At 39.5% G+C, this 57,671-nt stretch carries 48 protein-coding genes (2 of these 48 cut by a window edge); 17 read left to right on the top strand and 31 right to left on the bottom strand.

The genetic code is table 11. The features are described from left to right. The 3 genes from B5X76_RS14980 to B5X76_RS14970 all read right to left on the bottom strand — a co-directional run. On the bottom strand, positions 1-774 hold the 5' portion of the coding sequence (locus tag B5X76_RS14980) for a phytoene desaturase family protein (RefSeq protein WP_079644258.1). The gene continues 717 nt to the left of window position 1, outside the view; 774 of the gene's 1,491 nt are visible here — the first part of the coding sequence; it begins with the start codon at positions 772-774; its stop codon lies beyond the left edge, outside the window. Between the two features lie 123 nt (positions 775-897). Next, positions 898-1,575: a MarR family winged helix-turn-helix transcriptional regulator gene (locus B5X76_RS14975; RefSeq protein WP_079644257.1), complete on the bottom strand. Its 678-nt coding sequence runs from the start codon at positions 1,573-1,575 to the stop codon at positions 898-900. A gap of 10 nt (positions 1,576-1,585) precedes the next feature. After that, a complete protein-coding gene (locus B5X76_RS14970) occupies positions 1,586-2,050 on the bottom strand; it encodes an SRPBCC family protein (protein WP_079644255.1) in 465 nt (154 codons plus the stop codon). Positions 2,051-2,455: 405 nt separating this feature from the next. Between B5X76_RS14970 and B5X76_RS14965 the strand changes: the two genes are divergently transcribed. From B5X76_RS14965 to B5X76_RS14950, 4 genes are all read left to right on the top strand, one after another. Further along, positions 2,456-2,662 carry a hypothetical protein gene (locus B5X76_RS14965; RefSeq protein WP_079644253.1) on the top strand — a complete coding sequence of 69 codons (207 nt, stop codon included), beginning with the start codon at positions 2,456-2,458 and terminating at the stop codon, positions 2,660-2,662. A 23-nt stretch (positions 2,663-2,685) separates the two neighbouring features. Beyond that, positions 2,686-3,882 (top strand): GTP-binding protein, encoded by a 1,197-nt coding sequence (locus tag B5X76_RS14960; protein ID WP_079644251.1) that lies wholly within the window; start codon positions 2,686-2,688, stop codon positions 3,880-3,882. A 325-nt stretch (positions 3,883-4,207) separates the two neighbouring features. Further along, on the top strand, positions 4,208-4,888 hold the full coding sequence (locus B5X76_RS14955; RefSeq protein WP_079644249.1) for a metal-dependent hydrolase: 681 nt from the start codon (positions 4,208-4,210) through the stop codon (positions 4,886-4,888). A 10-nt stretch (positions 4,889-4,898) separates the two neighbouring features. Continuing rightward, complete coding sequence (locus B5X76_RS14950) at positions 4,899-5,669, top strand: LuxR C-terminal-related transcriptional regulator (RefSeq protein ID WP_079644248.1); 771 nt, start codon at positions 4,899-4,901, stop codon at positions 5,667-5,669. A gap of 30 nt (positions 5,670-5,699) precedes the next feature. On the opposite strand, the gene B5X76_RS14945 is transcribed toward B5X76_RS14950, so the two are convergent. The 16 genes from B5X76_RS14945 to B5X76_RS14870 form a co-directional block, all read right to left on the bottom strand. Beyond that, positions 5,700-7,667 (bottom strand): ligand-binding sensor domain-containing protein, encoded by a 1,968-nt coding sequence (locus B5X76_RS14945; protein WP_079644246.1) that lies wholly within the window; start codon positions 7,665-7,667, stop codon positions 5,700-5,702. Next, positions 7,657-8,718 (bottom strand): dihydrodipicolinate synthase family protein, encoded by a 1,062-nt coding sequence (locus B5X76_RS14940; RefSeq protein ID WP_079644245.1) that lies wholly within the window; start codon positions 8,716-8,718, stop codon positions 7,657-7,659. Before B5X76_RS14940 ends, B5X76_RS14945 begins: the two co-directional genes overlap by 11 nt. Next, positions 8,718-9,737 (bottom strand): NAD-dependent epimerase/dehydratase family protein, encoded by a 1,020-nt coding sequence (locus B5X76_RS14935; RefSeq protein WP_079644243.1) that lies wholly within the window; start codon positions 9,735-9,737, stop codon positions 8,718-8,720. Before B5X76_RS14935 ends, B5X76_RS14940 begins: the two co-directional genes overlap by 1 nt. 13 nt (positions 9,738-9,750) lie before the next feature. Next, complete coding sequence (locus tag B5X76_RS14930; protein WP_079644241.1) at positions 9,751-10,968, bottom strand: Nramp family divalent metal transporter; 1,218 nt, start codon at positions 10,966-10,968, stop codon at positions 9,751-9,753. Next, on the bottom strand, positions 10,968-12,497 hold the full coding sequence (locus tag B5X76_RS14925) for a PQQ-dependent sugar dehydrogenase (protein WP_245801061.1): 1,530 nt from the start codon (positions 12,495-12,497) through the stop codon (positions 10,968-10,970). Before B5X76_RS14925 ends, B5X76_RS14930 begins: the two co-directional genes overlap by 1 nt. Continuing rightward, the gene (locus B5X76_RS14920; protein WP_079644237.1) at positions 12,494-13,948 is read right to left on the bottom strand and encodes a BNR-4 repeat-containing protein; all 1,455 of its coding nucleotides are present in this window, start codon (positions 13,946-13,948) and stop codon (positions 12,494-12,496) included. Before B5X76_RS14920 ends, B5X76_RS14925 begins: the two co-directional genes overlap by 4 nt. 135 nt (positions 13,949-14,083) lie before the next feature. Further along, the gene (locus B5X76_RS14915; protein ID WP_079644235.1) at positions 14,084-15,547 is read right to left on the bottom strand and encodes a RagB/SusD family nutrient uptake outer membrane protein; all 1,464 of its coding nucleotides are present in this window, start codon (positions 15,545-15,547) and stop codon (positions 14,084-14,086) included. 191 nt (positions 15,548-15,738) lie between these two features. Next, a complete protein-coding gene (locus B5X76_RS14910; RefSeq protein ID WP_217699665.1) occupies positions 15,739-19,143 on the bottom strand; it encodes a TonB-dependent receptor in 3,405 nt (1,134 codons plus the stop codon). 249 nt (positions 19,144-19,392) lie between these two features. Then, positions 19,393-20,568: a FecR family protein gene (locus B5X76_RS14905; protein ID WP_079644231.1), complete on the bottom strand. Its 1,176-nt coding sequence runs from the start codon at positions 20,566-20,568 to the stop codon at positions 19,393-19,395. Positions 20,569-20,653: 85 nt separating this feature from the next. Next, positions 20,654-21,232 carry an RNA polymerase sigma factor gene (locus B5X76_RS14900; protein ID WP_079644229.1) on the bottom strand — a complete coding sequence of 193 codons (579 nt, stop codon included), beginning with the start codon at positions 21,230-21,232 and terminating at the stop codon, positions 20,654-20,656. Positions 21,233-21,354: 122 nt separating this feature from the next. Continuing rightward, the gene (locus B5X76_RS14895; protein ID WP_245801060.1) at positions 21,355-22,581 is read right to left on the bottom strand and encodes a glycoside hydrolase family 88 protein; all 1,227 of its coding nucleotides are present in this window, start codon (positions 22,579-22,581) and stop codon (positions 21,355-21,357) included. A gap of 346 nt (positions 22,582-22,927) precedes the next feature. Beyond that, the gene (locus B5X76_RS14890) at positions 22,928-23,605 is read right to left on the bottom strand and encodes a potassium channel family protein (protein ID WP_079644225.1); all 678 of its coding nucleotides are present in this window, start codon (positions 23,603-23,605) and stop codon (positions 22,928-22,930) included. A 4-nt stretch (positions 23,606-23,609) separates the two neighbouring features. Next, on the bottom strand, positions 23,610-24,992 hold the full coding sequence (locus B5X76_RS14885) for a TrkH family potassium uptake protein (protein ID WP_079644224.1): 1,383 nt from the start codon (positions 24,990-24,992) through the stop codon (positions 23,610-23,612). 131 nt (positions 24,993-25,123) lie between these two features. Then, on the bottom strand, positions 25,124-25,981 hold the full coding sequence (locus tag B5X76_RS14880; protein WP_079644222.1) for a helix-turn-helix domain-containing protein: 858 nt from the start codon (positions 25,979-25,981) through the stop codon (positions 25,124-25,126). Between the two features lie 50 nt (positions 25,982-26,031). Further along, on the bottom strand, positions 26,032-28,275 hold the full coding sequence (gene ggpS, locus B5X76_RS14875) for a glucosylglycerol-phosphate synthase (RefSeq protein ID WP_079644220.1): 2,244 nt from the start codon (positions 28,273-28,275) through the stop codon (positions 26,032-26,034). A gap of 1 nt (position 28,276) precedes the next feature. Beyond that, positions 28,277-29,266 carry an NAD(P)H-dependent glycerol-3-phosphate dehydrogenase gene (locus B5X76_RS14870; protein WP_079644219.1) on the bottom strand — a complete coding sequence of 330 codons (990 nt, stop codon included), beginning with the start codon at positions 29,264-29,266 and terminating at the stop codon, positions 28,277-28,279. 180 nt (positions 29,267-29,446) lie between these two features. Between B5X76_RS14870 and B5X76_RS14865 the strand changes: the two genes are divergently transcribed. Beyond that, a complete protein-coding gene (locus B5X76_RS14865) occupies positions 29,447-30,754 on the top strand; it encodes a mechanosensitive ion channel family protein (RefSeq protein WP_079644217.1) in 1,308 nt (435 codons plus the stop codon). 235 nt (positions 30,755-30,989) lie between these two features. On the opposite strand, the gene B5X76_RS14860 is transcribed toward B5X76_RS14865, so the two are convergent. Continuing rightward, positions 30,990-31,544, bottom strand: coding sequence for a lipocalin family protein (locus tag B5X76_RS14860; protein WP_079644215.1), 555 nt, complete (start codon positions 31,542-31,544; stop codon positions 30,990-30,992). Between the two features lie 231 nt (positions 31,545-31,775). Between B5X76_RS14860 and B5X76_RS14855 the strand changes: the two genes are divergently transcribed. The 5 genes from B5X76_RS14855 (at position 31,776) to B5X76_RS14835 (ending at position 35,328) form a co-directional block, all read left to right on the top strand. Continuing rightward, positions 31,776-32,102, top strand: coding sequence for an ArsR/SmtB family transcription factor (locus B5X76_RS14855; RefSeq protein WP_079644337.1), 327 nt, complete (start codon positions 31,776-31,778; stop codon positions 32,100-32,102). A 99-nt stretch (positions 32,103-32,201) separates the two neighbouring features. Continuing rightward, complete coding sequence (locus tag B5X76_RS14850) at positions 32,202-32,657, top strand: DUF6428 family protein (protein ID WP_079644213.1); 456 nt, start codon at positions 32,202-32,204, stop codon at positions 32,655-32,657. Between the two features lie 11 nt (positions 32,658-32,668). Further along, complete coding sequence (locus B5X76_RS14845) at positions 32,669-33,277, top strand: arsenate-mycothiol transferase ArsC (protein ID WP_079644211.1); 609 nt, start codon at positions 32,669-32,671, stop codon at positions 33,275-33,277. 8 nt (positions 33,278-33,285) lie between these two features. After that, positions 33,286-34,317, top strand: coding sequence for an ACR3 family arsenite efflux transporter (gene arsB, locus B5X76_RS14840; protein ID WP_079644209.1), 1,032 nt, complete (start codon positions 33,286-33,288; stop codon positions 34,315-34,317). Between the two features lie 321 nt (positions 34,318-34,638). Then, positions 34,639-35,328, top strand: coding sequence for a leucyl/phenylalanyl-tRNA--protein transferase (locus tag B5X76_RS14835; protein WP_176141097.1), 690 nt, complete (start codon positions 34,639-34,641; stop codon positions 35,326-35,328). Between the two features lie 206 nt (positions 35,329-35,534). Here B5X76_RS14835 and B5X76_RS14830 read toward each other — a convergent pair whose 3' ends face one another. The 4 genes from B5X76_RS14830 to B5X76_RS14815 form a co-directional block, all read right to left on the bottom strand. After that, positions 35,535-35,894, bottom strand: coding sequence for a GyrI-like domain-containing protein (locus tag B5X76_RS14830; RefSeq protein WP_217699664.1), 360 nt, complete (start codon positions 35,892-35,894; stop codon positions 35,535-35,537). A gap of 174 nt (positions 35,895-36,068) precedes the next feature. Then, positions 36,069-37,385, bottom strand: coding sequence for a hypothetical protein (locus B5X76_RS14825; protein WP_079644205.1), 1,317 nt, complete (start codon positions 37,383-37,385; stop codon positions 36,069-36,071). Continuing rightward, on the bottom strand, positions 37,385-39,373 hold the full coding sequence (locus B5X76_RS14820; RefSeq protein WP_079644203.1) for a hypothetical protein: 1,989 nt from the start codon (positions 39,371-39,373) through the stop codon (positions 37,385-37,387). The genes B5X76_RS14825 and B5X76_RS14820 overlap by 1 nt, the downstream gene beginning before the upstream one ends. A gap of 26 nt (positions 39,374-39,399) precedes the next feature. Then, positions 39,400-40,092, bottom strand: coding sequence for a hypothetical protein (locus B5X76_RS14815; protein WP_245801059.1), 693 nt, complete (start codon positions 40,090-40,092; stop codon positions 39,400-39,402). 364 nt (positions 40,093-40,456) lie between these two features. On the opposite strand from B5X76_RS14815, the gene B5X76_RS14810 reads away from it, so the two are divergent. Genes B5X76_RS14810 through B5X76_RS14800 form a run of 3 tightly spaced genes read left to right on the top strand, consistent with a single transcriptional unit; the run spans position 40,457 to position 43,384 of the window. After that, complete coding sequence (locus tag B5X76_RS14810; protein WP_245801058.1) at positions 40,457-41,209, top strand: 5'-nucleotidase C-terminal domain-containing protein; 753 nt, start codon at positions 40,457-40,459, stop codon at positions 41,207-41,209. After that, a complete protein-coding gene (locus tag B5X76_RS14805) occupies positions 41,184-42,149 on the top strand; it encodes a bifunctional metallophosphatase/5'-nucleotidase (protein WP_079644202.1) in 966 nt (321 codons plus the stop codon). Before B5X76_RS14810 ends, B5X76_RS14805 begins: the two co-directional genes overlap by 26 nt. Before the next feature lie 11 nt (positions 42,150-42,160). Further along, on the top strand, positions 42,161-43,384 hold the full coding sequence (locus tag B5X76_RS14800; protein WP_079644195.1) for an MDR family MFS transporter: 1,224 nt from the start codon (positions 42,161-42,163) through the stop codon (positions 43,382-43,384). On the opposite strand, the gene recR is transcribed toward B5X76_RS14800, so the two are convergent. Beyond that, positions 43,381-43,995: a recombination mediator RecR gene (recR, locus tag B5X76_RS14795; protein WP_079644194.1), complete on the bottom strand. Its 615-nt coding sequence runs from the start codon at positions 43,993-43,995 to the stop codon at positions 43,381-43,383. The two genes, B5X76_RS14800 and recR, sit on opposite strands and share 4 nt — an antisense overlap. Positions 43,996-44,117: 122 nt before the next feature. On the opposite strand from recR, the gene B5X76_RS14790 reads away from it, so the two are divergent. Continuing rightward, positions 44,118-44,822 carry an LOG family protein gene (locus B5X76_RS14790; RefSeq protein WP_079644193.1) on the top strand — a complete coding sequence of 235 codons (705 nt, stop codon included), beginning with the start codon at positions 44,118-44,120 and terminating at the stop codon, positions 44,820-44,822. Between the two features lie 76 nt (positions 44,823-44,898). On the opposite strand, the gene B5X76_RS14785 is transcribed toward B5X76_RS14790, so the two are convergent. Further along, positions 44,899-48,192, bottom strand: coding sequence for a TonB-dependent receptor (locus B5X76_RS14785; RefSeq protein WP_079644192.1), 3,294 nt, complete (start codon positions 48,190-48,192; stop codon positions 44,899-44,901). Positions 48,193-48,602: 410 nt separating this feature from the next. On the opposite strand from B5X76_RS14785, the gene B5X76_RS14780 reads away from it, so the two are divergent. After that, a complete protein-coding gene (locus tag B5X76_RS14780; protein ID WP_079644190.1) occupies positions 48,603-51,155 on the top strand; it encodes a TonB-dependent receptor in 2,553 nt (850 codons plus the stop codon). A gap of 54 nt (positions 51,156-51,209) precedes the next feature. Here the strand turns inward: B5X76_RS14780 and B5X76_RS14775 are convergent, their stop codons facing one another. Beyond that, positions 51,210-51,857, bottom strand: coding sequence for an MgtC/SapB family protein (locus B5X76_RS14775; RefSeq protein ID WP_079644188.1), 648 nt, complete (start codon positions 51,855-51,857; stop codon positions 51,210-51,212). A 138-nt stretch (positions 51,858-51,995) separates the two neighbouring features. Between B5X76_RS14775 and B5X76_RS14770 the strand changes: the two genes are divergently transcribed. Both B5X76_RS14770 and B5X76_RS14765 read left to right on the top strand, forming a co-directional pair. Beyond that, positions 51,996-53,015 carry a hypothetical protein gene (locus B5X76_RS14770; protein ID WP_079644186.1) on the top strand — a complete coding sequence of 340 codons (1,020 nt, stop codon included), beginning with the start codon at positions 51,996-51,998 and terminating at the stop codon, positions 53,013-53,015. A gap of 193 nt (positions 53,016-53,208) precedes the next feature. Next, positions 53,209-53,883, top strand: coding sequence for a superoxide dismutase (locus B5X76_RS14765; protein WP_079644185.1), 675 nt, complete (start codon positions 53,209-53,211; stop codon positions 53,881-53,883). A 40-nt stretch (positions 53,884-53,923) separates the two neighbouring features. On the opposite strand, the gene B5X76_RS14760 is transcribed toward B5X76_RS14765, so the two are convergent. The 4 genes in view from B5X76_RS14760 to B5X76_RS14745 are tightly spaced (at most 10 nt apart) and all read right to left on the bottom strand, a layout consistent with a single transcriptional unit that may run on beyond the window. Beyond that, positions 53,924-55,840: an MGH1-like glycoside hydrolase domain-containing protein gene (locus B5X76_RS14760; RefSeq protein WP_079644183.1), complete on the bottom strand. Its 1,917-nt coding sequence runs from the start codon at positions 55,838-55,840 to the stop codon at positions 53,924-53,926. 10 nt (positions 55,841-55,850) lie between these two features. Then, positions 55,851-56,453 carry a LysO family transporter gene (locus B5X76_RS14755; protein WP_079644181.1) on the bottom strand — a complete coding sequence of 201 codons (603 nt, stop codon included), beginning with the start codon at positions 56,451-56,453 and terminating at the stop codon, positions 55,851-55,853. After that, positions 56,443-56,718: a LysO family transporter gene (locus tag B5X76_RS14750; RefSeq protein WP_079644180.1), complete on the bottom strand. Its 276-nt coding sequence runs from the start codon at positions 56,716-56,718 to the stop codon at positions 56,443-56,445. Before B5X76_RS14750 ends, B5X76_RS14755 begins: the two co-directional genes overlap by 11 nt. 5 nt (positions 56,719-56,723) lie before the next feature. Next, positions 56,724-57,671, bottom strand: partial view of a RagB/SusD family nutrient uptake outer membrane protein gene (locus B5X76_RS14745; protein ID WP_079644178.1) — the 3' portion only. The gene runs 570 nt beyond the window's last position; the window shows 948 of its 1,518 coding nt (coding positions 571-1,518); its start codon lies off the right edge, out of view; its stop codon occupies positions 56,724-56,726.

The raw sequence follows: 57,671 nt of genomic DNA, 5'->3' as shown, positions 1-57,671 counted from the left end.
ATCAACCTGTATATTCTCTACTGCAGTGTCAAGATGAAATTTGACACCCTTTTGTTCCGCTATATAAACCATCGCATCCACAACAGACTTAAAACCTCCCTGAGGATACCAGGTACCCAAACCGTATCCACCATAACTCATCAAACTGTACATAGCGGGTATATCTTTCGGAGAAGCTCCCAAAAATATAACAGGAAACTCCATCAATGCGAGCAGGCGGGGATCTTTGAAATATTTACGGACGTAGGTACGAAACGAAGTCAATAGATTTAAACGTGTAGATGCTGCTAGCATCCGGGGTGTAAGAAACTCCATCCAAGATAATGAAGGTGTATAAATGAAATCGGACATGGCGATCTCATATTTCTCTTGTGCATCTGCCATAAATCGATCGAACTGCTTACCTGCCCCAGTTTCAATCGACTCAAAAAGCTCCCGAAGCTGCTGCATATCTGCTGGGACATCTATGCTCTCTCCATCAAATACGACTTCGAATTGAGGATTTAATGCCTCTAGATCATAAAAGTCGCCCGTGGAAAATCCAAAATCTGAAAAAAAAGATTCTATCACATCGGGCATCCAATACCAGCTCGGCCCCATATCAAAACGGAAGCCACACGCGGTATTAAACTGGCGAGCCCGGCCTCCTAAGGAATTGTTCTTCTCAAATACATCCACCGGATACCCAAACGAGGAAAGGTAACAGGCCGCGGAGAGCCCGGAAAAACCTGATCCGATAATGGCAACTTTAGGAAATCGAAATATAGGAAGCATAGTATTAATATGATTAAATTAGTATACAAATATACTTTATTAATCGTATTAAGATAAAAAAAGTTCATAAATAAATCTAAATAGTTTATTTATGAACTTTTATAAGGATTATGGCATCTAAACCTAAGCCGGTGTGGCTTGTGATTCTTTATACGTTTGGTAGGCGACGTCAAGTAATAAGTCATTATCTATGCTTTGCATATATAAAGCATGATGGAAATCATTAAGCTTGCTTAGAAGCTTAATCAAATCCATTTTCTCCTTATTTGTCAAATTACCCGTTACAATACTTGTGGCCTGTCTGATACGGCCCATCTGATCATTCAATATCTTAATGCCTTCTTCTGTAATCATCACTACCTTACTGCGTTTGTCGGTACTAGACTCCCGTTGACTCACCCAACCTAAATTAATCAAACGATTGATAGTCTGCATTCCTACAGGCTTTTCATGTATATTCCGTTTTATAAGCTCCATTTTAGTCATCGCACCAAACGCCTGTAAATTTATCAGATAAATAAACTCTTCTTGCGTAGAAAATGGAGAGCCTGAAATGGCTGATTTTGAATAGCTCTTAGCATAACGGTTCATATGTACGAGCATAGTACTAATGGCGCTATCGGCACTTCTTCCTTTCTCTTTACCAATCCAAAAAGGCTCTATTTCCAAATCATTGCTAGGGGACTTATCCGATACCCAACGTTCAAAACCTTTTATATTTTGGGGATAGCCTCCTTCTACTGCCCCTTCCTCGAACTCTTCTAAAAGTCCGATAACATCTTTCATTAAACTATACTTCATACTAATAAACTTATTGCAGGTTATTGAACGCTGCTTCTAAAACCTGGTATCGATAATCAAATATCTCTTTTAACTTTCTTTTTACAAATAAGGTATGCGCCAGCCTACCTAAAATACCCATAGGCAATATATAACGTACACTGTCTTTGATAAGAACACCATCACTATTCGGGATGAATTGATGTGTGTGCTCCCATTTTTTATAGGGCCCTCTTTCTTGAATATCTACAAAACTCTTTTTCGTATCCACATCTTTGATAAGAGTTCTCCAACGCATGGGCACACCGAATATCGGAACAACTCTATAATCAATCTGCATCCCTTCGTAGATCGTCTCTTGAAGATCTCTGGACAATACCTCAAATTGCATGTTCTCAGGAGTAATATTTGTTAAATTATGGGGATTGGAAAAAAAATCCCAAGCCGTATCCACATCGCAGGATAATTGTTGCTCTCTAAATAACAGATATTCCATGTGTAAAAAAAAACTAAATCAACAAAAATAAGTACAAATATATACTTTTAGTTCGTATGTTCCTGAAAACAGAAAACGTAGAATGTTCATCAAGTTACTTTTGGGATTGGTGGGTTGGAGTCTATCCTTTTCCTTAATCTAGCCTGGTAGTTACACCAGCGCGATATACCGACAGCATTTGCATGATAAAAACCATTAGGTTTAAAACTTATGAATCGGGAGGAAATTAAACTAGAAAACAGTATACAAAATACTTACGAGGAGCTACAGCTCTCTGGTATAAAAGCAGTAAACCAATTGCGCTTACCCTGCGTAAATGGTTGATTGGGCACTACAAATATATTTATTAAAAGCAACATTGTTGCTTTTAATAAATATATTTGTACCTTCGATAAAACAAATCACATGAATAGTATCCCTAAAGATTTTGAAGAGTGGAAATATTGTATCCAACAAAAATGTAGAATAACATTGACGCGGACATTTGCAGAGGAACGCCTTGATGTCTATCAGAATAAAGACCTTCCGGAGACACAGCGTTTTATAGCTAACTATGGGGCGGAACATTATGAGCGCATAAAACTATGGTTCTCCCAGATTCTAAACGGTTAAATCAATCTTATATTTTAAGCACAATGAAGAATAAACTACCTGTAACTGTCCTAAGTGGATTTTTGGGCGCGGGAAAGACCACACTCCTGAACCATGTACTGCACAACAAGCAGGGATTAGAAGTCGCAGTCATTGTTAATGACATGAGTGAGGTCAATATTGATGCGCAGGCTGTCGAACGTGAAAACGTATTATCCAGAACGGAGGAACGTCTGGTCGAGATGAGTAACGGCTGTATCTGCTGTACGCTAAGGGAGGATCTGATGGTGGAGGTGGAACGCCTCGCTAAAGAAGAAAGATTTGACCATCTGCTGATAGAAAGTACTGGGATATCCGAGCCTATACCTGTAGCGCAGACTTTTAGTTATACCGATCCGAACAATAACATTGATCTTTCTTCTTTTAGTTATATCGATACTATGGTAACGGTTGTGGATTGCTATAATTTCTTTAAGGACTTTGGAAGTGCAGAAACACTTTGGGACAGACAGTTGACAGCAGATGACCTGGACAATCGCACAATTGTAAATCTACTAACAGATCAGATCGAGTTTGCAAATGTGATTGTCCTCAACAAGATCGACCTTGTCTCCATCGAGACTGCCCGAATACTGGAAGCTGCAATCCGCAAACTGAATCCAGGAGCGAAGATAATCTGTGCGGAATTCGCAAAGGTTGATCCGGTTGAAATCATAGGGACTGGTTCTTTCGACTTTGAGGAAGCCTCGTCTTCTGCTGGTTGGATAAAAGAATTGCAGTCGGAGCATACGCCAGAAACCGAAGAGTATGGCATCTCTTCCTTTGTATTCAGGGATCAACGGCCGTTTCATCCCCAACGCTTTTATAAATACCTTAACGATGTATATCCACATAATATCATCCGGGCAAAGGGACTATTCTGGCTGGCTTCTCGACCTGATATAGCACTTAGCTTAAGTCAGGCCGGGGGAAGTTTGCGACTGGAAAGTGCGGGGGCATGGTGGTGTAGCATCCCTGAAAAACAACGTTATGACTACCCCTCCTACGCAGAAATGAGAGACGACTTACGAAAAAGATGGCATCTAGAATGGGGAGACCGTAAAAATGAAATCGTCTTTATAGGTCAGGAATTGGATAAAGACAGATACATCGCTGACCTAGAGCAGTGCTTACTGACGGAAAAAGAGATTGATGGCTGGAAGGATAACAACTGGCTGGATGAGTTTCCTAAAAACATGTAATTCGTAGGAACTGCCTCTTTCATAAGATAAATTTTAGTTAAAACAGAGAAAAATCACAAATCGGGCACAAAAAAAAAGCGTTTCCAAATTAATTTTGGAAACGCTTTCGTTATATTATATCTCAGACTACACTTTACTCCTTTTCAATCTACCGGGATAGAAAACGACCTGGATCAGATTGTAATTTCACATTAACCAAGGGAACCTAGATAACAACTGGAAAATAGATTAGAGTCCCACTATCTTTTTCTATGAGAACAAGTTGCAGGAGCTTCCATTTTTTACTATTTTAGTGATATCGTTGAACCAAATCCAAAAAAACCAAATGAACATAAGATACCTGGGCCATTCCTGCTTACACATCCAGTTAGATAATTATAAAATTTTGGTAGACCCTTTTATCTCCCTCAATCCTCTGGCCAAGCATATTGATATCAATTCTATTGAGGCCGATTACATTTTTCTGACACATGCACACTACGACCACATAATTGATTTTGAATCAATTGCAAATAGAACCAAAGCTCTACTTATCGCAAATCATGAGATCGTAACCTATTATGGACGTTCAGGCATTAAAGGACTCGCAATGAACCCCGGAGGTAGTTTTCAGTTTCCATTCGGAAAAATAAAAATGGTATATGCCGCTCATTCTTCTTCCTTTCCTGATGGTACTTATGGAGGTAATCCTGTGGGTTTCGTCTTGCAAGAGAACAATGGAAAAACGATCTATATCGCTGGTGATACAGCATTAACATTGGAGATGCAATTGATACCGAGTTTTTTTACGCTGGATATGGCGATTCTGCCCATCGGGGGTAACTATACCATGGATGTGGAAGAAGCACTGGTAGCATCTCAATTTGTCAAATGTGACTGCATAATGGGTGTCCACTTTGACACGGATCCGCTAATAGCTATAGATCATGAGGCGGCTAAAAATCAGTTTAAGCAATTAAATAAAACGCTAATTCTTCCGGACATAGGGGAAGTGATTCAAGTATAACTGGCCGCACATGCATAACGATTTAATACAAGAGGTTCAGAAAAGGTGGGCGGAAATTGGTCAATACAAAAATCCCTCCACAAAAGAACTGATGCAGGAAATAGAACTATATAAAAAAATGCTGCAGATTTTTTTAGTGGGCGATTTTTATTATTTTATTTTCAATCCACCTCAGAATACAATCGAGTATGTTGGTCCTACTATAGGCAAAGTATTAGGCTACGAGCCAGAAGAATTTACGATTGGATTGATGATGAGTATCATCCACCCAGATGACCTTCCAACTTTCGTTAATTTTGAAAGCTCTATAGTGGAGTTTAAAAAGGGATTGAGCCCGGAAGAGCTATTAAAATATAAATCACGCTATAATTACCGCATCAGAAAGAAAGATGGCAACTACATTCATATTCTCCAACAATCGATAACGGTACAATCTGACCTAGAAGGTGCAGTACTTAGAAATTTCGTTATTCATACAGACGTGACTTATCTCAAAAGCGACAATGAAATGAAACTATCTTTTATTGGCTTGGATGGTGCTCCATCGTATGTAGATGTACACTCCAAAAGTACCTTAACTCCTGTAAGTTCGACATTAAGCAAAAGGGAACTTGAGGTCCTGGTACTTTTGGCTTCTGGTTATAATACAGCTGATATTGCAGGTAAAATATTCCTCAGTCCGCATACCGTAAGCACACACCGAAGGAATATTTTCAGAAAAACAAAAACCAATTCAATCGGTCAGTTGATTAAATTGGCCGTGGAAAAATGTTGGATATAGTATCTTGACGAACAAATCGTGTAATTTATTCTATTCAGGAATATATCTCCAAAGTTCTGTTTTATTTCTAAAATAAAGATGCCCCTTATCATCCATGGTCAACAAACTGGCGCCATTATGTATAATAGAAATCATTTTTTTCACAACATCCAATTTAAACAATTTGTTATCCACCGTGCCATAGATATCACCAGAGGGATGCAAAACCAAAAAAGCACTTCTCCATATGTGGGATCCCATTGGCTTTTGTTCATATAGGTCAAAAGATTCTATTATGCTATTATGCTGCGTGTCATAAACGAATAATTTGCCTCCTGCAACTCCAAGAAGATTACCATCCCTTCCTTCTATTAATCCTGTGATAGCTGGCGCCCCTTTTACTGGGACAATGACCTGCTCAATGGTCTTCATATCTGGATTCCAAACACATAGTTTAGCTTCTTGGGTCGACGGCTTCACACCCAATCCTCCAGAAATAGTCGTACCAATCCATAATTTGCGATTTTTATATACCAAACTACTAATTGCTTGATCTTCTATTGGCACACCGTGAGAAATCAAGCTTTCTTTTTTACGATCAAATTCGACCAGAGCACCTCCTAAAAGACCGTACTCGGGAATCATCCCAAAGTATAGCTTTTCTCTATCCTTTGCAGCAACTAGTGCGAACGATCGTCCCTGTTCCTCTATTTCTCCAAGCTTTTGCGGATTTTGTAGTTCGGGATTCCAAGCTTTGTTGGTATCGTATCTATAAAACCTTCCTTTGGGGTATATACCAAAAAATATTTCATGGCCATAACCTACCATACCCTCTGTCTGATCGAGACCTTTCCATTCGGTACTTATGCCGGATTCGGGATCAAAAGTTGCATGCCCACCAGCCAGATAGCCGCCCATCCAGATCTTACGATCAGGACCGAAAAGCAACGCGTTAATAGGAATTGGTTGACCTGGAATCTCCAATGCTGTCATAGCGCTATCTCTTGTTCGAAGATCGTAGACAAAGAGTTTCCCTGCCGCATTCAGCATATACAAACTATCTCTACAAATTGATAATGCATTGGCCGACCCTACCTGTTCAGAAAGTGTTTGAGCCGTGTTAACATCTTGTGTGGGATCAAAAGTTTTAAGATTTCCGCCAGAGGTATAATATACCTGATTGGCATTAAATGCCAATGCTTTCATATCCATACTGTCTATTACCTGTTCGAAGATGCCGGTTTTGAGGTTGTATACTAAAGTTTCGCGACCTGAGGTAAGAAGTGCAAATAGACGATCCGCTCCATCTCGTCCAGGTACGATCTCCAGCCCGTATACAAATTCCTTAGTCCTGTATTTCTCAGGTAGCAGATCCTCTTTTTCCGCTGTACGGGGATCTAATCTAAACAAGTGCGCATGTGATCCAACACCTACATACAAACGATCGGTATCCTGATGATAAGCTAAGCTGCGCACATAATTTTCGGACTGAACAATAGGTCCCTTCCCTACATCTGAAAAGCCATCGATAGGGTGATAGCGAAACACCCTACAACCAGGATAGGTAGCTCCAAATACTTCGCCGTCTTTTCCTGCGGCAAGATTCCATACGTAAGTCTCTCCGGCCAAAGCCTGTCCTAAATTTTCTACAATATGTGTACCTGGCCGATGTCTAAATAAAATACCACTGGCGCCCGGAATATACAAATAACCGTCGGTCGTAAAAGCTAGATCCCATGCCCCATCCGCATGCTGTAAGGGATGATCCAATATCAATTCCTTGCTCGATAAATCGTATCCTAAAAGATGGGCAGGCTCACCTCTTACTACCGTGTAAGCATAGCTCTTGCCACCAACATCATGTAAAAAAACACTACCCTGAATCATGTTTGCCGTGATCTGCGCTCCCAAATTTTCGAGTCGGCCCATTTTTGTATCCTGAGCCTGAATCTTATTGTTTAGTATACTAAACAACGATATAATAAATATTATTTTATAGTACATTTCCTTACTTCTCATTATTTAAAAAATCTCTTACAAATGCATCGTCATGCAAATCTGGATAAGCAATATATACCCGATCAATCTCCTCTAACTGTCCTATAGAAAGGTCCTCATCGGGATTAAGACACCATCTTCCTGCTAGTAAACCTTGTCTACGTAACACCTCATGTATACCCGGAATACAGCCGTGAAAGCCATTATATGGATCAAACAGCGCCGCATTTACATCTGTTATCTGAATACTTTTTAGAAGAAGTTCATCTAATAGCTGTGTTGTCTTCTGTAAACGGTAATTTTGGATGTCGCGCATCAGTTCTACCGCTTTATGTGTCCATACCGCCCAGTGCCCTAGTAGTCCTCCTCTAAAATGGATCTCTACAGGCGTACTACCAACCTCAAATCGATAAGGTGTCAATAAATCGATAACTATATTATCATCGTTTCCGGTATACATAGCAATCTCCTTACTTCTGCTAGAATTGGCTACTGCGCGCATCACGTCTAATGTCTGATATCGATTGAATGAAGCACACTTGATGGCTTCTACATTTTCTATCTCAGCGAATTTTGTCCAAAAGTCGTAACTAAACACCCGCCCGCCTACCGAAGGCTGTAGGTAAAAACCAAATACAGGAATGACTTCGGCGACCCTCTTTGTACGCTCCAATATTTCCTGTTCTGTGACCCCCTGAAGCCCGCCCATACTCAGCAAACCCATATCATAACCGTACCTACGTGCGAGCTTCGCCTCTATAATGGCTTGCTGCGTAGATCCACAAATTCCAGCTATTTTAAGAAAAGGCATTTTCATGTCATAGTGTTCGACTTCCTCTGCTGCCAACGCTAGCACTGTCTCCAATAGATTGATCTTAGGGTCTCTAATTTCAAACTGCGTGGAATGTACGCCCACGGCGATACCACCGGCACCAGAAGCCAGGTAATACCGTGTGAGCCGACGTTGACGCTGCTCGTCTATCTCTCGATGCATATTTAACGCTAACGGATGTGCGGGAATCACCGTTCCTTGAAGCAGGTGTTCCTTAAGTGTAGATGTTAACCTGTGCATTAAAAGCTTCCTCCTCTTTCCTGAAAGTGAGTAGCTTTGTCCCACTCTTCGCCACCGAGACGTAACCAAGCTACTGTGATATCTATAATCTCACGAATAGAAACCTTCGGATAACCAAACAAGCGATGGCATGCTGATGCGTTGTTCAATAACACCGTATTCGCGGGTTCATTAACAAATACAGGTGTCAACCCGAATAATCGGCCGAACTCGGAGGCTAACCAAGCGACTCCTATCATTTCTGGACCTGTTACATTTAAAAGTCGGGCTGGACTGTCTGTATGTAACAAGGAGCGAAGTGCAATTTCATTGGCATCGCCCTGCCAAATAACATTTACCATAGCGGTACGCAGATCTATCGGTCGGCCGTTCAGTACAGCTTTTGCGATTTCCAGCACCACGCCATAACGGAAATCTACAGCATAATTCAATCGATAAATAAGCATCTTGGTGTTATTTTTATTCGAAAAATAGGTAAGAATACGCTCCCTACCCAAACAAGATTGTGCATATTCTCCTATGGGCTCTGGCGTCGTATCTTCGGCAGCCCCTCCAGACATAGGACTCACAAAAGGTAATACGTTCCCGGATGACAAAGCTACTATATTGGAATTCTTATACCGCTCAGCTACCCTGCCCGGAAGGTAGGCATTCATGGCCCAGGTGAAACTTTCATTGCCAACGGTTCCAAATTTATGACCAGCCAAATAAATCACATTATCCGCATCGGGAAGGCTTTGCAAGGCTTTGTCGTCCAATAAATCACAGGATATCGTCTCTACACCAGCTTGCTCCAACTCCATCTGTACCCGTGGATCTGAAAAACGTGACACTCCAATAATTCGCTTATTAACGCCTGCAGCTTGGACGGCTCGCACGGCCAACCTGCCCATACTAGGTCCCATCTTGCCTCCTATACCTAATATCAAAATATCACCTTTGATCTTTTTTATATCTTCAATCAGATCTACCGATGGCTCGGCAAATCTCTTTTCCAGTTCTTGCAATGTGTAATCCATAGTTGCGTTAATCTTATTTAATGAACATATCGTAAAAATTATAGACTGCTAAAGCGGTCAAAAAGAATAGACCGATAGCACCACTTATATTCTGAATTTTGGAATTTTTATTAGTCTTCATAATTGCGCTATCACTCGCAATACTCAATATCATATAGCCGATAAAAGGCACTAGAAAAATGGTGATACTCTGCGCTAGTACAATAAGCTGAAGGGGTAAGCCTCCGAATAGAATAGCAACACTAGCTCCGATCAGCATAACCGATGCAACACTGATACGACTTTCCAAACTATTAATCCCTTGCTTAAAACCCAATGAGTCAGCCAGCAAAGATCCTCCAACGGTAGCATTGCCTACCAAAGAAGAAAAAGAGGCTGCAAATAATCCGGTTAGAAATACGACCGAAGCATACCCTCCAAATAGGGGGTGTAAAACGGTAGCCATATCACGAGCACTACTGACCATGATCTGCTTTGGATATAGAATCGAAGCCGCGCAGATCATAACGATCATACTCATGATACCCAACATAATGATACCTATTAGGCTTTTATCTTGATAGACAAGGATAGATTCTGACTTCTTTCTTTCCTGTACCAAATAAGCTTGATAAAAAGCGCCCACTATCGAAAAGCAAGAAGCCATAAATGCAATGATCAATACTTCTGAACCATCGGGTATAGAAGGGATCGTACCTGAAATGAGCTGTGTTATATCCGGATTTGCAATAACCACGGTGATCAGAAAGGACAATAGCATCAAAAGAACTAAAAACAGCATTAATCTTTCCAAGACGCGATAAAATGATTTAAAAAAAAGCAACGATACCCCAACTGCTGTAAATAGTATAATCCAAATCTGGGCTGAAGTTCCAGTAGGCTCTGCAATAGATATTCCTACACCAATAGCATTGCCTGCTTGAAAAGAAGCTGCTACTGAAAATATGCCTGCTCCTACCGCCAATACTGCCCAGCGTCCGTATTTTTTTCGAATAAGCTGTATTAAAGAAAGCTCATTGTGCATGCCTATACGACTGCCCATACCCGTAAATATCGCCATAAAGAATATAGCTATCGGGACGATCCATACCAGACTGTAGCCGTATGTAGCACCCAATTTGGATGTGATGGTCATTTTGCTGGGGCCAAAAACAACCGCAGCTATGATTATTCCCGGCACTAAGCCTTTCAGCCATTCAGACAGCTTTATGTTCTTTTTTACTGTTTTCATTATTTATTTCGTTTAGCCTTCACCTCAGATAAGGAAACAGGAACTGCATTATTACCAAATCCACTACGTATGTAATTAGCGATTCTTTGAATTTCTTCATCCCGCAGGAAGGAAAAGGCAGGCATCTGCTGATCGTACTTTTGCCCATTGACAATTATCTCACCTGAAAGACCATTCAACAAAATATCTAATAGGTTGTTTTTGTCACCCACTACCAGTTCAGCTCCGATTAATGGAGGGAATGTTCCAGACACTCCACTTCCGTCCTCTTTGTGACAGGAGGCACAATACAAAGTGTACAATTGCGCCCCTTCCTGTATTTGAGCTTGAACATCTTTCTGCTTCAAATGGATGGGATGTAAGACTGCTGTAGGCTTACTATCCGATGGGCTTATTTTTAGAATACGGTCGTCTCGCTCTTTGGGAAAACCCTTCGATGGATTCCAATCCCTGTTGCTGGTTGCAATAAACAAATCACCTTGCGGCGAAACGGCTATTGATCGTAACCTACCGTATCGATTTTCAAATAGTGCCTGTTCGTCAATGATGCGTTTTCCATCGTCGCTAAGTTTCATAATCCGTAAAGACTGTCCTTTCAACGTGGCGAGCAACAAACTGTTTTTCCATTCGGGAATCTGGTTGCCACCGAAAAATGCCAATGCTGCCGGGGCAATGACCGGAGTCCATGATCGCAATGGTTCTATCATTTTCTTGCTGGATGCCTGTTTACGGTCAGCGTCTGTATCATGAAATCCTTCAATAATAGGCCATCCGTAATTTTCTCCCTTCATGACCAAGTTAATCTCGTCTTCAATAGCATCGCCATGCTCTGATGTATATACTAACCCTTTATCAGACAGTGCCATCCCTTGTATATTCCTAAAACCATAAGCCCACACATAGCTGCCTTTATAAGGGTTATCATCTGGAATAGAACCGTCCAAATTTAGCCTAAGAATCTTTCCGTTATACCTCGTGCTATCCTGCGCCCATTCGCCATGATGTGCATCACCTGTAGCCCAAAGGATCTTGTGATCATGAGATATGGCCAAACGCGAACCATTATGTCCTGTATTTGCAGGAATCTTCAATAATATCTTTGGTTTGATCAAGGTATCTTCCTTGACTTGGTAGCGCACTAAAAGAGACTCCAAAGCACCGCCATCTCTCCTAGTATAATGTATGTAGGCGTAAGGATTTTTTTCCATATCGGGATGGAGCACCATACTGAGTAAACCTAGGGTACGATAACGATAAACATCTGGAAGACGCAAAAGCAATTGGGCAGATCCTGTATTTGGATCTATTCTTTTTATAGTTCCGCCCTGTTCTGTTACCCAGAGAAAACCATCGGAACCGAATAGCATATTCCAAGGAACATCCATATCTGAAGATAATACCTCTACTTTTAATGTAGTTTTATCCAGTTGTATATGATCTAATACTGAAAGACCAGTTTTACGCTCATTAAAACAAGAAATGAAAAAGAAAATAAATACGCATAGAACTACTAAACACAGTTTCATCATTTCTTTACCGGTATGGGAAATTCGAAGGATTGTTTCATCGAGGTGGGTAACATAAATACACGCCCTTTATGATCCGCAAAATATAATCGCGAAGAAGATTTCTCTCGTGCATGCCCATCCGCCCAGAAAGCATAAAAATCAGGGTGGGCATGCACTGGTCGTCGGGCGTAGGAATGATTATACAGACTATTAAATGTTAGCTGTTTGTCCTTCCAGCTTTTTCCTTGATCTTTGCTTGTCCATAAGACCATTTCTCCTCCGGTATTGTAAGCCTGCGGGCCTTGAGCAGTGGGAGCTATAATACGCCATATCCCTTTTTTATCTATGTACAAAGAACCCATATCGTAATTATTGTCGGAAGATGTTACTGGAAATATGATCCATTCTGACCCGTCAAATCTGGCCGTATACCATTCTCTAGACCCATTTTCAGGACCAGATTGATAGCCATTGGTGGTTACGAACAGGATAATAGGATGCCCCTCGTTATCGTAAGTCAAATCATTAATATATATCTTTTTGTCCGATGAAACGTAATCTTTTACCAGAGCTGGATTATTTATAACGCGAAGAGGAATATCCACAATTTCGCCAAAAGCATTTTGCCATGTTTTACCAAAATCTCTAGTTTCCAAATAGTACAGATTGGTTCTGTAATTTAACCCGTTCTCACCAACTTTAACCGGATGATAATTAAATGAAGTGCCGATGATACTGTCTTCAAAACTTCCACTGGTTTGATAATGTCCTTCTTCTATTATAGCTAGGTCGTTCCAGGTTCCATAACTTTTTCCATCGGCACTATACATAAAACTTATCGTCCGTCTTGGCTTTTTGGGCTGTCCCGGTATCACCCCGCGATCGTAATGTGTAAAAAGATTAAGGAACCCCTTCCCTGCTTTGTACCAACTCTGCAGATAGGAAAAATTATCTAGGGGTACCGACTTACCATCTTGGATTTTGGTGGCATATATCTGTTCAAAATGAGAAATATCGTACGGCTTTGTGCTTTTATGAATATACGATGGAGCATTAGTACCATGTGATGTCGAAAAAATCCAAATATATCCTTCTTGATCAATATTCATAACCGGATTATCATGGGCATTATCGGTTTTCTTGTCCAGAACGATAGTTGGCTGAGGAACCATTTTGGTCTTATGATCAAAATATGAAACAGCATGCAATAAGGTCTTTTGGTCTTTATCCGTCGCGCCGTAACAGAAAAATGTCTTGTTTACCTTTTCTACGTAGATAGAAAATGGATAATGATTGGCAGGATAGGTCCCCAAACCTCCGCTATACTTGAACCGGTACTGATCGTTCGAAGGTTGATCGCTATACCATATTCCGCGATAGCCGTCGTCTTTTTTGTTTAAGGTAAGTATAGTTTGAGCAAATAGTTCGCTACTTACAAACCCTATGAATAGTATAAGTAATATTTTTTTCATCTGTATATATGATTAGAAACACACTACACAATGGCGTATGGAATATGTCGATTGAAACAACTGATAGTCGATCCCGAAAAGTATCTCATGATGAAGATACACCGTAACCAACTACCAGTTGATAAAACCTATATGCTAATCGTAATCCTGATTTTGTGTCATCAATCCCGGATTAATCTCTATTTGGCTATTGGGTATTGGAAAAAGAACATGATGTGGTTGCATGCCAAGTGATCCCAGTACGGCATCCGCTCGTCCAGTGCGTATAAGATCAAACCAACGGTGCCCTTCGAAAGCAAGCTCGACACGACGCTCTTGCTCAATAGCTAATCGAAAAGTAGCTTGATCAGAAATCCTAAGTGCTGGTGTAGCATGATTACTAGTCTTGCTCAATAGATTTGCGCGATTACGAATCTGGTTGAGATACGAAAATGCAGGACCGTCTGCAACATACCCTTGTTCGTTTAAGGCCTCAGCATACATTAGTAGCACGTCTGCAAAACGTAATACGATCCAATTGTTGTCGCTATCTAAGTTGGCCGCCGGTACCCCTAAATACTTGGACACATAATTGTGTGTCACATTATTGCCATTGAGGATATAGCTCGTGCGCATAGACAGGGTCTTTCTTGCATCATTTGCTTCGTAAGCTGCATGCATGTTGTCTGTCGGAATATTCTGCCCCAGAGGATTGCCAAGGGCTGTCACTGCTGTACCAGATCCGATCGGTGCAAATTGATTGGTAAACGGGCTACCTTCGCCTGAGGATCCTTTTTTAAATTGCACTTCAAAAATAGACTCTTTATTGTTTTCATTAGCGATGCCGAAAACATTGGCATAACTGGGCAATAATTGGTATTTATTTAGGTTCGTCTGATCAACAACCTCTTTTAGTTTTTGAGCAGCAAGATCCCATTTTTTCTGTGTCAAATATACTTTCCCCAATAGTGACATAGCTGCGCCTTTGGTAGCTCGGCCAATATCCGCATTAGTATATTCATAACTTAACACCGCCTCTGCATCAAGGAGATCTGTCACAATTTGGGTATATACCTGTTCTGCAGGTGTTCTACCATAACTATAACCTTCTTGTGGGTTATTGATAACCTCAAGCACCAATGGCACGTCTCCAAAAATGCGCACCATGTTAAAATACATGAGTGCCCGTAAAAATTTAGCTTCTCCGCGATATTGATTTTTCAGGTTTTCATCCATATTCACGGCGTCAATCTTATCTATTACAATATTTGCAGCCTGTATACCCTGATAATGTGCGCTCCAGGTTGTACTGCTTATCGTATTGAAAGCATTATTTTTAAACTCGTCGACCTCCTGCAGGTTAGCACCGGCATTTGGATTGGGGATCCAAGTGTTATCAGACCTTAAGTCGCCAATAACATGCATCGATGAATAGTACATTCCTGGATACTGTAGAGCACCATATACAGCAGTCAGTGCATTTTTCATATCCTCTGGCGTTTTATAGAAATTATTTCCATTCATCTGGGATATAGGCGCAAGATCCAGGAACTTCTTACAGCTGCTCAACGATAATATCGAAAGCGCTCCTATAATAACGATATTTTTTATAGTTTTCATATGTATACAATTATTTCATGAGCTCGCAGGCTCGGTTTGATTTTCAATGGTCATTAACTTGTCCCGACCTGTCGGGATGGAATATCCAAATTATATTATGCACGAATTGTTTTTAATTGGTGTGCATGCTGCTTTGCGGTCATTCGTGTTTGTGTAGCCATTGCTACATGGATATTTCATGTAGTCAAATTTTAGAAGCCAATATTTAAACCGAACATAAACGTGCGGGCTAGTGGATAACCGCCTGCATCTACACCAGGAACTAGCGTACTACCTCCTTGTATACTAACCTCAGGGTTATAGCCTTCATAATCGGTCCAGGTATACGCATTCTGCACCGTAAAACTCAACCGAGCCTGTGCTATACCTATTGACCGAACAATCGAAGCGGGTAGTTTGTATCCTAAAGTAACGTTACGTAGTCGCAAATAAGAACCTTCTTCGACAAATACAGAGGTAACATTATTCACCAAATTGCTACCCGGGAAAGCTCCAAAGTTTCGATCTATCATCGGCGATTTTCCATCGCCTGGACTCTGTGCTGATTGCCATCCTTGGGAAGCGCTTTTCAAGACGTTATATGATCCAGCATAATTACCATAATAACGACGAGCCATGTTTAGCACTTCAAATCCGTGAACGCCTTGTAATGTAAAGGAGAAATCTATATTCTTGAATTGGAAGGTGTTGGTCATTCCGTATGTAAAATCAGGAAAGGGGCTTCCCAATATGGTACGATCTGAACTGGTAATGCGCCCATCACCATCAATATCTTCAAACTTAAGCTGCCCCGGTTTAGACTCATTCACGATGATAGGGCTATTGGCAATATCTGTCGCATCCTGATATACCCCAATAACTTTATAGCCGTAGAAACTACCCGGCTCTGAATCTATTCGCGTGATGTGGGTTGGTGCATTTGCAGAAGTGGATTGCCTTGAAATAATCGGTGAACCATCAGAACCTAGTGCTAACACCTTAATCCTATTGGTAGACAAATTAAAATCTGTCGTCCATTTGAAAGCATTTACAAGGTTACGACTCGTCAAAGTAAACTCCAAGCCTTTGTTTTGGATCTTCCCTATATTTTGCAATGCTGTGCTATAACCTGTTAACGTAGGAACAGGTACATTGAGCAACAGGTCAGATGTTTTTTTGTTATAATAATCTACGGTCAAAGCAAAACGATTATTAAGAATACTTGTTTCTAACCCGATATCCAATTGATTATTTTTCTCCCAGCCTAACATGCTATTCGGGATATTGGTGATCCGTGTTCCATTGATCAAGGCGCCGCCGCTTCCTCCGAAAATATAGTTTTCGATACCTGTAAGACCAATATGACCGTAGTTGCTGATGAAATTATTTCCTGTCGCGCCGTAGCTCGCTCTCAAACGCAAATCGTTTAACCAAGAGACTTCATTAAGAAATTCCTCTTCGGACAAACGCCAGCCCACCGATACTGAAGGAAAAACGCCCCACTTGTTATCTGTCCCAAACCTCGAAGAGCCATCTCTACGCAAAGTAGCTGTAAGTAAATAACGATCGGCAAAACTGTAGTTGACACGAGCCAAATACGAAAGTAGTGCCCACTCCTCCTGTGTAGTGAGTGCATTTGTAATTAAGCCAGCAGCATTGATAGTTTTTATATTATCATTAGCAAAGTTGGTTCCTGCCATGCTACTAAAGTCGATGTACTCCTTTTGTGCCGTATATCCGACCAAAGCATCGATACTATGCTTATTCATCTTTTTATGATAAGCCAAGGTAAATTCTGCTAACCAATTTTTGCTTTCTGAAGAAATGGCCGTAGCAGTCGGTACTTTAGTAGCATTTACACTATTCGGATTGACTATGGACGGACTGAAAACATTTTCCCTGAAATTGCGAACATCTGCTCCAACTAATGTCTTAAATGCTAAACCATCCATTATGTTTACCTCAGCAAATGCAGTCCCTAACAAACGGAGAGTCCCTTGCTTAAAATAAGATTCCTTAGCCAATTTAACAGGGTTGTCGACCTCGCTAGTCCCTATACCCAATCCCGTTATCTTTGTATAGTTGCCTTGACCATCGTAGGGACTTAAGAACGGTGCAGCTGTTATCGCTGATTGGACAATACCTCCGCCTTGCCAGTTTCCTTCTGCGTTTACAAGGTTGTTAAAGGTATAGGATGGTGTTAGATTTGCACCTACTTTTATCCTTTTGTGCACATCAGATTCCACATTTACGCGGAAAGAGAAACGCTTTAGGTCAGAATTCAGAATAATACCTTCTTGATCTAGATAGCCACCGGATAGAAAGTATTTGGTCTTTTCGTTACCACCTGAAAAGTTCAATTGGTAATTGTGCATCATCGCCGACCTAAAAATCTCGCGTTGCCAATCCGTACCCTCGCCCAGTGCATCTGGATTATTCGTCATCTCAGGTAACTGGTACATCACATTATTGGTACGGACACTATTTGGGTCGGAAGCAGATCTTCCTGGCCCTGAATTGACCCAAGCGTTATTACGCGCTTCGTTAATATATAATGCATATTCCCTCGCATTCAATAATTCCAAATACTTTTCTACCTCTTGTACACCACTATTTATAGAGAGGTCTATACGAGAAACCCCACTTTTGCCCGATTTAGTCGTAATGATTACTACGCCGTTGGATCCTCTAGAACCATATATGGCTGTAGCCGAAGCATCTTTTAACACTTGAATATTATCAATGTCAGATGGATTAATCGTGTTTAATGGATTATTGCTTTGGTTAAAATCATTGGTAATAGGGAATCCGTCTATCACATAGAGCGGATCATTGCCAGCACTTAACGAACCTGCGCCCCTAATCCTTACCGAAGAACCTCCTCCAGGTGCGCCGGTGGCTTGGCTGACCTGTACTCCGGCCATTTGACCTGCCATCGCATTATCTAAGGAAACAACAACTTGGTTTTTTATCTTTTCACTATTCATAGAACTAATGGAACCTGTAACATCTTTTCGCTGCTGCACACCATATCCTACTACCACGACTTCGTTTAAATTTTGATTTTCTTCTCGAAGCGATACAATGACATTAGTCCGATCTACAACAACTACCTCTCGAATCTGGTATCCCGTATAACTCACTAATAAGGTGATTTTTGTTTGATCTGTAGCTATGGAAAATAATCCTCTAGCATCAGTCACGGCACCAAGATTCGTCCCTTTTATCTTCACCGAAGCTCCTTGAAGGGGCTTTCCTTGCTCGTCTAAAACGCTACCTTTTATTTCGGCAGGCTGTACAGGAGTTGTTGTTCTAGGTGTAATGCCTACTTTGTTTACTACGATGGTTTTATTATCAATCGTATAAGTAAACCCCTGGCCTTTGAAGCTGGCCTTAAGGGCTTCATCTAAAGTGACATTACGGAGTTCCAACGACACTGGTGCTGCATCTTTAAGTTCGTTATACTTATAGAAGAAATAGTGGTTACTTTGTTTGCCTATCGCTATCAATGCCTTTTCCAACGGCATATTTTTAGTTGTTAGTGTTATGGTTTGCGAAAAACTGTGGGCGCTTACCTGAAAACAGCTAACAATAGTGAGCAATATAATGAGTTTCATAACAAGGATTTGTTTGAAGAGGATAACTCCGAAATACATCCGGATTTTTCCATAAACATTAAAATTCATAAGTTTGTCATGTTTGGGTTAATGGATTAATAAATGTACGATCAAAAATTATGGGTTAATCCAAGCTGTTCCATTTTTTTGGAACATATAACCAGCCGTGTTACCAGCACGGTTGGTTTTTTCTTGTCCTTAGCCCATCAGGTGTTTTTTTATGTTTTCATATTTTAAGTTTTGTGATGGTTAGTTATAAATTATAACCTTTCGGCCTATTATGTTCACATTAATACGGTTAAGTTTAAGTATCCGCAAGACTTCTTCAATATTTTCTCCCCTTTTTATTTCACCAACAAATTGATCCTTGCTCAATTCACCCTGATATTCAACTTCTACATCATACCACCTCGCGACCTGTCTCATAATAGTCTGTAGATCATCACGATTAAACTTAAAATACCCATCTTTCCAAGCTACCGCATCTTCATTTGGACTATTCTCTACAACAATGTGGTTATTCACAGGCGAAAGAAGTGCCTGCTGCCCGGGATGCAACACTTTCGATATATCAGCCATTGGACGCTTATCCTTATCCAATTTGGTAATCCTGATACTTCCTTCTAAAAGTGTGGTCTTATTGGACGTCTCGTCTTTATACGTATTAACGTTAAAATTCGTCCCCAACACTTCAATCATTTGGTTTTCGGATAACACTTTAAAAGGGCGGCTGGAATCTCTTTTAACTTCGAAATAAACTTCACCGCTTATTTCGACCTGCCGGGTATTTCCGGCAAATACAGTGGGAAAACGAATAGATGACGCTGCATTCAGCCAGACCTTGGTACCATCTGATAATACTAAACGGTACTGCCCTCCCCTAGGCGTCTCAATTGTATTCTCTACTACCTTCCCATTTCCTTTTACATGATAAATAAGTTCTCCCTCCGGTGTTTTTTCTACCACCGCGCCCGACTGACGGGAAATAAAACCATTCATCTCATCGTTGAGAATAAGTTGGGTACCATCGGCCAATGTCAATATTGCTTCGTCCCTGCCGGGCCTAATGGTTTCTGTATTAGCATGCAAAAGCTCAACTTTATCATTTTTCTCAGGCACATAACGCCAATAGGCAAATAGAACGACACAAATAAATATTGCAGCCAGGAGCGCAACAAAAGGCAATCGATGCCAAAGCGGCCTTTGTTTTAAGTCTCGTTTTTTTTCCTTCTGCCGAATCAACTCGTCCACTTTGACTTTGATATCACTCCCCAAAGTATCTTTTTCCTCTGCTTCCATTTGGACGAAAATATCCTCTTGGGATTCGAAAAGCTGATAGTAGGCCATTAAAAAATCTACTTCTTGTTTCGACGCTTTTCCCTTACGGTACTTTCGAAGCAAAATCAAAAAATCTTTTCTATCCATATTTGGTTAATTGTTATGTATTTATTAATACCTTATTCCTATAAGACCCTAATAGACAGAAAAGTCCCACGTAAACATTCATTTTTTACCAGAATTTCATTAACTGGATAATAATTAGCAGTCCCATTGATTGACGAAGTTGTGCTACGCTCTTTCCTAGCTGATTTTGCACCGTCTTTCTGGTTATATTTAAACGATCAGCAATCTCTAATGTAGATAGATCGTCGTGATATCGCAAACGAAATATCTCCTGTTGTGAGGGGCTTAGGGTGGCTACAAGAGCTTCATAATAAACAAAAAACTCCTTGCGTATCACTTCTGTATCTGACTGCTCTCGGGTAGCAAAAAGCTGATCAAACAATTCGGGTAAAGGTGTAAACCGTTGTGCTCTGTCCATACATTTGAATACCCGGTTCCGAACAGCTATATAAAGATAGGCGCCAAGATTCTCAATAACGAGTTCTTCGCGTCTTAACCATAATTGTAAAAAAATATCCTGTACAATATCCTGGGCAAGCTCCATATCTTTCAACCGCTTGTAAGCAGCGGAAAAGGCATGCTCCCAATACCTGGTATAAATCGCATCAAAAGCGAGACGATCTCCAGTAGCCATTTGCTTGAGTAGTTCGTTTTCTAGCGCTTTTTCATATATCGACTCAGACATGTTTACTTTAGGTTATATATAGTCGAAGATTTAATAAAAGATTAAAGATAATCAGATCGTCTAAAAAACTACAATCGGCATACAGCAATTGTAGTTTCTACTGAAAAAAATCTAATCGTCCATTATGTTTTCTCTTTATCCAGTTGTTTATTGTAGCGTAACAACGCTTCCAGATAATAATAGTCTGCATAGATCAAAGGTACATCTACTTCGTTGTTGCTGGGCAAATTCCCTGTGCTGTGCTTTAACAGAAAATAAGGATTATCGCCTTGTATATTACGATAACGATCGGAAGCCAATGTGCGCAAAATATTAACAGCCGTTTTTTTATATGTTTCCTTTTTATTTATATCATTCGTGAGGTTAGACAATTCTATTAATGCCGATGCTGCTATTGCAGCGGCAGAAGCATCCCTAGGTATTTCGGCGAATTGTTGTGGGCGATAGTCCCAGTCGGGCACATAGCCCTCCACTCCGGCATCGAAATCCCAAAAAGGGATGTGATCGGAAGGTAATCTGGAATGATTTATAAAAAAATCAGCCATTCCCTCCGCTGTCTTTAAGAAACGTGTATCTTCTGTTTCGCGATAGGTCATAGTAAATCCGTATATCCCCCACGCTTGCCCGCGGGCCCAGGTAGATTGATCGGAAAACCCTTGCAAAGTCTGCTTATGTAACACCTTTCCTGTTTTTGGATCATAGTTAACAACATGATATGAACTGTAATCAGGTCGTATGTGATTTTCTAGCGTTTGTAACGCATGATTTATTGCAATATTTCGGAAACTGGAATCCTTGGTCTCTTTCGCCGCGTAAAATAATAACTCGAGGTTCATCATATTATCCATAATTACCGGATATTCCCACACGTTTTTATCCCCCTTAGACTTTCTACTGTTCCACGACTGAATACATTTTACAGTGTCCGAATAACGTTCACAAAGTGAGCTGGCTGATTGGATTAAGATATCACGGTATCGCGCGTTGTCTTCAAAGCGCAAAGCATTGCCGTAGCTACAAAACATCATAAAACCAATGTCATGATGGGCAGTATTATATTGGTTAGATTCTAATGATTCGGTCCATACTCGTGCTTTCTCTTTCCAATGATTTTCCTTTGTATATTCATACATATACCATAGTATTCCTGGCCAAAAACCACCTGTCCATTCGTCTATCTGTAAAAATTTCAAGGATCCATCAGGATTTAAGGAATGGGGATAATCGGTAAAATTATTCCCTGTTACCTGCAACAAACTATCATAAAGAGGAGCTGCAGCTTCAAAACTCTCTTTTATAATCGGATCAGTCCGTTTTTGGTTCTGACATCCCGACAATATCAGCACCATAAAAGTGAATTTTAAGCAAAAAAAATACCTTCTCATAAAATTGGTTTATCATGTAATACGTCCCATTATAAGGCCGCTTTATATAACATGACCCAGTAGTCTTGAAAAGTCCCACAGAAAATTTACTTTTTTTTGCAGAACCACATGGAAAGTATCAACTTGCTACTTTCATTTCACAAAAATATCGTATAGGGACAGAATATCTAACTTTTCTATTCGCAACATTTCTATCGGTGAAAATTGAGATATACCGGCAATATATTAATACAGATGAGATTTTTTAATACTCTAACGGAATGATTTGATTTCCGTGAAATAAAAAAACAGCTTCTAAAGAAAAGAAATTTTATAAAAATGACTTTATATGATCATTATAACCATAAATTGCTAAGATATCTCCTCTTTCTAATTTTGTATCGGGCTTGGGTATACCATGCAAAACAGTCGTTACAACACTTTTACCAAATGTTGTTTCTTTTTCGGTACTTTTTAAGATGGTCAGCACAAGCAGTTCATATCGTTCACGAAATCCAATCTCTTGTATTGTTTTTCCCACATATTTTTCGGGTACTATAGCCTCCACAATGGAGTAGTTGCTATTCAATTCAAATGAATCTACAAGCCCCGACATACACAAACGCTTTGACCACCGCTCGGCCGATTCTTCCTCCGGATGAGCAATTTCGGATACGCCCAAAGCGCCCAGTACTTTTTCATGTAGTCGATTTACGGCTCTACTTATCAACCTTTTAACATTAGCTTCTTTACATAATGCCGTAACCATAATATTCGCGCCTTCGTCTTCTCCTATAGCTACCACAAATACATCTGTATTCTTGTGTGGCAGAGAAGAGAATGCAACCTCATCAGTGGCATCCAGACACACGGTATGTGTTATCTTCTCTTTAAGCGCAGTTACTTTTTCAAGACGACGGTCTACTCCAATTACTTCATTACCTTGAATGGTTAATTTCTCTGCGAGCGATGCTCCAAAATTACCTAAACCTATGATTATAAACTTCATATTCTTAATATATTGTTAGCTCTTCTGGAGCATATCTATACTGTATATAATTTATTTTTTTCACAAATGCTATCAGTACTGAAAGCATCGTTACTCGTCCAACAAACATAAGCAGAACCAAAATCACTTTGCTGCCCGTCATTAGGCCTCCTGTAACATTTAACGATAATCCAACCGTACTATAAGCCGAAAAGCACTCAAAAGCGATATCTAACAACGGTCTTTCCCGTTCAAAAAAAGAAATACCAAACACGGCCAATCCGATCACGATCAAAGATAAGAACATCGTTGCAAAGGCCCTTTGTATAGAAATAGTAGCTATCTCTCGACGAAAGACATCGGTTCTATTTTTGCCTCTGGCCAGGCTCCATACATTAAGGACTGCCACTGCAAACGTGCTGGTTTTGATACCTCCACCAGTAGAGTTTGGAGAAGCACCAATCCACATCAACAACATAACAAAAAGAATACTTGAGAAATGAAGATGCGAAAAATCAATACTATTAAAACCCGCGGTCCTTGGTGTAGTAGCTGTAGCAAAAGCTATTACCCACTTACCGACTTTGTCATGTCCCGCTAGTACATGTCCGTATTCATTAATATACAATACCAGAGTTGCAATAGCTGTAATCAATCCCGTCGTGATCAGATTGATCTTACTATTGATCGTCATGACCCATGGACGGTAGTAGTTTTCGTTCAACGTCCATTTTTTTAGTAATCTATTCAACACATGCTTGAAGTATTTAAGCACGTTTATAACAATGGGAAAACCTAGTCCTCCAAAAATATAAATGCATGCTACGGCCAATTGAAAACCATAATTATGAAGCACGGTACTATCCATCAAGCCCAAAGGCAGTGTAGAAAATCCTGCATTACAGAAAGAAGAAACGGCATGGAATACAGACGTAAAAACTTTTTCCAGAAATCCAATATTATTTACGCCTTTCAAACTCCAGAAAATAGCGGCAGCGCCAACCAGCTCTATACCAAAGGTGATTAATATAGTTCGTTTCAAAAGAACGAATACTTCTCCCAGACGCTCGGTATTTGAGAAATCACGTATAGCCAATTGGTTCTCATAACTGCTTCCACCTTTGAGAAAATACGTAAACAATCCTGCAAATGATAATATACCAATCCCGCCGGCCTGAATAAGTAACATAATGAAAACATGTCCCCATATCGTAAAATGAGTAGCTGTATCAACCACGACCAAGCCCGTGACACAGACTGCACTGGTGGCTGTAAATAAAGCATCTAGCCAAGATAGCGGCTGCTGTAGCGCAATAGGAAGCTTCAACAATATGGTTCCAAAAAGAATAAGTGCCAGAAAGCTGGAAATAAATAGTTGAGCAGGATTAAATAACCGTTTTCGAATCACGTGCTAATTTAATAACAAAAGTATAAAAACAAACCCTTTTTATGAGTAGATTAAAGCTACCGTATAAATAAATTAATAATCTGGTGCTAAAATAACTTATTTACAACCAACTTCTGATACTAGGTAATTCTTTAAATAATAGAAATGCGATAGTCCAGCGGGCTGATTCTTGTTATCCTTTTAAACAACCTAGTTAAAGACTGAGGTTGATTGAACTTCATTTTTTCAGCAATTTCAGCGACAGACAAATCTGTTTCAGCAAGCAATTCTTTTGTTCTCTTAACAATGAAATTGTCAATATGACGCTGCGCTGTATTTTCGGATATTTTTAAAGACACATCGTTTAGAAATCGAGGAGTACAACTTAGCTTCTTAGCCAATAATGCTAAGCTGGGAAGTATAATCATACTTTTTCTTTCTGTGTCAAAAAGAGACTGCAGATCATTAATAAAATCTTGATATAACAATCTCAATTCATTTACCCTATCCTCCATTGACCGCAGGTAAAACCGTTGCATATGTCGTAAAAGCAAATTAAGGTATGCAACAAGTATGCTTGATTGAATATCACTAGCCGGGGCTTTGGTTTCTTGGTGTATCAACTCAAAGATATTCTTTATAAGCCCATAATCGCTATCCATCAATATGATAGATTCCTGAATTGAATATTCTAAAAAGCCAAAATCTCTTAGTCTATTCCGCCTACTATATTCTTTGAATAGATCTGAACGGATGGCAAAACAAACCCCTTCTTTAAGAGGCGCACTCATCTCTTGCAAGTGAGAATATTGAAGGTTGAAAAATAACAAGACGTGCTGTTCTCGATGTGTATTATTTGAGCTACCAAAGAAGATCAAGAAATATGTATCATCAAGCCACCTTTGGGTAGACTCAAAAAATTTCTTTCCGTTCGCAAAATTATCAAAGTAATAGTTGTGATTTAGCCTGAAAGTTTCTTGATATCCATTACTATTGTTGCTATTTCCCATATATATCTAATCCGTGGCTTTATTTACTTTGCTTAAAAAGCACTATTTTTTTATTCAGTTCTCCCTGATTTTTCCAGCTCTTTCACAAAGTCTTTTCCCCAATAATGTATATCGTAATGTTCAATATATTCATATAATCTCCGTGCCCTTACCTGTGCTTCTCCAGGTTCCATGACCAATGCTTTCAATAAAGATTCTTTCATACCTTTTCGATCATAAGGGTTGGTCAATATCGCGTATGGTAACTCGACAGATGCTCCAGCAAATTCAGAAAGGATTAGTATACCTGATGTCTCAAGAAGGCCATGTGTTGCTATATATTCTTTTGCCACTAGATTGAGACCGTCCCGTAAGGGTGTAATCCACGCAATATCACTCAACGCATATTGCTCCACGACCTCCTCAAAAGGTAAAGCACGATAAAAATATTGAATAGGACTCCAGTTCATTGTTGCATATTTGCCATTGATTTCACCAACAGCCTGATTGACCTGATCCCTGATTTCATCATAGATAGTCATCCCCTGAGACGGTGGTGTGCAAACATTTACCAATTCGATCTTTCCCCTAAACTCAGGATACTCTTCCAGAAATTCGCCAAATGCCTGTATTTTCTCCAACGGTCCCTTGACATAATCCAATCGTTCAATGGATATAATCCGCCTGACATCTGCTGAATTCTTGGCGTTTGTAAATGTATTAATATGTTCCTTAATCGACTCTTTTGCTAAGATCTGTTTAATATGACCACAATTTACGCCGACAGGTTGAGCTCCCAAACGTATCTTCCGGCCATCTACTTCAATGACTTTTGTCATCTGATCTACACCAAGCGCACAGCTGTAGGTTCGGAACCTATTTGCTACGTCAATCTTATCCATCACCTTAATCGGCGTGTGACTCCGGACTACGTCAACAAAATTCTCAACGTACCTAGGGATATGAAAGCTAATAAAGTCACATTGTAAAAGACTTCCGATGATTTCTTTTCGCCAAGGGATTATATTGAAGATATCGGCAGCAGGGAACGCAGTATGGTGGAAAAATCCTATTTTTAAATCAGGACGCATCATTTTCAAAAATGAAGGTACCATCCATAAATTATATTCATGTATCCAGACGAGCGCTCCTTCATCAGCTTCCCTTGCTATACGATCCGCAAAAATCTTATTTATTTTAAGGTAATGTTCCCAATCCTCATGATTAAACTTCGCTTTGTCAACAAATGAAAATATGGTCGGCCAGAACGCTTCCTTCGAAAAAACACGATAAAACTTGTCAATATCTTCTTTGGAAAGCGGAATGGTAGCCGCAACCAAATTCGGATATTTATTTTCATCAACCAATTGATTAGGGACCAGATTATCATCCTGCAAAACTTCCTCGCCTATCCAGAGACCGGACCTCCCTTTTTCAAACAATCCAAGTAAAGAAGGGATGATACCGTTCGGGCTTTTAGGAGCCACACGAATGCTTTTTCCTCCGACAACCTCTTTTTCGAAAGGCAACCGATGATAGACCATCACCAATTGTTCTGTATCCTTTTGTTTTATTTTTGGGGATAGCTTTTTCTCATTAGCTAACAGCAGTTGAAATGGTGCATGGGCTGCCATATATTCCAATATACCACCAGCACCACTAACATCTGCCTGATAAGCAGTCTTCATCTTTGCTATTGCATTGAAAAGCTCTGGCTCAGACTTCCCTACAGCCACACCACCAAACCCCACCTGAAACAAAGCTAGATCGTTTAAGGTATCACCCGCTACCATGACACTATCGTCAGAAATATCTAAAAATTCAATCAATTTCTTCAGCGTAGTCCCTTTATTGACCCCTTTGGGTAATAAATCCAAATATTTATCCGCAGAAGTAATGATGTCACAATTATACTTATTAGCAACACGTTGCACCTCAGCCATGTCCAAATCCGGTCCATAATAAAATGAGCTCCGACGTTGTTGCGGAACCCGCTGATAGCTAATTCCTGATATTTCCTCCAATTCTGAGCGAATAGCATAGGTTTTAGGCCATTTCTCCTCAATTTCACTTTGTAGTGGTTCTATTGATTCCAACGTATGTCCATTGACTAGGGTAGCTCCTACATCCGCTATAATATAATCAGGCGCAGGGATGAGTGGATCACTCAAAAGTGGCAATACTGACTCCAACCCCCTGCCTGTTACAAAAACAAGCTGAATTTCGGGATTCGCCTTTATAAATCTATATAGTCTAAGACGGTCTTCCATTTTCCCGCCCAAAAAAGTTCCATCTAAATCTGTTGCTAATAACATATTATTTAATATTCCTTTCTAAAAGTTTAAATTCATCAATTGCTGACATCCTGTTATAAAGTACTCGATAAGCTGTATTTAATAAGGGGAGATCCAGATGTAACTTTAGCACGGTATCTTTCAAACCTTTTGTTGCGAAATATCCTTCAGCGACCATACCCAGCATCTCATGCGCCTCCACAACTGAATACCCTCGTCCCAAATATTTACCAAAGGTCCTATTGCGACTATGTGGTGAATACCCTGTAACCAATAAATCACCCAGATAAGTGGATATTCCCAATCTTGAAAACCTTACTCCCAGCGCATCAAGTAAAAGATTCAATTCATGGATCGCATTGGCCATTAATACAGCAATAAAATTATCGCCATAATGTAGCCCCTCTGCCATTCCACAAGCGATACCGACAACATTTTTATAGATTGCTGCATATTCCACGCCTACCATGTCTTTACTTGCATTGACCTGTATATAACCGCTATTAAACCAATTTGAGATCTGTTCAATGAAACCTTCGTTTGTACCGCATAAGGTCATATAGGTCTTTTTATTTCTGGCGATTTCCTCAGCATGACATGGCCCTGCAATTATACATTGCTGAAAAGGTGTAAGATCAAAACAACTCGCTAAATAGGAGCTTGGAAGCATATTGCTCTCGCCTACCATTCCCTTGATGGAGCTTATCACAAACTTATCTGAAACCTTTTCTTTGTCAATTAAAGAACATAGAAGGGGTAAATACGCACTGGGCACAACAAAGAGCAGAACATCTGAACGATCGATGACCTCATCCAGATCATGCGATGCGTAGATACGGGTATTTTCAAGTTTTAAAAAAGATAGGTAGTCAGGATTTACACCATCCGTGGTAATCGCAAAGGCCTGCTCAGCTCTCCTCAGATACCAATTTACCGAGATGTTATTCTCCGTTAAAATTTTCACCAGGGCCGTAGCCCAACTCCCGCCACCTATAACACTAATCTCATTCAAATTATTGGGGGTTTTTAAGAAGCAGAAACTAGGATTTCTGCATACTGGTTTTATCTATTGCGATACAAATATATAAAAATTTTAACCATTAAACAAATAAAACCCTTCAAACACTACAAAACAACACTATAAACAAGTAATCAATAGTTAATTTATTTTTTTGTAATTTTGTGAGTTCATATGAAAAATTTAGATTTACTCAACTTCAATGAACAATATTCCAGTTCAGTTTATCAGTACATTTTTGATCTTTTTGATCAGATAGGTTTATCGGTACAGCAAACACATATCATTACTGCGGGCAGCCTATTTGTTACTTCCATATTGTGCTTGGTTATTATTGACTACGTTTTACGCAAATTCCTATATACTGCACTAAACAAAATTGTAAAAAAGACTTCGAATGAATGGGATGACTTTGTCTTACAGAATAAGGTGCATATCCATATAAGCCGAATACTTATCACAATAATATCTAGACAAGTATTGCTATTTATTTTTTTAGGATTTCCATTATTGGCTTCCTCATTGGAAAAGCTACTTAACTTGCTGATTATTTTAGCAATATATAGCTTGTCAAACAGTTTACTGAAGACCTGTAGGGACATACTACGTTCTTCTAAAGCTTTTAAAGACAAACCCATTGACAGCTATTTACAGGTTATACAGATATTTTTGATCTTTATACTTGGGACGTTAGTAATTTCACTATTGACAGGCAATTCTCCATGGTCATTTTTGGTTTCTCTCGGTGCAGCTTCAGCCATATTGATGTTAGTCTTTAAAGATACTATATTGGGTTTTGTAGCGAGTATTCAGGTATCTGCAAACGATTCTGTTCGTGTAGGCGATTGGATAGAAATGCCAAAATATGGAGTAGACGGCGACGTTTTGCAAATCAACCTCAATAATGTCAAAATCCAAAACTGGGATAAAACTATTGTAACTATTCCAACTTACACTTTGCTAAGCGACTCATTCAAAAACTACCGAGGAATGCAGGAAACGGGAGGTAGACGCATAAAACGTGCTTTAAATATCAAAATATCCTCCATTAGATATCTTAACGAAGACGAAATAATAGCGTTAAAAAAAATAAAATTGCTAGAACCTTATATCAATCAGCGTGAACAGGAAATAGCAGCTTATAATAAGCAATGGAATACGGACATTTCTTCTCCAGTCAACGGCAGACGGATGACAAATATCGGTTTGTTCAGGGCATACGTACTAGCGCATGCCAAACACAATCCAAATATTCATCAGGAATTAACACTTCTGGTTCGCCAACTGGCTCCGACGGAATACGGACTCCCACTGGAACTTTATATGTTTACAAAAGGTACACAATGGTCTTATTTTGAAAATACTATGGCAGATATTTTCGATCATTTACTTGCTGCCATCAAATTCTTCAAATTGGAAATATTCGAACTTCCAGCTTCAGATGACCTACGTTTGCTTATGGTTCAACAGAAAAAAGTATAAATAAAATAATCTAATCTGTGGATTTTAGTCTGTAAGCGGGAACACTCACGAAAATCACAAAACTGGAACTAACAGATTGTTCTAAACCATTTTAATTCCTTGCCATTGTATGTAGACGTAAGATAACCTTTGTAACCCATTGTCAACATACTGGTCTGGATTATTTATCCGCCACTGGCGAGCCATATGCTCAACTTTGGATCAGATGACAGGGGGATATCTGCGCTAACTAGTCTTAGTCATGCTCGGTCCATACTAGATTTTCGACATTGTATCCAGCAGCTTTTGCCTTTTCCACATATCGCGTCCTTATAGAATCAGGAATTGTTTTCTCTCGCGACAATATCCACATATACGCTGTCTTTTGCCCAAATACAAGTGCATAATTATAATCCTCATCCAATGCCACGACATTATAACCGGCATAAAAAGGCCCGAAAAAAGAGACTTTCAGTGCACCGAGACTAGTGCCTCCTAAAAACTTGGCCTTACCTTTTGCTTCTTCCCAGTTATTCTTCTTATAGTTGTACCCCCTATTGAGCACCTTTACGGAGCCATCTTCCTGTAAAGTATATTCGGCTGTTACGTTATTTAAATCCTTTTCATGTTTAAAGTCCAAACGGGCTATTTCATACCATTTACCCACGTATTTATTGAGATCAAAATTGGTCACGGGTGTTGCATAATCTGGGACTTTTACGGGCGCGCACGCGTTTAACAGAATTAGAATTGTTAAAGCAACAACTATATTGGTTCGTATATCATTAAGTAATTTCTTAATATTTTCCATCGCTTTTATTTTTTGATAAAATCCATCCTATGTACAATAACAGTCTATTGAAAAAATAGTTGTCCGATAATGACATAGGTATTGATTTGATTTTGCTCGAGATATTTATGTTATAGAATATAAAATGTAGCCCAAATCTAAATATATTAATTAGTCCGGGAAATGATAGCAATTAAAATTTATTTTGATTGCTCGACTATATATCGTAATATTGCGATATATAAAGATACTATGGGCGTAAGTAAAACAAATCACTTTACCGATCAGCAAAATAGGATTGCCAACATTGCAAAGGCATTGGGACACCCTGCACGTATTGCGATAATAGAACATCTTCTAAAAGTTAATGCATGCATCTGCAGTGATATTGTAGATGAACTGCCTTTGGCTCAGTCGACCATATCACAACATCTTAAGGAATTAAAAAACGCAGGTCTCATTAAAGGTAGCATTGAAGGTACATCTATATGCTACTGCATAGAAGAGTCGACGTTTGCCGTATTGAAACAATATTTTGCAGCTATAATAATTTCAGCAAGTAGTACAAAATGCTGTTAGACTTGATTCATAAACAAATGAATATGAACAGTCTATTTTGCTCTTGCTTTTTTTTGTTTACATATATCGTAATATAACGATACTTAAATTTAAAACACGATGAAACTATCAGAAATCAAAACAATCCTACCTACACTGGAGAATGTAGCTTTTCAATTGGAAGACGGCTCTTTTGTGCCCGAACATTTCCATGTGACCGAAGTCGGCCAAATCAATAAACACTTTATTGATTGTGGTGGTGTGACACGAACCGAAAACACCGTCAATTTCCAATTATGGAATGCAGACGACTACGAGCACAGGTTGAAACCGGGAAAATTATTACGCATTATCGAACTATCTGAAAAGACCTTAAACATTGGCGACTACGAGATTGAAGTCGAGTACCAGAGCGGCACCATAGGCAAATATGGATTGGACTTTAATGGTAAGCATTTTATTCTAACGAGTAAAACCACAGCTTGCTTAGCAGAAGACGCCTGTGGAATACCGAGTCGTTTGAACGTGGTCGAATCTAATTCAAATAGTTGTACACCAGGCTCCGGCTGTTGTTAAAAAAATCTATTATGTATTCAAAGTTAACCGATACTATTTCGTTCATTCAGAAATTGGAGATCAGCCAAGGGCGTAATGCTATTTTACGTCCTTTGGTTGAATACATTCAGCATAGACTGGATTTGGGCAAAGATATAAACCTCAACTTTATATGCACGCACAATTCGAGACGCAGCCACCTATGCCAGGTATGGGCACAGATTGCGGCAGCACACTATCAGGTACCAAATGTATATTGTTATTCTGGGGGTACGGAAGAGACGGCATTATTTCCAAAAATCGCCGACACACTCCGGAATCAGGGCGTGGATGTTCAAATTATTTCAGAAGCCGCTAACCCTATCTATGCCTTGAAGCACGATATCAATGCGCTGCCAATTATCGGATTTTCCAAAAAATACGATGATCCATTCAATCCACAGTCTGATTTTGCAGCAATTATGACCTGTTCACAGGCAGATGGCGGATGTCCTTTTATCCCAGGTGCTGAGCAGCGGATACCCATTACCTTTGAAGACCCGAAATTGTCGGACAACACGCCACAACAGGACGAGGTATATTACAACCGAAGTTTAGAAATAGCTGCAGAACTATTTTACGTCTTTTCACAAATTAAATAATACAAACTATGCAGGTAAAAATGAAGTTTCTGGACCGGTACCTCACCCTTTGGATCTTTCTAGCTATGGCACTGGGCGTACTGATCGGAAATATATTTCCTGGAATATCCAATATGATGGATAAACTATCTATGGGCACCACCAACATTCCATTGGCTATAGGATTGATCGTGATGATGTACCCACCATTGGCCAAGGTTAATTACAACTTACTGCCATTAGCGTTCAAAGATAAAAAGGTACTTAGTTTATCCCTGATACTCAACTGGCTGGTAGGCCCAATTCTCATGTTTATTCTGGCTGTTATCTTTTTAAGAAACGAGCCAGATTACATGATAGGCGTTATCCTCATTGGTCTGGCCCGATGCATAGCTATGGTGATCGTCTGGAATGACCTGGCAAAAGGAAATCGTGAATACGCAGCCCTACTTGTAGCATTGAACAGTGTCTTTCAAATACTTTTCTACAGTATGTTTGTCTGGTTGTTTATCAATGTGTTGCCTACTTATTTTGGTTTTGCAGAGTATGCTATTTCTATCGAGATGAGCGAAGTCATCAAAAGTGTGCTAATATATCTGGGAATTCCTTTTTTAGCGGGCTTTCTTAGCCATCGATATCTTTCAAAGATAAAAGGTGAAAATTGGTATACCCGTAAATTTCTACCCTTGATTTCTCCGTTTACCTTATATGCGTTATTATTTACCATAGTATTGATGTTCAGCCTTAAGGGAGAACAGATCGTACAGTTGCCCATGCTTGTCCTGAAAGTCGCAGTGCCACTGGTGGTCTATTTTGTTCTGATGTTCTTTATCAGTTTTTTCATGAACAAATCTATGGGTGTAGCCTATGACAAGAATGCAGCGATATCCTTTACCGCCACCGGTAATAATTTTGAGCTCGCTATAGCAGTAGCCATAGCGGTCTTCGGTATACATTCGCCACAAGCCTTTGTTGGCGTTATCGGACCTCTTGTAGAAGTCCCCGTACTCATTGCCCTCGTGAGAGCGAGCTTATGGCTCAAAAAGAAATATTACAGTTAAAATCTTATGCCAAAGTTACGGGATAATGAAAACAACGAAAATTATACCTCAGACCATCAAACAAGGGAGTGGAGGCAGCCTATCTGTTAACTTTTTTTATAAACAATTGTGAAAAAAAATATACAGTTGAAGAAACGTTAGCATTCCTTTGTTTGCTTGTTTGGAAGAATAAATTATTAAATTTGAGAAGTAGGCAGCTATTCATTCCGTTAAATACGATCATAGAATATGGGAATATTGCGAAAAATAGTATCATCTGTTATCCCTAGGAAATATAAACATTCCTCCATCCGACTATTTCAAAAAGTACTTCACTCGGGTTTGATAAGATTATCGGGCGGAGAAGAAGAAGCTTTATTCTGGGCCTATGCGCAAGCCAAGCTAACGCCATATACGATGGTTCAGGGGCTTTTACAAGGCACTTTCCCTATGCCCAAAGTAGATGATAACAGGACCTTTACCTGGTTTGATCCTGATCCAAGGGGAATAATACCTATAGCAGACTTTAAGATAAGGAATGATCTGTTGCGCTGTTTAAAAAAAGACAGAGTACAAGATGCGGATAAGCGATTCGAAATCAGACTAAACAGCAATTTTGAACAGACGATAATAAACTGCTCGAAACCAAGAGGAGAAAAAACAACGACCTGGATAACACCAGAATACATTAAGGTCATGTTAGAACTCCATGAAATGGGAATAGCCCATAGCGTGGAAACCTACCAAGATGGAAAACTGGTTGGTGGCGTTTTAGGCGTGTCTTTAAATGGCTACTTCATAACCCTGAGCCTTTTCCGAACGATTGATAATGCCAGTAAAGTTGCTTTTTGTTATTTACTAACCAAGCTAAAAGAGGATGGGTTTAAGTTACATATCAGCGGGGCTGCCGATAGTTGGTTTACCCAATTCGGATCGGTCAACATATCCAAAGCGGATTTTAAGAAGGAACTAATTCCAGCAATTACTGCGCCTGTTACTTTCAGTTCCAGGATTCCCGAACTAGCCCTATAGCTCGTTCGCCTAACTTGAAAAATCTTAACTATTTCAACCCCAAAAATACAAAATCCGACTATGGAGACTCGGATTTTGTATTTAACTGTAAACAGCTATTGTTCTTTTACGGAAAGATAAGTTTCTACTTCGGCATTATCTCCATCGTAGTACTTACTACCGTGTACTGTAAAGTCTGCTGTTTAGGCTCGTCTAGAATCCAGTTCCTAATCCGACCATATTGCTAACCAAGTATTTCCAATGGCTTCAGGCATTTTTCCTTTGGAAACAATCTTATAGTACGTTGCAGCTTCTATGGTTATTACAGTCATGCCTTCAGGAATTTCACCCAACGACTGTACTGGCACACCTATAACGGTGGTGTATTCTCCTGTGAAATCCGTTTCATAATCGGTATAAACGGCATAAATCTCCTCACTTATTTTATTCGGAATTTGATTCTGAATTTCTTCTGTCCAGAATTTTTGCCATAGGGATTCAATATCAATCGCGGATTGTCCATTGGTATTGATTGTTCTGGTAGAGATTCCAACTATGTGAACCTTTTGAATAGTCTGATTGATCATTTGTATCTATTAATTACTTCTTATTTGCCCGTTTGCTTGGTAACAAATATAGAATCACCGAATGACAACTATATGTCAGTAGCGCCTTAGGTTGGTGCACACAAGACCTACAAAAAAGCACTGCTTATGTGCAGTGCTGATAGCTATTTGCTGTATTCTTCAAAAACATCTCTATCAGTTTAGTAACTGATAGAGTGCGTGTATTTTTCTTTCGCTCAGCACAACTTTACCATCGAAGCTATTGGCCTGTCCCTGTCCTCGACCACTTATCGAGATCTGCTCAATATTATTCAGCAAAGGTATCCAACCCAGATATCTTTGTACCGCCTCATTTTGCTGATAAGAAATGTGAAGCGCATGATCTGTACGGTGATAAGGGTAATTATTCTTTGCCTGAGCATCGGTACTTAATCCAATCTGATCCCCATCCATGGTTTTGTAGAACTTATAAAACAGTCTTTCGGGCAGATAAGATGTTAAATGAGGGGATGCACTGAACGTAAACAACAGATTGGGCACCGATTCTTCCCGAAGTTCTTTCTTTTCGATGCGATTAAAATTATCGTCATAATCATAAGCAATGACACTATCCATCTGTACGACATCTTCGCTACGCCATTGTACATCAAGGTAACCTCCATAATAACGCGCTAGGGTATCAACTGGTATATTGTAGCGTTTCAGATTATCCTTATACTTGGTTAACAGGGGTCTTAAATCTGCCTGACAATAGACATTTAACACATTTGATGTCGGCAATGCCCGCGCTTGGGCTTCGCTCGGCAGCCGAAGAACGCTATGCGCCAGAGAAAGCTCTGATGCAATCATTCCTTGGTTAAATGACAGTAGCCCCGATGTCGAAACACCCCGCTGTTGCCATTGTATATCCGCAGAGCTGTTGTCTAGTTTAAAGTCGCTAACAGTAGATATCGGTACCATCTGATCTGCACTTTGGTTCCAGAGTTCCATCATATCTTGTTTTTTATCTGTCTTTTCTAGACTCAGCGCGACTAACACATTCTTTGAATCCCCGTAAACCGAGATTCTACCCTCTTTACCACTAATCCACCAGTTGTCGCCCTCGCGTTCGATGGCTATAGAATCTCCAACAACGCGCTGTCTAATGAATGTCTGCAACTTATGCTCGTTGTCAACAGCTAACATAGTATACCATGTCGCCTCCCTGTCCTTCAAAGCGAAAAGATAGATGCTTGCTGGTATATGCAGCCCTAGATCAGAACTTTTTACGCTATCACGAGTCGTACTACTTGTGGTATCTTTAGTCAAATAATACCCTGGATTCATAATGGCATTCCATGCTATGTCCGATAAAATCTTATCCACTGAAACACGCATCACATACTCGCTTTCGGAATGTACGAGCATATTTTTAGAACGCTGCTCACGTACCTTCAAAAATAGATAAAGGCTTATCGCAATTAATGCGATAAGCCCCAGTATTATAAATATGAGTTTTTTTAACAACTTCATTATTCTTTAAGTTTCAAAGACCATCGATCTAGAACATCGAATAAGAATGCTAATGCATTTCCTTTTTTATTCGGGAACTCGACACCGATCTCTCCTATTAGTCTATTCCCTTTTACGCCTGGAGAAGTCATATAGAAGTCTCCATATTGCTGTAAATCAGAAACAGTTTCTTCGATAGATCTTTCAACAGGAATATCTAAATCGTCCAATAAAACAGGAATACGTTTGGTATTGAATAACAAGCTTAAACTGTTCTTTTTGGCCATAGCTACATATGGAGCGTGCCCTTTACTAGTCACACGATTTGAGTTTATCGCTTCCATTTTATCCTTATCATTACCGATAAACACCATCCCCTGTTTAATCAAGAAATACACCGTAATACCAGAATTGTTTTTTTCCTTAACTTCGTAAATACCATTGTGATCAAGCAATTCATTTTCTTGTACCCCGATCTGTATTAATTTTTCAAAGATACGGGTATCATCCGAGGAGAACATCCACAAAAACTGAGGTATAGTCTCTGTCTTAGTCTTCTCTACTTCGGTATAATTATAATCTTCATCATACTCATAATCCGTGTAGGTAACATCTACCTTGGTGACACCATTCAACACGAAAAGGTTATCCCCTTTGAAAACTTTTCCAATCGCCTTCTGATCTAACACAACGTCAAATAGTGTGGCTCCTAAACTGATAAAATTAGAATACCTCGGCATGAAAGAACCGTAGTACTTCTCCATAATTTTAGGGATATTCTGAATGTAGGCTTCTGTATTCAGGTTGAAAGAAAAGAAACCCAAAGCATCTTTTTCCAGGAATGGATAAAACTTAGGGTTTAGCTTCTTATTGTAAATTGCCTTATAGTAAGATGCCATGTCTTTATCAAGTGTAGCCGAACCAATAAACTTTAATTTATTGCCTTGTACGACAACACTAGCATCCATTCCTTCTATACCATAGTCGAATTTAGGTTTGACTCCAAACAACTCACTAATCGCTTCTTCTGGATAAAGGTATTTATAGTAGGAGAATACATCTTTTGCATGGATATGCGCAATCGTATTTGCATCTAATTTCGGTAAACGCTTTGCATCAAAAGACTTGTAATGTCCGGCCAAAACCAGTTCCATCTCCGCATTTACCCATTGCTTTACAAGTACGTTCTTTATCGAATCATTATGTCTATTGATGCTATCGTATACGGAATAGTAATCATCGGAATATTCATCTTGTTCCAAAATGGAATCAACAATGGCATACTCATCCTCTTCCAGTGTATCTATTGCCGCATCTGCCAACATCGGAGGACCAACTGGCACAAGCAATTCTTCTTCCTCTTCTTCCACCTCCACAGAGGCAACCGCTGAGTCTACCGCAGCTGAATCGAAATCATAGGCATCCCAATCGGTTGCAGCCGAATCGACTAATGCTTCTTCGGCATACTCGGCCTCATAAGCATCGTAACCCGTTGAAATCAAACCGTAACGATTGATAACCTCTTCTTTACGGAAATAATAATCCATCGCCAAACCTCCCAATATATAGACCGTATTGTCATCCCAGCTTAAACGCATAGATCTATCCGTAGAATAAATTGTAGGAAGAGAGTTTACTATTTCTACTTTTTTATGCTTAGGTATGATCGCTTCAAACTGACTCCGATTAGCAAGCGGAATCAATGCTCCTATATATTGAATACTATCGGTACCACGTACGTAGGCATAGGCTTTGGATTTGAAATCGATGCCCAGATCTTCAATTTTTGAAGTCTTAAGCATATCGTCGCCATTAATCTTATCAAAGAAACCTAGACGTGTCAACGTAAGATTGACATCAGCAATATTTAAATGATCGAATACAGCTTTGTTATTGAAGGTCACAACCACAGTAGCATCGTGGGGCACTTTTCGAATCAGATCCTGAGCGCTCAGAGACACTGTAATGAACAAGCCGAAAATCAGTGCGGCAAATTTGTGTAAATACATATATAAAATATAAAGTTGTTAAGCGTTTATTTTAAAGTTATTTTATTGGATAGACCGACGTTTCCATTTACCAGATCCAAAACGCCGACCTTCATCATAACGGCTTTTTTGTTGTCGGCGACTCTCCCTGCTTTATTGTCTTGTTTGATCACATTATCTTGAAATCTATAAATACTGGTAAAATAAGCGTCTGCAAATGATTTTTGGTTTTCTGCTTTTAACTTGGCCAATCCATTCTTCGCTTCAGTGCTGTGCGTGTAACTACGGGCAAATACCTTTGTCTTCGGATCGTAGGAATAACTGGAGTAACTGGATATTTTAGTTTTAAAATGTGTAGAAAGGGTCTTTGTAAAGCTATTTAAAGCTGTCACATTGGTAAAATCGCAGGACAACGTGCCGATAAAATTACTAAAATCTAAGCTGTGTTTAACATTCGAGATACCTGGTGTCTGTCTCAAAATCTTCACCACGTCATTCATTTCACTTTGTATTTCGGTCTTAGAAGGTACTTTCACACCGTCAACTTTATCTAATTTCATTAAAGAGGCGGCTTTGATCTTACTCTTGCTTAAGTTGAATGTCGCTTTAATGTCTCCTGCTCCATTCGATTTGAGGTAAATCTCTTCGACTACATCAAAACAGCTGGTTAAGCTAAAAACAGTACTAAAAAACAAAAAGAAAACGAAGAGCTTACGTCCTATTATTTTGGTGTTGGTCATATCTTAATTTCTTAAATTCATATGTGTATAATTATCTTCGATGATCCGCCAGCTGGCGGATCGGTTTGATTTTCAGTTGTCATATGGAATATTCATCTGTATTCGTTTTTTCAAAAATGAATATTTCATATTCGCTGTAAAGGTAACAAGTACCTTCAAAAAATAATGAATGCATAAGTACAAAAGCTATTCCAAATCACATTTTAATACAAAAAAAGTACAAGATTCACTGTTTTCAGGGATGCTTCTCCCTTTAAACCTGTCTTAAGGTCACATGCATTGATATGTAGAATCAAAAAATTACAATAAGTTAATTTGTTACTAACGCCATTCTTCTTAGCTTCGCATAATATATTTTAATGCTATGCGTACTTTTAAGACACTATCTCTAGCTATAGTTATTGCATGGACATTAGCCGGTTGTAAAACTACCTACGTCCCGAAACTCAGCGAGCCGACTACATATGCCATCAACTCATCCCTACCGGAAGACAGTACTATTATTCGTTACTACACTCCTTTTAAGCAACAATTGGATCAAGAAATGAATAGAACGATAGGCTATTCGACGCGTCATTTAACAAAGAGTCGATCTGATGCAGAAAGTCTAGCGGGCAACTTCTTTGCCGACGCATTACTGGCAATGGGTAAAAAAATAGATCCAGAAGCACAACTGTCTCTGGCGACCAAGGGAGGTATTAGATCTGAGGTCAAACAAGGTGATGTCACGATAGGCTCTATGTTTGAATTGATGCCTTTTGAAAATACGGTCACTATACTGGAATTATCAGCCAAAGATCTAGCTATTTTAGCCGACTTTATTGCCAAAACCGGTGGACAACCCATTGCTGGGTTTACCGTAAAAATTAAGGAAGAAAAAGCTGCCGAAATACGTATCGATGGAAAGGAAATCGACCCTACCCGTTCTTATAAGTTGGTTACTTACGATTATCTCGCAAATGGTGGTGACTATATCGAAGGTATTACCCATCCCTTAAAACGGACAGACAGCAGTCTTCGGGTAAGAGAGGGATTAATAGAATACGTACAAGGATTAACTAAAGCAGGCAAAAACATAAACACGGAGTTAGATGGAAGAGTTTCAATCATTAAATAGGCGGTTATTTCTGAAAAAAGCGGCTACACTAGGGCTTTTCGCTTCTTTTGCTCCATTCGATAGTTTTGCCCGCAATTCAGCCAGCGACAAAGATGTCAAGATAACTATCTTACATAGCAACGATGTACACAGTCGTGTCGAACCCTTTCCTATGGATGGTTCAAGAATGCAGGGTTTGGGTGGTGTCGCCCGACGTAGCACGCTAATTCAAAAGATTCGGAGGGAGGAGAAAAATGTACTGTTGTTTGACGCGGGTGATATGTTTCAAGGTACCCCTTATTTCAATTTATTTGATGGTCAGGTAGAACTTGAGCTGATGTCTAAACTAAAATATGATGCAGGAACATTCGGCAACCATGAATTTGACAATGGTATCGCGGGTATTCTCAAGCATTTTGACAAAGCGAATTTCCCGTTTATAACTTCCAACTACGATTTTTCAGAAACGGTATTAGCGGGAAAAACGAAAGAATATTTAATCTTTAAAAGGGATGGCATCAAAATAGGTGTGTTCGCTCTTGGTGTCAATGTCGAGGGATTGGTCGATCCAAATGGCTATAAAGGTATGAAATACCTCGACCCAATGGAAGTGACCAACCGCCTAGTCCCGAAATTGAAGAATGAATTAAAATGCGATATGATCATCTGTCTGTCGCACATGGGGTATTCCTACAAAGAAGATACGATCTCTGATCTGAAACTGGCCGCTAATAGCAGAGATATAGATCTGATCATAGGTGGACATACACATACTTTTTTGGAAAAACCTACGGAGGTAAAGAATCTGGATGGAAAAGTAACATTGGTAAACCAAGTAGGTTTTGGTGGAGCCAGCTTCGGACGGATCGACTTTATATTTAATCCAAAAACGAAACAAAAACAAGTTCTATTGAGTAATAACTACACGATAGACAACATGTTAGAACAGGTAACTGTATAATCTAAAGCCTATTGAAAACACTCATACGCCTGTATATAAATTCGTACAAAGGATTATCTCCTGCAGCTTGGCTGTTGGCACTGGTTATGTTGATCAACCGTACCGGTTCAATGGTCATTCCCTTTTTGGGAATCTATATGTCATCCGAGCTTGGTTTTTCGAAAACACAGATCGGGTTGGTATTGGGCTGCTTTGGATTGGGGTCGGTGGCGGGCTCTTGGCTTGGTGGTTGGCTCACGGATAGATTTGGCAACTTTAAAGTACAAACCTGGAGCCTAATTTTGGTCATCCCTTTATTCCTTGTCCTGCCTTTATTTCGCTCTTTTGAGAGTTTAGCGATCATGATATTTGTACTGACTTTGGTAGCCGATACCTTTAGACCTGCAAACTCGGTATCGGTCGCTCGTTATGCTAAACCCGAAAATATAACAAGAGCTTATTCACTCAATAGAATGGCTGTAAACCTAGGATTCTCTATAGGCCCAGCTCTTGGTGGATTCCTAGCGACATTTTCATACAATTGGATTTTCTATGGCAATGCCATAGCTGCTAGTATTGCCGTCATTGTCTTTATTTATTTCTTCAGAAATAAAAAGGCTACAACAAAGCAACCTATAGAGCTCGAAGAAACAAAAAAGACAACGTTGCAAACTACGCCCGAAAAAAATGCCTATCGGGATGGGCTCTTTATCGGATTCAATATCTTTTGTTTTCTCTTCTCTATGGCTTTTTTCCAATTAATCACTACATTACCGCTGTTTTATCGGGATGTACACCAATTGGATGCCAGTCAGATCGGCTTATTGTTAGGATTTAGTGGTTTTGTTATCGTCTTGTTTGAAATGGTTTTAATCCACCTTATTGAACACCGGATGACGGTAAGACAAATTATGTTGGTCGGCACCGCTATATCAGCAGTATCTTATTATATGCTTAACCTGGATTTTGGCATGGCGTGGCTTTTTCTAGCAATGCTTGTTCTCTCTACCGGCGAGATGCTAACTTTACCTTTTACGGCAACTATAGCTATCAAACGTGCAGATAAAAACACTCAGGGAGCGTACATGGGATTCAATTCGTTGGCATTCGCTGCTGCTAATGTTTTCTCGCCTTACCTGGGCACCTATGTAGCTGAGCATTGGGGCTATCAGGTATTATGGACTACCACGGGAACAGTTTTACTATTTGTCAGTATAGCATTCTATTGGATAATATCTAAGATGAAGGAAAACTAACCAACATGGCGTTCATAAGGGACTCTCGTCAAAATGGATCGTCCCAAAGTAATTTCATCCACATACTCCAACTCGCCCCCGAATGCAATACCTCGAGCAATGGTACTTACCTGCACATCAAATTCACGTAACTTGCGATAGAGGTAAAATATAGTGGTATCACCTTCCATAGTAGCACTCAGTGCTAATATCACTTCTTTCACCTCGTCCTTGCGCAAGCGTTCCAGAAGGCCTTCTATCTTTAGATCGGAAGGTCCTACCCCATCCATCGGTGAAATAAGTCCACCTAGAACATGGTATACTCCTTGATACTGATTTGTATTTTCAATAGCCATCACATCCCGCGTATCTTCGACCACACATATTATGCTTTTATCCCGCTTTACCGATTGACAGATTTCGCAGGTCGGCTCATCTGAGATATTATAACATACCTGACAGTACCGAATCTTCTCTTTGAGTTGGTCTATTGCTTGCGTAAAACGGCTTACCTCCTGATTGGATTGCTTCAATAGATGTAAAACCAAACGTAAAGCGGTCTTATTACCAATTCCTGGTAAACGACCGAACTCTTCGACGGCATTTTGCAATAATTTGGATGAGAAGTTCATTCCGCAAAAATAAAAAGTAATTTCCTATTTACAGCATTAACAAACTCTTTTCAATTCTGCTGTTGCATACTCCTCCACGTTTCGCTATATTGTGACGTATTGTTCACGATATTTAAGTATATATGACAGGAGAAACTAGAATTAGAAATTCATTCGCCAATAAGACATGGCAAGAAATAAAGGTTAAGGACTCATGGCAGATTTTTAAGATCATGTCGGAGTTTGTAGATGGTTTTGAAAAACTAGCAAAAATAGGCCCATGTGTATCCATATTTGGGTCTGCACGTACACCAGACAACCATCAATATTATGAGATGGCGGTAGAAATTGCAAAACTACTGGCAGAGAAAGGATACGGTGTGATTTCAGGAGGAGGTCCTGGTATTATGGAAGCTGCTAATAAAGGGGCTTACCTTGCTGGAGGTAAATCTGTAGGTCTAAATATTGAGTTGCCTTTTGAGCAGTTTCACAACAAATACATCGATAGGGACAAGATTATGGAGTTTAACTACTTCTTTGTCCGTAAAGTAATGTTTATGAAATACTCACAGGGGTACATCGTAATGCCGGGAGGATTTGGAACTATGGATGAGCTGTTTGAAGCGATCACGCTGATTCAGACTGGAAAAATCGCTCGCTTTCCAATTATCTTAGTAGGCTCGGATTATTGGGGCGGCTTACTGGAATGGGTCGAAAAAACAATGCTCACCAACAGTTACATCTCGTCGGAAGACCTTAAGCTTTACCGTTTGGTAGATTCGGCAGAAGAGGCGGTAGAACATATCTTCCGTTTCTATGACAAGTACCTGTTGAAACCGAATTTTTAGAGAAATTTAGTTTACAAAAAAAGAACCCCTTCGAAATTCCGAAGGGGTTCTTTTTTAACCAAATCGATAGTTAATCTTAGTTAAAACTAAACTTAACACCGAACTGCATATAATATGTTGAGGTAATGGATTCATTAACATACGTAGTAGACTTAATAGCATCCCCATTATTATATCCAATTTGGAATGTAGGTTTTGTTGTACCATCAGGAGTCAGTGAACCTGTATTTTGAGGTCTTAACAGCTGTGTATTTGAAGATTTATAAACTCCCCAATTCGAGTTGAATAAATTCCCTATATTAAATACATCCCAATAAAATTCTAGTGCATTTTTGCCTCCGGCAATATCTCTAACAATTTCTTGAGACAATCTAAAATCAAACTGATTTCTCCAAGGCATTACTCCACCATTACGATCAACATGTTTACCTTTACGTGAACGTAAATAATCATCTTCATCTATCATTTTGAAAAACATATCAGATTGCTCTTCTGCGGTGTAAGCTTTAGCATAGTTTTTTCCTGAACCAGCCTGACTCGCAGCAATATTAACAAAAGTAATTTCTGAAGGATCATTTGGCACGTAGATAAGATCATTGTTATTACTATTATTATCGCGGTTGAAATCTCCTCCATAAACGTAACTCATTCGACCTGTTGAAGAACCTGAATAAAACACTGTCATCGAAGTATTCAGTTTACCTATCCAATTATTCTTGTAGGAAACAAAACCCATTAACCGATGAGGAACAACATTGGTTGTGAAACCTAACGATGGATCGTTTGGATTACCCGTATTAGTGGGAGGTATTGACCATAGATTAGCTATTTGATCACCAGCCCCGTCTCCAAAATTCTTTGCTCCAGAATGAGTATATGCTAACGAACCTGAAAAGCCATTCCAATTATTTTTTTGTAATTGTACAGTTACGGAATAATAATGCCCCCCCTTAGCATTTGTCATATAGGTTGGATCAAACCTACCTACCGCTGTTGATTCTACAACACCTCCAGTTGTAAGTTTATTAATATATTTATCCTTAGCAGCTGAAGGATAGATATATCTATGATCATTATATCCAGAAATATTCAACTGTGTAGGATCTACCAAATTAACATTTTTCGCAACAACAGCATTAATATCTTTATTGTAAATACCTTCCACAGTAGCCTGAATTCCCCAAGGCAAAGAATAGTCCACGGCTAAACTTGACTTCCATGTTGAAGGAAATTTAAGTTTTTCATCCATAGCTGAAATAGTTGTTGGAATGAAAGTTCCGGGCTGCGGCAGTGTCGCAGGATAATTTGCTTTTATATCTGGTGAAAAATCAGGCATTTCAGATGGTTGGAATATTTTAGTTGCTTGAAGCATCCCCGCATCACTAGATTGAGCCACGATCCATACAAAAGGAATACGACCTGTAAAAATACCCGTTCCTCCTCTAAAAATCAGAGAGCGATCCCCCATTGCGTCATAATTAAACCCAATACGAGGGGAGATAAGTAACTGAGATTTAGGCATGGCACCTGTATTTAATTTCAACCCATTCGCAAACGTCAGATCAGCAACAAGAGGATGAGTTTTCATTTCGTCAACATTTGGATAAGTAGGCAATTCAAAACGAATACCTCCCATAAACTTCAATTTACTGTTAACAGTATACTGATCTTGTAAAAAAAAAGAATATTGGTCAAATCTGAATGAAGGGAACGCCTGAGAACCATCTTCGGTTAAAGGATATGTTAAAACATAATTTGCGGGTTTATTACCGTTTACAAAGTCATCCCATGAGTTAAACAAGTAATATCCAGCACCAAAACGCTGAAAACCATTTTTAGTAATACTCGTTTCATACTGAGCACCGTAAGTAAAATCGTGTTTACCCAATGTATAATTACCATCCCAATACGCCGTAATTGTTTCTACATCACGTAAGTTTCCATACGAAAATGGCTCGTACCCAAAAGTGGTAATAATATTATCTCCATCTTTAATATCGACCAAAGGAAAATCAGATCCTGCTATCGAACGGGGTTCATTTTGATTAACGTAAGCTATACGAACAGTATTATTAGTATTGCCCCATTTACCATTATATTCTGCAACTCCTGAATATAAATTTGTTTCCGAAAAATAATTTGAGTTACCAAAGTGAAGTGCATTAGAGCCTGTACGACTCAAGTTCGAAATACCAGAACCCGTAAACGAGTTACTTATATTTGATGGGGATTTTCCCTTAACTTGGTTATACCTAAAGTTAACTTTATGATTATCTGCTATATTCCAATCAATCTTAGCAAAGATTTTATCATTATTACTTTTATTTGAATACCCTTGATAGGCTCCTGGATCATATCCGTATGTATTAGTTAAGTAATTTCTAACATCATCCAAAAACTGATAAGTAGGTCTCGCTATATTTGTATTCCCTTGACCATACTGTCTAGCATCCCTATCATCAGCAATCTTTGTTGGCCCTGGTTCTGTCGTCTTATTCTGCTCAAGATTTACAAAAAAGAACAACTTATTCTTAATAATAGGTCCTCCCAATGAAAAACCATATTGCTTCTCATTCATTTCATTGAATGCTACTTGCTTGTCTTTGACACGTGTTCCTTGTTGTTGATCGGATCGGCCTGTATAAAATGCCGAGCCAAAAAATTCGTTACGTCCCGAACGTGTTACTGCGTTAACAGCAGCTCCAGTGAATCCAGATTGACGAACGTCAAAAGGAGTTACATTTACAACAATCTGTTCTATCGCATCAACTGATATAGGGGAACCATTAGCAGGCATATTTTGTCCAATACCGAATTGATTATTGAAATTCGCTCCATCTACAGTAAAGTTATTAGCACGATAATTTCCACCTCCGATAGCAGTACCATTTGCCTGAGGTGTCAATCTCGTCAAATCATTAATACTTCGGTTAATCGATGGTAGATTTTCAATTTGGCTGCGACCAACGACTGTTGCCGTACCATTTTTCTCACTTTTAATTCTACTACCTGTCACTGTCACTTCTTCTAAAGCGTTGGCCACGTCACCGAAGATAGGATTCAACACGAAAGCTTGTCCAAGTTGAAGGTACACATCCTCATAAACGATTGGATTTTGTCCTACATAGGTCACTTCAACACGGTAAGGTCCGCCAACCCGCATATTCGCCAGGTTAAAACGTCCCGCGGAATTTGCAGAACCAGAGTAAGCCGTACCCGATGGCATGTGGGTCGCTTTAATTGTTGCACCAACTGTAGCTTGACCAGCAGACTCGGTCACGACACCTGTCATACTACTAGTTGTAACTTGTGCCTGGATCGTACCATAGCTGGCCAAAACCAAAGCGAAAAAAAGTAAAGATTTTTTCATATTAAATTTAGATAGTTATATCGACCACAAAACTAACAAGAGTATTATCAAAAAGATACACTTAACATAAACTTAATATACAGTAAACCAACAACTAATGAACAAAACCATAGACATTCTGCAATAAAAATTGAGTATATTTCAAAACATGATAGAAATAACAAACTCCTATTAAAAAATTACAATTGTTTTAGAGTCTAAATTATGATTTTAACAAAAATTAACATTTTCAAGATTACATCAATAAACTCTAAGAAATTAAACCTCAAGTAACAATAAAACTTCATTCAAAATAACAATCTGACCGAACAGAATAAAAACTCACAAAAAACAACTATTTCGCTCTTATATATATACTTATACTAACAAAAAAGTTATCTTTGCAACCAAATTTATAAGTTAATCTAATAATGCAAAAAAAATCCACCCTCTTGTATGCTACCTTAGCATGCATGCTTACTGGTAATATTGCTTTAGCCCAACAAGTAATTACTGGTAAAATCACCGACGGAAAGCACCCTATCGCCGGCGCAACAATCTTAGTTTCTGGAAGTAAAATTGGAACATCTTCGGATGCCAATGGTAATTTCACCTTAAAAACCGAAAACAACAATGGACAGCTTGAGATCAAGTACATTGGTCACGCGACACAATCAGTTACATTTTCGGACAAGAATGTCATTGGTACTATCATCCTCGTTCCTACAGGCGATCAATCGCTAGATGAGATCGTTATTGTCGGAAAGGGAGTAATTGATATTGCCGAAGGTAGACAGACTCCGATTGCCGTATCCACTATTCGCCAAGAAGAAATCGAAGAAAAGGTAGGTGCTCAGGATATTACTGCTGTACTAGCAAATACACCATCTGTTTACATTACGAGTCAGGCACGTGGTTTTGGTGAATCGTCTATGACTACCCGTGGTTTTGATCAATCCAACACCGCTTTCCTATTAAATGGGCAACCCATCAATGGTATGGACAATGGTCGTGTTTATTGGTCTAACTGGAATGGTCTAGCTGACATTGCTTCTTTAGTACAAATACAACGTGGATTAGGATCTTCAAAACTTGCGATATCTTCGGTAGGAGGTACAACAAACTTTGTTACCAAATCAACAGATAAAAAAGAAGGTGGTTTCTTTAGTCGCTCTATTGGTAATGACATGTACCGTAAATCGACTTTAGCTTATAATACAGGTTTGTTAAAGAGTGGATTTGCTGTATCAGCGATGATTACAGACTGGCGTGGAGATGGTTATATGGACAGAACCGAAGGAGCTGGTCAAAACTACTTTTTATCCGTCGGATACAAAGTAAACGAAAAGCACAACTTGAACTTAATGGTAACTGGTGCACCACAATGGCATAACCAAGGTTATACCTCTAGTTTGAACAACTATCTAGAACATGGTAGAAAATACAATGACAACGTAGCAATTATTAACGGTATCGAGACCAACCCCCGAAAAAACTACTACCACAAACCAGTAGCAAATGTCAACTGGGATTGGCAAATATCAGACAAAGCTTCTTTATCTACAGTAGTGTATGCTTCTATGGCTAGAGGTGGTGGTCAGTCTCTTCGCTCAGATGCAAGCAAAGCCAAAGTTCCTTACTTAGCTGCAGATGTTAATAATCACCAATGGTTCGGTTTGGTATCTAACTATAACCGTAAACTGAATGATTACTGGAACTTTAACATAGGATTTGACTTACGTGACTACAAAGGAGAACATTATCGTCAAGTTACTGACATATTAGGTGCTACGCAAATAGAGCATAAGGATAATGTAAATTATCCAGGGAATCAAATAACTTCAAATGTTTATACGACCAATCCTTGGAAAACCTGGTCTGACAAACCGTCAAAACCCGAAGACCGTCTTGCTTGGGACTATGACCAAATAATTCGTTACGGTGGTCTTTTCGGGCAGATTGAATTTGCGAAAGATGGTTTTACAGCCTTCTTCCAAGGATCAGCATCACAACAACAGAACATCCGTGAAGATTATTTCCTTTACAAAATTGGGGAAGGTAGATCAGAAAATGTTAACAACTTCGGATACAACGTAAAAGGAGGAGTAAGCTACACAGTAGAAAATCACACCTTATTTGGTAATGCAGGCTTCTATTCCCGTCAACCTTACCAAAATAATATCTTCATGAACTATAAAAATGATGTAAATCCATTCGCGAAAAATGAAGAAATTCTAGGTCTTGAGTTAGGTTACAAATTTGCATCTGAATATGTTGATGTAAACTTAAATGCATACCGCACCACTTGGGCAAATAGAGTAACTGGTAGCTCATACACTGCTGCACAGAAAGATGTAGATAAATACAATCCAAATAACCAAGATGGTTTGTTGGCTGTAGGTGAATTAATTTATCAATCAAACTATGGCGTAAAACAAGATCATCAAGGCTTAGAATTGGATTTCGTAACCCGTCCATTCCGTGGTTTTGAATTGAAAGGATTCGCTTCGGTAGGGAAATGGTTATATGATGGAAATGCTACAACTATTGTCCGTAACGAAGACAGAGTAGAATTAGGGGTAGAAAATAGAGATCTCACTGGGGTACATGTCGGAGACGCCGCACAGACTTCTTATGGGGCTGGCTTTAGATACGCCTTCTTAAAAGGGTTATCTGCGGATGCCAACTACCGCCGTTATGAAAGATTATATGGTGCATTACCTAAAGATAAGGAAACATTAAAATTGCCTAATTACGATTTGGTAGATGCTGGTATATCATATAAATTGCAGGTAAGTCATAAAAACACATTAAGTTTCCGTGTTAATATTAACAACTTATTTGATACATTCTATATTTCTGAAGCAACTTCCAATAACACAGCTAAGAAAGACCCACAATACTGGAAAGGTATAGACACATCTAACTACGTATTAATGGGATGGGGCCGCACTTGGAACGGATCAGTGAAAATGACATTCTAATCATTTTAAGTGTAATAAAAAAGGGGTGTTCCGATGGAGCACCCCTTTTCTATTTTAAGAAAAATTACTAAATGAATGTACATAGTCTAAGGAAATTATCTGTTCATTCATCATTCTAACCCTCCTTTTTTGACTTGATATTTCATAGACTGCCGTCAATTTTTCCCCATTCTTCTCGATTCCCTTTCGCAGTGCGTGTATCCCACTATCCTTAAGGAATGTTTCAAACTCGTGAAGACGGCTTGCCTTGTTGTCAACAAACGTGATGTTGATTGTTCTTGAAAAATAGACATTAGACAAGAATGTTTCCATTTTTTGAAACAACGACAACACGACCACCATGAGGATAGCTAGTGCTATTCCTAACGTAAACTGTCCAAAACCAACCAACATGCCAACAGCTGCCATGGTCCATATTACCGCAGCCGTAGTAAGTCCTTGAACAGAAAACTTGCCCTGATATATAACCCCGGCACCTAGAAAACCTATACCTGTCACAATATTGGCCGCAATTCTATCATCAGAAAGATTTCCCAAACGAGACCCCATCGTAAAGATTGTTGCACCGAGGCAAATCAAAATGACTGTACGAAACCCTGCCGATTTATTCCGATATTCACGTTCCATGCCCACCACGGAGCCACAAAGAAGAGAAACTAAAATTGTTTGAAAGTTTTCGTTCCAGATTAAATCTTCAATCATATTGTTATAAATAAATCAACTGCATACACAACGTGCAATCTCTGGGAAAGTTATCTATAAACCGATAAAAAAGCAAGAACATTATTGCAGCTTAACCTTCTAAAGTTTACATTTATATCAACTTAGATATCGAATATTATGAACTTAAAAGGAAATCACCCTCAGATAGGATTACTTAGCTATCGCACAATTCATTTTTCCTTGTGGAACAAAACTATCCGGACGATTTTACTTTCTTCAACCTTGCTTTTAGATTCTTGTGCTTCCTACAATAATTCCTCTTTTTCTTCCCAACTGAGGCACAGCAACTGTAACCAACAAAATATATACAGTTATGGTGAGAATGACTTACCTACCCCACTCTATCAATTGCAAATAGATAGTGTGCTCAACTCCAAAATATCAAGAAAGGGTCTTAATATAGCAAATGCTATTGGTATCATAAATCAGTTGACTAAATATGCTAACACCAAAGAAAATAACAACTCTACATCTGTCGAAAAGAAATTAGACAGAGTTAGTCTGAAGTTGGATATCTTTCAGAAAATAAACAATGCGTCTTTGATCGTCTCTGCTGTATCTTCGGAAATGGACTGTGAAGAAGAACGGACCAGTCAAATAGCCAACTTCTTAGAAGGCAAACAAAGTGATCTCGAATCCAAATTGACCATTGGCGCTATTGTCATCGGTGCCAGTGGTGCTATAGCTACCGGTGGTACGATCAGTAATGAAAGGGTAAGTAATAGTATCGGTATAGGTACTGGTATCGCTGAAGCCTCGCTAGGTCTATTGATGTTATTTAACAAACGTAAAATAGATTTCTACCACGAACGAAATGCGCTAAAGGATGTGTGGCTGGGTAGTAATACCTCTGCAAACTTTCCACCATTTATCTGGTACTATCTCAATTATGCCGATCCGAATGTACCGGAAGGCAAATCGGTAAGGCTACAGATAATCGAAAAGTGGAAGAATTTTGGTCAAATTGATGAAGATGACGACAAACAACAGCTCGATAATCTATATTTCGGAAAAGGCGGTAAATATAATGCCGATCAGCTTAATAACCGGGCAGATATGTATGATCAGGTAGAATCCCATATTAATCTATTAAAGCAGGAACTGATGGCGCTATCCCTCGAAATAGAAAAACTATAATAAGTAAAGCACAAAAAGCGTTATTTTTAAATATCTTTTTTCATCAGGCGATCAGTTAAGTATGTTCTCTCTTCTGCATGTATTAAGGTAGCCTAATGTAATATTTTTGTCGAAAAACAACATGAAATATCAATCTTAATCGCTAATTAACATTGATATTGCTAATATTGGATATAATTAAAAACGAAAACTCATGAAACTAGTTAAAACAGCTTTATTTGCTGCGGCGTTGTTCTCCGCGCAATTTACCTTTGCACAGTTTAAACAGACACCTCTGCCATATGGATACAATGCATTTGAAGAATCAATCGATGCAAAAACTATGGAGATTCACTATTCAAAACACGCAGCAGCCTATACAGCCAATTTAAACAAGGCAATAGCAGGAACCGCAACTGAAAAAGAAAGTATCGAAAAACTTTTATCCAAAATATCAGGACAAAGTGCAGCCGTAAGAAATAATGGTGGTGGACACTATAACCATGAGCTGTTCTGGACAATCTTGACACCGGAAAAAAACACAAAACCTTCCGACAAATTAGCAAAAGCAATCACAGAGACTTTCGGCTCGATAGATGCCATGAAAGAAAAAGTAAATGCTGCTGGAGCTGCACGTTTTGGATCAGGTTGGTCATGGTTAGCCGTTGATAAAAACGGTAAGTTATTTGTTAGCTCTACTGCTAACCAAGATAACCCTCTCATGGATGTGGTTGAAGAAAAAGGAACGCCGATTCTTGGATTGGATGTGTGGGAACACGCTTATTATCTAAAATATCAAAACAAACGCGCTGACTATCTAGCGGCAATCTGGAGCATTATCAACTGGAAAGAAGTAAGCAATAGATACGAAAAAGCTTTAAAAAAATAAAACACAAAAAAGAAGGCATCCTAAAGGATGCCTTCTTTTTTTATGGCGTCTTAAGTTCTTTATACAACAAAAATAGATGCGCTGCCGACCAACTGAAGTGCGGTGCTTTTAATCGCTTACCCGTACGCGCTTCGTAATTCTCATGAATAGCCCCTTGCTCCTTCAATCCTTCAAGACGATCGAAAACCTGAGCTGTATAGGAATCGGCCAAATCTGCATAACCATAACGTCTTAAGCCCGAAATAGCAAAATAAACCTGATCTAACCATATCGGCCCGCGCCAATATCCCCTATCCATAAACTTAGCTTCTGAAATTGCCGCTGTGGGAAATGGTATAAACGTGGAGAATTTTGAGGTATCCGTCATGACCTTTACGACCTGCATAACCTGCTCCTTACTCGCTAGTCCTGTCCACAACGGAGCCCAGCCTTCTGGCCCAAAATGTTCGATCCATGACCCACCGAGCTTACGGTCAAAAAAATAACCTCTGCTTTTATCAAAAAAAGGAGAAACCACATCCTGTTGGTTATCGTCAAAAGCACGTCCTAAAAGTGTCGCAAACTTTTTCAAATATTGCTTCTCTAATTGCAGGTAAGCATTTAACTCAACAGATTCTTGATCCATACTCCATGCCCTAGTACTGTTCTGAAGCATCTTTGCATCGTCAAACCGAATAGCATTATCCATACCGCTTTCCCATTTTGCAGCCTCCAGCGTTCCGTCTGTCGCCCCGTACTCACAAAAACCATTATTATCATGATCTCTATAACGGTACCACCACCTGTGATAATGTAATAGTTTATCATACATCTCTGCTACAAAGGTTTTATCTTTATCTACTTCGTATATAGCGTCTACCGCCCAAGCTGCAAGAGGAGGCTTGGAGTCTCTATAATTATTCTCCGTACTATCCGGATAGATACAGTCAGCAACCATACCTGCGCTATCTTGAAAATCAAACATCGCACGCACTTGGTTTTTTGCTAACTGTAAATCCAAATGTGCTAAAGCTGCAGCGTGTTTCCAGGAATCCCAAGCCCATAACCCTACAAAATAGTCTGCCACATGAGAAGGTACAACTCCATCGTGCTTTATCCCTTCGCGTGCGGAACGCCAATTGCTCATCAAGGTCACTACACTTTTAACCATCACACGATGTGCCTCTGAAGATAATTCGTCGCGGAAGTTAGGTTTTAGATAATTCTCCCATCTTGAGGTCTGGGTTTTTATCAATTCTTTACTGTCCTGAATGATAGTCTTGCCCACAGCTGTTGCAGATCGAAGATTAAAGTCTTTGACCGTATGTGTAATAGCTATTACATGTTCGGCTCCTGTCAAATGTGCTTTATATCGTGCACCGCTGACCTCTAACTCCGTACCTTCAGCAAATGACAACATAAGCACCTCTCCACTTTCTTGTTCTGTCCAAAGGTGCATTCCCTCCTGCTTCCAGCTTCCTTTTGAAAGCTCGCCTGAGATCCAGAACGGCCTATCCGATCTGTTCTCGATTAAGAGCAAAGATGCCGAAGCTGAAATACTACGAAGTGTCTGTTCGATTTGTCCATTTGCATAAGTAGAGCGCATCCACAATCGGTCTACATAAGAGATCACGGTATCCCTACCCAGACGCTGTAAGGCTAAATTATCCTTCGGTTCTTCGGAAAGAACCTCTACAATTACAGGACTCCACCAAGTACGGGAAGCCAGATCATAGGGGCCACAGAAACCAGCAACCTCCTTATCCGTAGGTATACCAAATCCTAACCAAGCTCCCATATCGGTATAAAACGGATTCGTCTTTCTTGCCAACGAGAGCGGGTCCTGTCGCATGTCAAACAAATTAGCATAACTATCCATATCAAAAGCAGTTTGAACGGTATCTTGCCGTTTTCCAGAACATGCCACAATCAAAATCAATACGATAATAGTCACTACCAAAGTGAAGTTTTTTTGCATAATTAAATTGTTAAAGGGAACAAAAAAAAGTAACTAAAAAGGGGACTGTAAGATCTACAATAATACCATGTGAGATCGCTATCACGACATAATCCCGGCCACTGTACTGTGTAATTATGGGCAAAGTCGTATCCATACTGGTCGCGCCTGCAGCTGATATAGGTGCTAGCCGTCCAAACCAACGTACTAACAAGGGAGTGGCCAAAAGGGCAAAAACTTCTCGCATAATATTAGACATGAGTGCAATTGTCCCTAGCGCGGCGCCTTTGTATTTTGTAATAAAAATACTCGACAAGGAATAATATCCAAATCCAGAGCCCACCGCCATACTTTCGCTTATAGACCATTGGGGGATGAATGCACCCACTACCGCAGTTCCGACCAATGTACCTACGATGGTCCCCATGGGCACCAAAAGTATTTTCCAATTGGTTTGTCGTAGCGAAAGGAGTAATTCTCTATCATACCCTATACTCAATCCCACTAAAAACATCAAAACATAAAGCACATATTGGCTTATCTCTTCTGGGAAAAAATCATTCGGAATAAAGTTACCAATTCCAGAAAAGACACCTAGGACAAAAAAACCGACGATTATTAAGCTACCTTTCATTTTTCTGGAAAAAGAATTTATAGGTGATCCATGCGCAAAAGATGCTTCCGATCAATGCCCCACTCGTAATCAAGAATGCCTGAAGTCCCAAAGTATTTAGACTCATCAACAGTTGTTTATTCGTCCCTACCTCTCGCCCCAATAAAAAGAGGAGAAAGTAAATGACAACTGAAATCCATTTTCCGGTGCTTTTGAAATAAGGGACTGACCTGACGCCAATCCCTATTCCTACGCCCACCAACATGATGCAGAATACAATCAACATAACTTTTAATTTACCTTATCGTTTGATTTAATTTCTAACAAAGGTATAGGATAAAAATTATGTTTAGTTGGATCAAAGTTGTTTCTACCGATAGCATGTAAAGCTTCTTTCGCTTTTCCCCAACGTCTTAGATCGTAAAATCGTGTGTTTTCCAAAGCAAACTCCAAAATACGTTCATGCTCAATACGGCTCCGAACTTCAGCAGCGTTCATTCCTGTAGGCAGATTCGGCATATCAGCACGCTTGCGCACCTCATTGATCAATGGTACTGCGTCAGCAGGCTTACCCTGCTCGTTCAATGTTTCAGCTAGCAATAAGAGCACATCAGCATAACGCATGAGCGGTAGATTTACTGCCGTTCTTGATTTATTCAAATCTACTAATGTTGCTGGTAGATATTTTCTGAAACTCATGCGACCAGAGCCGTTTTCAAAAACAGCATCATAGGTATATCCGTATACCCGTGGATTATTGGCATCATTAAAATAAGGATCTTCACAGAATAAAGTGTGGTACAAGCGTGAATCGTAGTGTCCCGTTGTAGCTACCCTTCCCTCCTTTTTAAACTCCGCTAACAACATGTTGCTTGGAGTAATCTCGTCCCATCCGCCAAGCTCGCCGGTAGCAATCCACTTATGTATGGCTGTACGGTAACTCGCACCGTTGGCCGTATTATCCGTAAATTGCAGTTCAAAAACAGACTCTTTACTGTTTTTATTCGTGCCATCAAACATCGAGAGAAAGTTCTTTTCCAAACTATAACCAGTTACATTTCGAAATGCCTTTTCCGCTTTGTCCAGCATTTCCGATCGTTGTGAAGTTTCTTCATACGCACGCGTGAGGTAACAATATCCCAGATAAGCGTAGGCTGCTCCTTTGGTTGCCCTCCCGACATTTGCCTCTGTATGCTTGGGAACTAAGCTGCCGACCGCTTCTTCTAGATCCTTGACAAT

The sequence above is a fragment of the Sphingobacterium nematocida genome (genome assembly GCF_900168125.1).
In the GTDB taxonomy this organism is placed as follows: domain Bacteria; phylum Bacteroidota; class Bacteroidia; order Sphingobacteriales; family Sphingobacteriaceae; genus Sphingobacterium; species Sphingobacterium nematocida.
This window is presented reverse-complemented; position numbering and strand designations above follow the sequence as displayed.

Coding starts and splice junctions, on each gene's coding strand:
- B5X76_RS14975 (WP_079644257.1), bottom strand. CDS start 1,575: ATGAAGTATAGTTTAATGAAAGATGTTATCGGACTTTTAGAAGAGTTC.
- B5X76_RS14970 (WP_079644255.1), bottom strand. CDS start 2,050: ATGGAATATCTGTTATTTAGAGAGCAACAATTATCCTGCGATGTGGAT.
- B5X76_RS14965 (WP_079644253.1), top strand. CDS start 2,456: ATGAATAGTATCCCTAAAGATTTTGAAGAGTGGAAATATTGTATCCAA.
- B5X76_RS14960 (WP_079644251.1), top strand. CDS start 2,686: ATGAAGAATAAACTACCTGTAACTGTCCTAAGTGGATTTTTGGGCGCG.
- B5X76_RS14955 (WP_079644249.1), top strand. CDS start 4,208: ATGAACATAAGATACCTGGGCCATTCCTGCTTACACATCCAGTTAGAT.
- B5X76_RS14950 (WP_079644248.1), top strand. CDS start 4,899: ATGCATAACGATTTAATACAAGAGGTTCAGAAAAGGTGGGCGGAAATT.
- B5X76_RS14945 (WP_079644246.1), bottom strand. CDS start 7,667: ATGAGAAGTAAGGAAATGTACTATAAAATAATATTTATTATATCGTTG.
- B5X76_RS14940 (WP_079644245.1), bottom strand. CDS start 8,718: ATGCACAGGTTAACATCTACACTTAAGGAACACCTGCTTCAAGGAACG.
- B5X76_RS14935 (WP_079644243.1), bottom strand. CDS start 9,737: ATGGATTACACATTGCAAGAACTGGAAAAGAGATTTGCCGAGCCATCG.
- B5X76_RS14930 (WP_079644241.1), bottom strand. CDS start 10,968: ATGAAAACAGTAAAAAAGAACATAAAGCTGTCTGAATGGCTGAAAGGC.
- B5X76_RS14925 (WP_245801061.1), bottom strand. CDS start 12,497: ATGATGAAACTGTGTTTAGTAGTTCTATGCGTATTTATTTTCTTTTTC.
- B5X76_RS14920 (WP_079644237.1), bottom strand. CDS start 13,948: ATGAAAAAAATATTACTTATACTATTCATAGGGTTTGTAAGTAGCGAA.
- B5X76_RS14915 (WP_079644235.1), bottom strand. CDS start 15,547: ATGAAAACTATAAAAAATATCGTTATTATAGGAGCGCTTTCGATATTA.
- B5X76_RS14910 (WP_217699665.1), bottom strand. CDS start 19,143: ATGAAACTCATTATATTGCTCACTATTGTTAGCTGTTTTCAGGTAAGC.
- B5X76_RS14905 (WP_079644231.1), bottom strand. CDS start 20,568: ATGGATAGAAAAGATTTTTTGATTTTGCTTCGAAAGTACCGTAAGGGA.
- B5X76_RS14900 (WP_079644229.1), bottom strand. CDS start 21,232: ATGTCTGAGTCGATATATGAAAAAGCGCTAGAAAACGAACTACTCAAG.
- B5X76_RS14895 (WP_245801060.1), bottom strand. CDS start 22,581: ATGGTGCTGATATTGTCGGGATGTCAGAACCAAAAACGGACTGATCCG.
- B5X76_RS14890 (WP_079644225.1), bottom strand. CDS start 23,605: ATGAAGTTTATAATCATAGGTTTAGGTAATTTTGGAGCATCGCTCGCA.
- B5X76_RS14880 (WP_079644222.1), bottom strand. CDS start 25,981: ATGGGAAATAGCAACAATAGTAATGGATATCAAGAAACTTTCAGGCTA.
- ggpS (WP_079644220.1), bottom strand. CDS start 28,275: ATGTTATTAGCAACAGATTTAGATGGAACTTTTTTGGGCGGGAAAATG.
- B5X76_RS14865 (WP_079644217.1), top strand. CDS start 29,447: ATGAAAAATTTAGATTTACTCAACTTCAATGAACAATATTCCAGTTCA.
- B5X76_RS14860 (WP_079644215.1), bottom strand. CDS start 31,544: ATGGAAAATATTAAGAAATTACTTAATGATATACGAACCAATATAGTT.
- B5X76_RS14855 (WP_079644337.1), top strand. CDS start 31,776: ATGGGCGTAAGTAAAACAAATCACTTTACCGATCAGCAAAATAGGATT.
- B5X76_RS14850 (WP_079644213.1), top strand. CDS start 32,202: ATGAAACTATCAGAAATCAAAACAATCCTACCTACACTGGAGAATGTA.
- B5X76_RS14845 (WP_079644211.1), top strand. CDS start 32,669: ATGTATTCAAAGTTAACCGATACTATTTCGTTCATTCAGAAATTGGAG.
- arsB (WP_079644209.1), top strand. CDS start 33,286: ATGCAGGTAAAAATGAAGTTTCTGGACCGGTACCTCACCCTTTGGATC.
- B5X76_RS14830 (WP_217699664.1), bottom strand. CDS start 35,894: ATGATCAATCAGACTATTCAAAAGGTTCACATAGTTGGAATCTCTACC.
- B5X76_RS14825 (WP_079644205.1), bottom strand. CDS start 37,385: ATGAAGTTGTTAAAAAAACTCATATTTATAATACTGGGGCTTATCGCA.
- B5X76_RS14820 (WP_079644203.1), bottom strand. CDS start 39,373: ATGTATTTACACAAATTTGCCGCACTGATTTTCGGCTTGTTCATTACA.
- B5X76_RS14815 (WP_245801059.1), bottom strand. CDS start 40,092: ATGACCAACACCAAAATAATAGGACGTAAGCTCTTCGTTTTCTTTTTG.
- B5X76_RS14810 (WP_245801058.1), top strand. CDS start 40,457: ATGCGTACTTTTAAGACACTATCTCTAGCTATAGTTATTGCATGGACA.
- B5X76_RS14805 (WP_079644202.1), top strand. CDS start 41,184: ATGGAAGAGTTTCAATCATTAAATAGGCGGTTATTTCTGAAAAAAGCG.
- recR (WP_079644194.1), bottom strand. CDS start 43,995: ATGAACTTCTCATCCAAATTATTGCAAAATGCCGTCGAAGAGTTCGGT.
- B5X76_RS14790 (WP_079644193.1), top strand. CDS start 44,118: ATGACAGGAGAAACTAGAATTAGAAATTCATTCGCCAATAAGACATGG.
- B5X76_RS14785 (WP_079644192.1), bottom strand. CDS start 48,192: ATGAAAAAATCTTTACTTTTTTTCGCTTTGGTTTTGGCCAGCTATGGT.
- B5X76_RS14780 (WP_079644190.1), top strand. CDS start 48,603: ATGCAAAAAAAATCCACCCTCTTGTATGCTACCTTAGCATGCATGCTT.
- B5X76_RS14775 (WP_079644188.1), bottom strand. CDS start 51,857: ATGATTGAAGATTTAATCTGGAACGAAAACTTTCAAACAATTTTAGTT.
- B5X76_RS14770 (WP_079644186.1), top strand. CDS start 51,996: ATGAACTTAAAAGGAAATCACCCTCAGATAGGATTACTTAGCTATCGC.
- B5X76_RS14765 (WP_079644185.1), top strand. CDS start 53,209: ATGAAACTAGTTAAAACAGCTTTATTTGCTGCGGCGTTGTTCTCCGCG.
- B5X76_RS14760 (WP_079644183.1), bottom strand. CDS start 55,840: ATGCAAAAAAACTTCACTTTGGTAGTGACTATTATCGTATTGATTTTG.
- B5X76_RS14755 (WP_079644181.1), bottom strand. CDS start 56,453: ATGAAAGGTAGCTTAATAATCGTCGGTTTTTTTGTCCTAGGTGTCTTT.
- B5X76_RS14750 (WP_079644180.1), bottom strand. CDS start 56,718: ATGTTGATTGTATTCTGCATCATGTTGGTGGGCGTAGGAATAGGGATT.